The organism is Streptomyces sp. CA-179760 (assembly GCF_050937045.1).
GTDB lineage: Bacteria > Actinomycetota > Actinomycetes > Streptomycetales > Streptomycetaceae > Streptomyces.
This window is the reverse complement of record NZ_JBNJLZ010000001.1, coordinates 6,080,171-6,136,317: the sequence shown is the minus strand read 5'-3', so window position 1 is coordinate 6,136,317 and position 56,147 is coordinate 6,080,171. Positions and strand designations below refer to the sequence as shown.

General features: G+C 71.5%; 50 protein-coding genes and 3 pseudogenes (2 of these 53 running past the window's edge). 29 read left to right on the top strand and 24 right to left on the bottom strand.

The annotated features are described in order from the left end of the window. On the bottom strand, positions 1-946 hold the 5' portion of the coding sequence (locus tag ACQEV8_RS27995) for a LysR family transcriptional regulator (protein WP_432965530.1). Its footprint begins 17 nt before the window's first position; the window shows 946 of its 963 coding nt (coding positions 1-946); it begins with the start codon at positions 944-946; the stop codon falls past the left edge of the window. A 63-nt stretch (positions 947-1,009) separates the two neighbouring features. Here ACQEV8_RS27995 and ACQEV8_RS27990 point away from each other — a divergent pair, with 63 nt between their 5' ends. The 3 genes and pseudogenes from ACQEV8_RS27990 (at position 1,010) to ACQEV8_RS27980 (ending at position 4,640) form a co-directional block, all read left to right on the top strand. Beyond that, positions 1,010-2,281 (top strand): MFS transporter, encoded by a 1,272-nt coding sequence (locus ACQEV8_RS27990; RefSeq protein ID WP_432965527.1) that lies wholly within the window; start codon positions 1,010-1,012, stop codon positions 2,279-2,281. Between the two features lie 100 nt (positions 2,282-2,381). Continuing rightward, positions 2,382-3,506 carry a DNA polymerase III subunit beta gene (gene dnaN, locus ACQEV8_RS27985; RefSeq protein WP_432965524.1) on the top strand — a complete coding sequence of 375 codons (1,125 nt, stop codon included), beginning with the start codon at positions 2,382-2,384 and terminating at the stop codon, positions 3,504-3,506. A gap of 118 nt (positions 3,507-3,624) precedes the next feature. Continuing rightward, positions 3,625-4,640: pseudogene (locus ACQEV8_RS27980) on the top strand (sigma-70 family RNA polymerase sigma factor). Here ACQEV8_RS27980 and ACQEV8_RS27975 read toward each other — a convergent pair. Continuing rightward, positions 4,524-4,868: an STAS domain-containing protein gene (locus ACQEV8_RS27975; protein WP_251057772.1), complete on the bottom strand. Its 345-nt coding sequence runs from the start codon at positions 4,866-4,868 to the stop codon at positions 4,524-4,526. The pseudogene ACQEV8_RS27980 and the gene ACQEV8_RS27975 sit on opposite strands and share 117 nt — an antisense overlap. 179 nt (positions 4,869-5,047) lie before the next feature. On the opposite strand from ACQEV8_RS27975, the gene ACQEV8_RS27970 reads away from it, so the two are divergent. Next, entirely contained in the window at positions 5,048-5,974 is a 927-nt protein-coding gene (locus ACQEV8_RS27970; protein ID WP_432965521.1) for an AEC family transporter, read from the top strand. A gap of 1 nt (position 5,975) precedes the next feature. Here ACQEV8_RS27970 and ACQEV8_RS27965 read toward each other — a convergent pair whose 3' ends face one another. The 9 genes from ACQEV8_RS27965 to ACQEV8_RS27925 all read right to left on the bottom strand — a co-directional run bounded on the left by ACQEV8_RS27965 (position 5,976) and on the right by ACQEV8_RS27925 (position 16,452). Next, positions 5,976-6,569, bottom strand: a complete 594-nt coding sequence (locus ACQEV8_RS27965; protein WP_432965518.1) for a Uma2 family endonuclease — start codon at positions 6,567-6,569, stop codon at positions 5,976-5,978. Positions 6,570-6,665: 96 nt separating this feature from the next. Further along, positions 6,666-7,943 carry a thymidine phosphorylase gene (locus tag ACQEV8_RS27960; protein ID WP_432973050.1) on the bottom strand — a complete coding sequence of 426 codons (1,278 nt, stop codon included), beginning with the start codon at positions 7,941-7,943 and terminating at the stop codon, positions 6,666-6,668. Positions 7,944-8,028: 85 nt separating this feature from the next. Then, positions 8,029-8,433 (bottom strand): cytidine deaminase, encoded by a 405-nt coding sequence (locus ACQEV8_RS27955; RefSeq protein WP_432965515.1) that lies wholly within the window; start codon positions 8,431-8,433, stop codon positions 8,029-8,031. Continuing rightward, positions 8,430-9,695, bottom strand: a complete 1,266-nt coding sequence (locus ACQEV8_RS27950; protein WP_432965512.1) for an ABC transporter permease — start codon at positions 9,693-9,695, stop codon at positions 8,430-8,432. Before ACQEV8_RS27950 ends, ACQEV8_RS27955 begins: the two co-directional genes overlap by 4 nt. Further along, positions 9,692-10,819, bottom strand: a complete 1,128-nt coding sequence (locus tag ACQEV8_RS27945; RefSeq protein ID WP_432965509.1) for an ABC transporter permease — start codon at positions 10,817-10,819, stop codon at positions 9,692-9,694. Before ACQEV8_RS27945 ends, ACQEV8_RS27950 begins: the two co-directional genes overlap by 4 nt. Beyond that, complete coding sequence (locus ACQEV8_RS27940; RefSeq protein WP_432965506.1) at positions 10,819-12,384, bottom strand: ABC transporter ATP-binding protein; 1,566 nt, start codon at positions 12,382-12,384, stop codon at positions 10,819-10,821. The genes ACQEV8_RS27945 and ACQEV8_RS27940 overlap by 1 nt, the downstream gene beginning before the upstream one ends. Before the next feature lie 210 nt (positions 12,385-12,594). Next, positions 12,595-13,644, bottom strand: coding sequence for a BMP family lipoprotein (locus ACQEV8_RS27935; RefSeq protein ID WP_432965503.1), 1,050 nt, complete (start codon positions 13,642-13,644; stop codon positions 12,595-12,597). A 279-nt stretch (positions 13,645-13,923) separates the two neighbouring features. Further along, a complete protein-coding gene (locus ACQEV8_RS27930) occupies positions 13,924-14,970 on the bottom strand; it encodes a BMP family lipoprotein (RefSeq protein ID WP_432965500.1) in 1,047 nt (348 codons plus the stop codon). Positions 14,971-15,219: 249 nt separating this feature from the next. Beyond that, positions 15,220-16,452: a M20 family metallopeptidase gene (locus tag ACQEV8_RS27925; RefSeq protein WP_432973047.1), complete on the bottom strand. Its 1,233-nt coding sequence runs from the start codon at positions 16,450-16,452 to the stop codon at positions 15,220-15,222. Between the two features lie 299 nt (positions 16,453-16,751). On the opposite strand from ACQEV8_RS27925, the gene ACQEV8_RS27920 reads away from it, so the two are divergent. After that, positions 16,752-17,465, top strand: a complete 714-nt coding sequence (locus ACQEV8_RS27920) for a class I SAM-dependent DNA methyltransferase (protein ID WP_432965497.1) — start codon at positions 16,752-16,754, stop codon at positions 17,463-17,465. Positions 17,466-18,566: 1,101 nt separating this feature from the next. Here the strand turns inward: ACQEV8_RS27920 and ACQEV8_RS27915 are convergent. From ACQEV8_RS27915 to ACQEV8_RS27900, 4 genes and pseudogenes are all read right to left on the bottom strand, one after another. Then, a pseudogene (locus ACQEV8_RS27915) lies at positions 18,567-19,613 on the bottom strand (hypothetical protein); the annotation flags it as partial. 47 nt (positions 19,614-19,660) lie between these two features. Next, entirely contained in the window at positions 19,661-20,599 is a 939-nt protein-coding gene (locus tag ACQEV8_RS27910) for an N-acetylneuraminate synthase family protein (RefSeq protein ID WP_432965494.1), read from the bottom strand. A gap of 13 nt (positions 20,600-20,612) precedes the next feature. Continuing rightward, on the bottom strand, positions 20,613-21,878 hold the full coding sequence (locus ACQEV8_RS27905) for a cytidylyltransferase domain-containing protein (protein WP_432965491.1): 1,266 nt from the start codon (positions 21,876-21,878) through the stop codon (positions 20,613-20,615). A 35-nt stretch (positions 21,879-21,913) separates the two neighbouring features. Further along, the gene (locus ACQEV8_RS27900; protein ID WP_432965488.1) at positions 21,914-23,260 is read right to left on the bottom strand and encodes a DUF6716 putative glycosyltransferase; all 1,347 of its coding nucleotides are present in this window, start codon (positions 23,258-23,260) and stop codon (positions 21,914-21,916) included. Positions 23,261-23,458: 198 nt separating this feature from the next. Here ACQEV8_RS27900 and ACQEV8_RS27895 point away from each other — a divergent pair, with 198 nt between their 5' ends. From ACQEV8_RS27895 to ACQEV8_RS27880, 4 genes are all read left to right on the top strand, one after another. Further along, entirely contained in the window at positions 23,459-24,445 is a 987-nt protein-coding gene (locus ACQEV8_RS27895; protein WP_432965485.1) for a glycosyltransferase family 2 protein, read from the top strand. Beyond that, the gene (locus ACQEV8_RS27890; RefSeq protein ID WP_432965482.1) at positions 24,445-25,776 is read left to right on the top strand and encodes an alpha-2,8-polysialyltransferase family protein; all 1,332 of its coding nucleotides are present in this window, start codon (positions 24,445-24,447) and stop codon (positions 25,774-25,776) included. Before ACQEV8_RS27895 ends, ACQEV8_RS27890 begins: the two co-directional genes overlap by 1 nt. A gap of 253 nt (positions 25,777-26,029) precedes the next feature. Beyond that, a complete protein-coding gene (locus ACQEV8_RS27885) occupies positions 26,030-27,184 on the top strand; it encodes an acyltransferase family protein (RefSeq protein WP_432965479.1) in 1,155 nt (384 codons plus the stop codon). Between the two features lie 63 nt (positions 27,185-27,247). Next, positions 27,248-28,171: a class I SAM-dependent methyltransferase gene (locus tag ACQEV8_RS27880; protein WP_432965476.1), complete on the top strand. Its 924-nt coding sequence runs from the start codon at positions 27,248-27,250 to the stop codon at positions 28,169-28,171. A 9-nt stretch (positions 28,172-28,180) separates the two neighbouring features. Here ACQEV8_RS27880 and ACQEV8_RS27875 read toward each other — a convergent pair whose 3' ends face one another. Beyond that, on the bottom strand, positions 28,181-28,831 hold the full coding sequence (locus ACQEV8_RS27875; RefSeq protein ID WP_432965473.1) for a TetR/AcrR family transcriptional regulator C-terminal domain-containing protein: 651 nt from the start codon (positions 28,829-28,831) through the stop codon (positions 28,181-28,183). A gap of 76 nt (positions 28,832-28,907) precedes the next feature. On the opposite strand from ACQEV8_RS27875, the gene ACQEV8_RS27870 reads away from it, so the two are divergent. Further along, positions 28,908-30,314, top strand: coding sequence for an FAD-dependent oxidoreductase (locus ACQEV8_RS27870; protein WP_432965470.1), 1,407 nt, complete (start codon positions 28,908-28,910; stop codon positions 30,312-30,314). 4 nt (positions 30,315-30,318) lie between these two features. On the opposite strand, the gene leuE is transcribed toward ACQEV8_RS27870, so the two are convergent. Both leuE and ACQEV8_RS27860 read right to left on the bottom strand, forming a co-directional pair. After that, positions 30,319-30,972 (bottom strand): leucine efflux protein LeuE, encoded by a 654-nt coding sequence (leuE, locus tag ACQEV8_RS27865; RefSeq protein WP_432965468.1) that lies wholly within the window; start codon positions 30,970-30,972, stop codon positions 30,319-30,321. A gap of 57 nt (positions 30,973-31,029) precedes the next feature. Beyond that, positions 31,030-32,610, bottom strand: a complete 1,581-nt coding sequence (locus ACQEV8_RS27860; protein WP_432965465.1) for an acyl-CoA mutase large subunit family protein — start codon at positions 32,608-32,610, stop codon at positions 31,030-31,032. A gap of 149 nt (positions 32,611-32,759) precedes the next feature. On the opposite strand from ACQEV8_RS27860, the gene ACQEV8_RS27855 reads away from it, so the two are divergent. Continuing rightward, positions 32,760-33,620: a L,D-transpeptidase family protein gene (locus tag ACQEV8_RS27855; protein WP_432965462.1), complete on the top strand. Its 861-nt coding sequence runs from the start codon at positions 32,760-32,762 to the stop codon at positions 33,618-33,620. A gap of 180 nt (positions 33,621-33,800) precedes the next feature. Here the strand turns inward: ACQEV8_RS27855 and ACQEV8_RS27850 are convergent, their stop codons facing one another. The 5 genes from ACQEV8_RS27850 to ACQEV8_RS27830 form a co-directional block, all read right to left on the bottom strand. Then, entirely contained in the window at positions 33,801-34,841 is a 1,041-nt protein-coding gene (locus ACQEV8_RS27850) for a hypothetical protein (RefSeq protein WP_432965459.1), read from the bottom strand. Next, positions 34,841-35,515, bottom strand: a complete 675-nt coding sequence (locus ACQEV8_RS27845) for an RNA polymerase sigma factor (RefSeq protein WP_432973044.1) — start codon at positions 35,513-35,515, stop codon at positions 34,841-34,843. Before ACQEV8_RS27845 ends, ACQEV8_RS27850 begins: the two co-directional genes overlap by 1 nt. Positions 35,516-35,859: 344 nt before the next feature. Beyond that, complete coding sequence (locus ACQEV8_RS27840) at positions 35,860-36,240, bottom strand: nuclear transport factor 2 family protein (protein ID WP_432965456.1); 381 nt, start codon at positions 36,238-36,240, stop codon at positions 35,860-35,862. Between the two features lie 205 nt (positions 36,241-36,445). Beyond that, positions 36,446-37,210: a cyclase family protein gene (locus ACQEV8_RS27835; protein WP_432965453.1), complete on the bottom strand. Its 765-nt coding sequence runs from the start codon at positions 37,208-37,210 to the stop codon at positions 36,446-36,448. Next, a complete protein-coding gene (locus ACQEV8_RS27830; RefSeq protein WP_432973041.1) occupies positions 37,207-38,304 on the bottom strand; it encodes a DMT family transporter in 1,098 nt (365 codons plus the stop codon). Before ACQEV8_RS27830 ends, ACQEV8_RS27835 begins: the two co-directional genes overlap by 4 nt. A gap of 137 nt (positions 38,305-38,441) precedes the next feature. On the opposite strand from ACQEV8_RS27830, the gene ACQEV8_RS27825 reads away from it, so the two are divergent. Further along, a complete protein-coding gene (locus ACQEV8_RS27825) occupies positions 38,442-39,362 on the top strand; it encodes a LysR family transcriptional regulator (protein ID WP_432965450.1) in 921 nt (306 codons plus the stop codon). 49 nt (positions 39,363-39,411) lie between these two features. On the opposite strand, the gene ACQEV8_RS27820 is transcribed toward ACQEV8_RS27825, so the two are convergent. Next, positions 39,412-40,353: a ScbA/BarX family gamma-butyrolactone biosynthesis protein gene (locus ACQEV8_RS27820; protein ID WP_432965447.1), complete on the bottom strand. Its 942-nt coding sequence runs from the start codon at positions 40,351-40,353 to the stop codon at positions 39,412-39,414. A gap of 140 nt (positions 40,354-40,493) precedes the next feature. On the opposite strand from ACQEV8_RS27820, the gene ACQEV8_RS27815 reads away from it, so the two are divergent. From ACQEV8_RS27815 to ACQEV8_RS27735, 17 genes and pseudogenes are all read left to right on the top strand, one after another. Further along, positions 40,494-41,156 carry a ScbR family autoregulator-binding transcription factor gene (locus ACQEV8_RS27815; protein ID WP_432965444.1) on the top strand — a complete coding sequence of 221 codons (663 nt, stop codon included), beginning with the start codon at positions 40,494-40,496 and terminating at the stop codon, positions 41,154-41,156. Continuing rightward, positions 41,153-42,121 (top strand): NAD-dependent epimerase/dehydratase family protein, encoded by a 969-nt coding sequence (locus ACQEV8_RS27810; RefSeq protein WP_432965441.1) that lies wholly within the window; start codon positions 41,153-41,155, stop codon positions 42,119-42,121. Before ACQEV8_RS27815 ends, ACQEV8_RS27810 begins: the two co-directional genes overlap by 4 nt. Before the next feature lie 254 nt (positions 42,122-42,375). After that, on the top strand, positions 42,376-42,939 hold the full coding sequence (locus ACQEV8_RS27805) for a TetR family transcriptional regulator (protein ID WP_432965438.1): 564 nt from the start codon (positions 42,376-42,378) through the stop codon (positions 42,937-42,939). A 43-nt stretch (positions 42,940-42,982) separates the two neighbouring features. Further along, complete coding sequence (locus ACQEV8_RS27800) at positions 42,983-43,744, top strand: SDR family NAD(P)-dependent oxidoreductase (RefSeq protein ID WP_432965435.1); 762 nt, start codon at positions 42,983-42,985, stop codon at positions 43,742-43,744. A 46-nt stretch (positions 43,745-43,790) separates the two neighbouring features. Beyond that, entirely contained in the window at positions 43,791-44,597 is an 807-nt protein-coding gene (locus tag ACQEV8_RS27795; protein WP_432965432.1) for a carbon-nitrogen family hydrolase, read from the top strand. A 300-nt stretch (positions 44,598-44,897) separates the two neighbouring features. Further along, complete coding sequence (locus ACQEV8_RS27790) at positions 44,898-45,584, top strand: hypothetical protein (RefSeq protein ID WP_432965429.1); 687 nt, start codon at positions 44,898-44,900, stop codon at positions 45,582-45,584. Next, positions 45,581-45,775, top strand: a complete 195-nt coding sequence (locus ACQEV8_RS27785; RefSeq protein WP_391099252.1) for a hypothetical protein — start codon at positions 45,581-45,583, stop codon at positions 45,773-45,775. Before ACQEV8_RS27790 ends, ACQEV8_RS27785 begins: the two co-directional genes overlap by 4 nt. 140 nt (positions 45,776-45,915) lie before the next feature. After that, positions 45,916-47,589 (top strand): GH3 family domain-containing protein, encoded by a 1,674-nt coding sequence (locus tag ACQEV8_RS27780; protein ID WP_432965426.1) that lies wholly within the window; start codon positions 45,916-45,918, stop codon positions 47,587-47,589. A 59-nt stretch (positions 47,590-47,648) separates the two neighbouring features. Beyond that, a complete protein-coding gene (locus tag ACQEV8_RS27775) occupies positions 47,649-48,530 on the top strand; it encodes an alpha/beta hydrolase (RefSeq protein WP_432965423.1) in 882 nt (293 codons plus the stop codon). Continuing rightward, positions 48,523-49,665 (top strand): enolase C-terminal domain-like protein, encoded by a 1,143-nt coding sequence (locus tag ACQEV8_RS27770; protein ID WP_432965420.1) that lies wholly within the window; start codon positions 48,523-48,525, stop codon positions 49,663-49,665. Before ACQEV8_RS27775 ends, ACQEV8_RS27770 begins: the two co-directional genes overlap by 8 nt. A 71-nt stretch (positions 49,666-49,736) precedes the next feature. Then, entirely contained in the window at positions 49,737-50,624 is an 888-nt protein-coding gene (locus ACQEV8_RS27765; protein WP_432965417.1) for an FAH family protein, read from the top strand. 56 nt (positions 50,625-50,680) lie between these two features. Then, entirely contained in the window at positions 50,681-51,880 is a 1,200-nt protein-coding gene (locus tag ACQEV8_RS27760; protein ID WP_432965414.1) for a hypothetical protein, read from the top strand. Positions 51,881-52,027: 147 nt separating this feature from the next. Continuing rightward, positions 52,028-53,140 (top strand): annotated as a pseudogene (locus tag ACQEV8_RS27755) (IS701 family transposase); the annotation flags it as partial. Between the two features lie 398 nt (positions 53,141-53,538). Next, a complete protein-coding gene (locus ACQEV8_RS27750; protein ID WP_432965411.1) occupies positions 53,539-54,834 on the top strand; it encodes an MFS transporter in 1,296 nt (431 codons plus the stop codon). A 6-nt stretch (positions 54,835-54,840) separates the two neighbouring features. Further along, entirely contained in the window at positions 54,841-55,596 is a 756-nt protein-coding gene (locus ACQEV8_RS27745) for an SDR family NAD(P)-dependent oxidoreductase (protein WP_432965408.1), read from the top strand. A 46-nt stretch (positions 55,597-55,642) separates the two neighbouring features. Further along, a complete protein-coding gene (locus ACQEV8_RS27740) occupies positions 55,643-55,945 on the top strand; it encodes a YciI family protein (RefSeq protein ID WP_432965405.1) in 303 nt (100 codons plus the stop codon). A gap of 73 nt (positions 55,946-56,018) precedes the next feature. Then, on the top strand, positions 56,019-56,147 hold the beginning of the coding sequence (locus ACQEV8_RS27735) for a PLP-dependent aminotransferase family protein (protein WP_432965402.1). Its footprint extends 1,209 nt past the window's final position; 129 of the gene's 1,338 nt are visible here — the first part of the coding sequence; it begins with the start codon at positions 56,019-56,021; its stop codon lies off the right edge, out of view.

Genomic DNA, 56,147 nt, shown 5'->3' with positions numbered 1-56,147 from the left:
TGCCCCTTCTTGAGAGAAGGAACCTCTTGAAGGCTGCTACCGGGGGTGTGTCCGGGTGGCCTTCCAGCCAGGCCACGCCGATTTCGCGGACCGCTCGGGGGGCGGTCACCGTCAGTTCCACGACTCCGGGGCGGGGGACGGCCGGTGGAGGCAGGAGGGCTACTCCCAGGCCTGCTGCCACCAGGCCTCGGAGGGTTTCCGCTTCCTCTCCCTCGAAGGCGATGCGGGGCTTGAAGCCCGCTTCCTGGCAGAGGTCGTCGGTGATGCGGCGCAGGCCGTAGCCGGGTTCGAGGGTGACGAAGGTTTCGTCGGCCGCTTCCGCCAGGCGGATGCGGCGGCGGGTGGCGAGGGAGTGGTCGGCCGGGACGACCAGGCGCAGTTTCTGTTCGTCGAGGCGGCGGGCCACCAGGCCGGGGGCGTCGGGGACGGGTGACGTCAGGCAAAGGTCGAGTTCGCCGGCTCGGAGGCGTTCGAGCATGGCCTCGCCGTAGTTCTGGACCAGGCTGAAGCGGACGCGGGGATGGTCGGCGCGGAAGGCCTGGAGGAGGCCCGGGACGGTCTCGGCGCCCATGGTGTGCAGGAAGCCGAAGGCGACCTTGCCGGTGAAGGGGTCGGCGTCGGCCCGCACCTCCTCGGCGGCGCGCTCGACCTCGGCCAGGGCGCGTTCGACGGAGGCGAGGAAGGTGCGGCCGGCCGGGGTGAGGGAGACCGTACGGCCGTGGCGGGCGAAGAGGTCGACGCCGAGGTCCTGCTCCAGACGGGCCATGGAGCGGGAGAGGGTCGACTGCGGGACGTTCATCTCCTGGGCGGCACGGGTGACGTGCTCGGTGCGGGCGACGCCGGCGAAGTACGCGAGGCGGGGCGCCAGCACCTTCGACATCTCTGCCATGTCTTCTGTGTCACCGGATGGTGACAGGCGAGCCGTTGAACTGGGTTGATGCACCATGGGAACGATTATCACCGTTCCATGCATTGGACGGATCAGTAGGTCCGTACGTAGTTTCGAGGCATGTCTCCCGCCAGTACCGGGGCGTCCACCATCGTGGGCGCCGATGTCTCTGTCCCTGCTTCCGACTCCCGTATGTCGCCGGGCGGGCCCGGCTACCGCCGGATGAGTTTCGCCCTCTTCCTCGCGGGTGTCGCGACCTTCGCGCTGCTGTACTCCACACAGGCGCTGCTCCCGCTGATCTCCGGCGAGTTCGGGGTGGCGGCGAGCGACGCGAGCTGGACGGTGGCCGCCGCGACGGGCGGGCTGGCGCTGTTCGTGCTGCCGATGAGTGCCCTGTCCGAGCGCTTCGGACGGCGTGCGGTCATGACGGGGTCACTGGCCGTGGCCGTGACCATCGGGCTGCTGGTACCCCTCGCCCCGTCGCTGGGCGTGCTGGTCGTGCTGCGGGCGCTCCAGGGCGCGGCCCTGGCCGGGCTGCCCGCGTCCGCGACCGCGTACCTCGCCGAGGAGGTCAGCCCCAAGGCACTGGTCACCGCGATCGGCCTGTTCGTCGCCGGCAACAGCGTCGGCGGGATGAGCGGCCGGGTCATCACCGGCTGGGTCGCGCAGGAGTGGGGCTGGCGGGTCGCCGTCGGTGTCATCGGCGCGATCGCCGTGGCGTGTGCCGTGGCCTTCCGGCTGCTGCTTCCCGCCCCGAAGAACTTCAAGGCCGGCTCGCTGCGGCCGCGTGTCCTGGCCCGCACCGTCCGCGATCACCTGTCCAACCCGCTGCTGTGCCGGCTGTACGCGATCGGCGCGCTGTTCATGACGGTGTTCGGCGGCGTGTACACGGTCATCGGCTACCGGCTGACCGAGGCCCCGTTCTCGCTGCCGCAGGGCATCATCGGCTCGATCTTCCTGGTGTACCTGGTCGGTACGGTGTCGGCGTCGACGGCGGGCCGTCTGGTGGGCCGGATGGGCCGCCGGGGCGCGCTGTACGCGGCGGGCGGTACGACGGCGGCGGGCCTGCTGCTGTCCCTCGCCGGGTCCCTGCCGCTGGTCCTGCTGGGCCTGGTCCTCATCACCGGCGGCTTCTTCGCGGGCCACGCGGTGGCCTCCTCGGCGGTCAGCAAGACGGCCACGACCGGCCGCGCACAGGCCTCGGCGCTGTACCAGTCCGCGTACTACATCGGCTCCAGCGCGGGCAGCACGGTCGGCGCGATCGCCTTCCACGCGGGCGGCTGGGCCGGGACCGTCGGAGTCGGACTGCTGGCGGTGCTCGGCGTCGTGACGATCACGGTGTTCGGCACGCGCGCGGCTCGGCTGCAGCGGAGGCTGGCCACGGCCGCCTGACCGTACAGGGCGTCATTCCCCCTGGTCGGGGCCGGTTGTCAGTGGGCGCGGATAACGTCCGCGCCTGACTGACCACCGGATTCGACCAGGGGGATTTTTCATGGAGTTCCGCATCGACCGTACGGCGTTCGCCGAGGCCGTGGGCCGGGCGGGGCGGGCGTTGCCCTCGCGGACGCCGGTGCCCGTGCTGGGCGGGCTGCTGCTGGAGGCGGACGCGGGACGGCTGGCCGTGACGGGGTTCGACTTCGAGGCGGCGGTACGGGTGGAGACCGAAGTCGAGGTCGCGGTGCCCGGGCGGGTGCTCGTCCTGGGGCGACGGCTGCTGGACGTGTGCCGGGTGCTGCCGGACGGGCCGATGAGCTGTGCGCTGGAGGCGTCGCGGTTCACGGTGGAGGCGGACGGTACGCGCTTCGGGCTTTCGACGCTGCCGCTCGCCGAGTACCCGGCCCGGCCGACGGCGCCCGCATCGTACGGCACGGTGGACGCCGCCGCGTTCGCGACCGCCGTCGCGCAGGTCGCGGTCGCCGCCGGACGCGACGACACGCTACCGCTGCTGACGGGCGTCCAACTGCGCCTCGACGGCGTGGAGATGACGCTGTCGGCCTCGGATCGCTACCGGTACGCGGTGCGGCGGCTGGAGTGGAAGCCCGAGGCGGCGGCCGACGGGGTGGTGGAGGCCCTGCTGCCGTCACGGCGGCTGCTGGACGTCGCCCGGTCGCTGGGGCGCTGCGGGGACGTGGTCATCGGGTGGGATCCGGCCGGTGGCGGGCTGATGGGCTTCGAGGGCGGGCAGTCGCGGACGGCGCTGCGGCTCCTGGACGGGCGGCTGCCGGTGTACACGTCGCTGTTCGACATGGCGGGGGCGGCGGTCGCCGAGGTGGAGTGCGAGGGGCTCGCGGAGGCCGTCCGGCGGGTCGCGGTGGTGGCGGAGGCGAACAGTCCGGTGCGGCTGGACTTCTCGGCAGAGGGATCCGTCATGCTGCGCGCCGGTTTCGGGGACGACGTGGCGGCGCAGCGGCTGCCGGCCACGCTGAGCGGCGCCGACGAGGTGCCGGTGGCCTTCAACCCGGCCTATCTGCTGGACGCGCTGACGTCCTTCGAGAGCCCGCGGGTGCGGCTGGAGCTGCTGGGGGCGGGGCAGCGGGCGCTGCTGCACGCGGTGCCGGGGGGCGGGGAGGCCGTATCGCATCGGCACCTGCTGATGTCGGTGAAGCAGCTGGTGTGAACGACCCCTTCCACCTGCGCGTTTGTGCGCTCGGGGGCCGTTGTCAGTGGGCTGCGGTAGCTTCCGGAGTACTGGGCGCAAAGGCGCGCGACAGATATTCCACAGGGGTGGGTGGACGATGACGAACGGCACGGCGGCTCCGATGGACCTGGACAGCAGGCTGGAGGCACACCGCACCGAGCTGACCGGGTACTGCTACCGGATGCTCGGCTCCTCCTTCGAGGCCGAGGACGCGGTGCAGGACACGATGGTCCGCGCCTGGCGCAGCTACGACAAGTTCGAGGGCCGCTCCAGCCTCCGCTCCTGGCTCTACCGCATCGCGACGAACGTGTGCCTGGACATGCTGACCGCGGGCAACAAGCGTGCCCGGCCCATGGATCTCACCGAGTCCACGCCGCTCGCCCAGGCGGCCCTGTCCCCCGCCCGGACAACGCCTGGCTGGAGCCGATGCCGGACGCCCGCGTGCTGCCCACGACCGACGACCCGGCGGAGGCGGCGGTCGCCAAGGAGTCCGTGCGGCTCGCCTTCATGGCAGCCCTGCAGCAGCTGCCGGCCAAGCAGCGGGCGGTGCTGATCCTGCGCGAGGTCCTGGCCTGGAAGGCCAGCGAGGTCGCCGAGCTGCTGGACACCTCGGTGGCGTCGGTCAACAGCGCCCTCCAGCGGGCCCGCGCCACCCTGGCCGAGCGGCAGCAGCCGGGCGCCGACGCGGTCGTCTCGGACCCGCTGGACGAGGACCAGCAGAAGCTGCTGGACCGCTATGTGGCGGCCTTCGAGGGCTACGACATGACGGCGCTGACGGCCCTGCTGCACGAGGACGCGGTCATGACGATGCCGCCGTTCGACCTGTGGCTGACCGGCACCGAGGACATCACCGGCTTCATGACCACCCTGGGCGCGCCCTGCGCCGGTTCCCGGCTGGTGCCGGTCGAGGTCAACGGGATGCCGGGGTTCGCCCAGTACAAGCCCGACCCGGAGGGCGGCGGCTTCATGCCGTGGGCGGTCCAGGTGCTGGAGATCTCAGACGGCCGGATCACCGGGTTCCACTGCTTCCTCGACACCAAGCGCTGGTTCCCGCTCTTCGACCTGCCCCTCCGTCTCGAAGCGGAGACCGACCAGGTCGAGCAGGGCGCCTAGGGCCGGGTCGGGGTCGCGGAGCCTGATCCTGCCTCCTGCCCGGCGGGCGGCGAGCTGGAGCCGCGCCAGCAGGTCGACGGTGGCGAGGCCCGGCGGGCCCAGGCCTCCGACATCGCACACCACGACCCGGGCACCGCTGGTGTGCAGCAGTGCCCGTACGTCGTCGCTCAGCCCCCTCACCTCGTCCCGGGTGACGGGGCCGGGCAGTACGAGCACGGGCGGTGTCATGGCATCCACGATCGGTAGACCGGGCGGGGGCTGTAACTCATCGCGACCGTCCTTCCTGTCGGCGCGCCGTGCAGATCACATTGACCGGAACATGGCCTTCCCCGGAGGGTTGGCTGCATGCCCCATGCACCTGCCCCTCCCGCGCTGCCTGATGTCCTCTTCGCCGGCGAGGGGGCCTCGTGCAGGGAGTGCTGAGCGGGTTCGCCGTCATCGCCGTGGTCATCGGGGTCGGCTACCTGATCGGCCGCCGGGGCTACCTCGGGGACGGGGGCCGCGAGGTCCTGACCAAGCTGGCCTTCCATGTGGCGTCCCCGGCGCTGCTCTTCACGACGCTCGCGCAGGCCGACCTGTCGGTGATCTTCTCCGACCGGCTGCTGGTCACGGCGATGAGCACGGCGGGGGCGGCCGGGGTCTTCGTGGCGGTGGGTGCCGTGCGCCGGTGGGGGGTCGGCCGGACGACGATCGGCGCCCTGTGCTCCAGCTACGTCAACTCGGGGAACCTCGGCATCCCGATCGCCGTGTACGTCCTGGGCGACGCTTCGCTGGTCGCGCCGGTGCTGCTGTTCCAGCTGGTCGCCGTCACACCGGTGGCGCTGACGGTCCTGGACCTGGCGACCGTCTCGGACGAGGACAAGCGCCCCCTGTGGCAGAGCCTGCTGACCCCGCTCCGCAATCCGATAGCGCTGGGCTCACTGGCCGGGGTGGCGGCGTCGGCGACCGGCCTCCACGTCCCCGGTCCCCTGATGGACCCCCTCACCCTGATCGGCAACATGTCGGTCCCGGCCGTCCTGCTCGCCTTCGGCATCTCCCTGCGCGGCAGCACACTCCCCCTGCGCGGCGCGGAACGGGCCCCCGTCCTGCTGGCCGTCGCCCTCAAGGCCATCGCCCAGCCCCTGATCGCCTGGGCCCTGGCAGCGGGCGTCTTCGGCCTCCACGGAGCGTCCCTGCTCGACGTGGTGGTGACATCCGCCCTGCCGGCGGCACAGAACCTGTTCACGTACGCGAGCAGCTACCGGGTGGGTGAGGTGCTGGCGAGGGAGGCGATCCTGCTGTCGACGGTGCTGGCGGTGCCGGTGCTTGTGGTGGTGGCGGCGGTGCTGGGGTGAGTCAGTTGTCGGGGAACTCGCGGGTGTCGAGTTCGAGGCCGATGGGTTCCGGCAGGGTGACGCGTTCTCCGAACTTGCCTGCGTCCAGGACCCGGTAGACGTCCGCTTGCGGTTCGCCGTAGAGCGTGATGGTCGGACCGCCGGGGGCCCAGCCGTCGATGAGCAGGTACAGCGGAACACCGGCTTGGGCGTAGCCTGCGGCTTTCTTGATCCGGTCATGCGCCGCATTCGACTTGGACGTGATCTCGACGATGAGTTCAGCGGCAGCCGCTGGGATGAAGTTGCCGCCCTCGCCACGCAGCACCTGCCTTGGGGCGACTGCCAGATCCGGGATGTAGAGCCCGTCACGGGATGGGACCGCCGCACCCAGGGTCTGGTAGATGCCCCAGTGCCTGGGGATGACCTCGTACAAGGCTCGCTGAACCAGGTCAGCGATGTCGTTGTGGGCGTTGGACGGCGGTGGTGCCACGGTGACGATCCCCTCGATGATCTCCACCTTGCAGCCCTCGGGTGCGTCCGTCTCCTGCCAGATCCGAACGAGGTCGTCCCACTCGTGGCCGTTGGCAGCCGAGTGGTCGACGGTGAGTGCGCTCATGGCGGTTCTCCAATCAGTGCGTCACCGATCCCAGCATGCCGAACGGGACCGGCGGAGGTCCACCGATCCCGTTCACCCGTACGAGGAAACCGCAGCTCAGGCGATGCGCTCCAACACCACCGGCGACGCCGTGACGGCCGTCCCCGGTGCTGCGATGTCGTAGGAGCCCTCTACCGCCTGGAGCGCGTAGTGGAAGCGGTCGGGGGTGTCCGTGTGGAGGGTGAGGAGGGGCTGGCCTTCGGTGACCCGGTCGCCCGGCTTGGCGTGCAGTTCGACGCCCGCGCCCGCCTGGACCGGGTCCTCCTTGCGGGCACGCCCCGCACCCAGGCGCCAGGCGGCGACGCCGATGTCGTAGGCGTCGAGGCGGGTGAGGACACCGGAGCCCGGGGCCTTGATCACGTGCTGCTCGCCGGCCACCGGCAGCGCCGCGTCCGGGTCGCCGCCCTGGGCCGTGATCATGCGGCGCCAGACGTCCATCGCGGAGCCGTCGGCCAGGGCCTTCGCCGGGTCGGCGTCCTTCAGCCCGGCGGCGTCCAGCATCTCGCGGGCCAGCGCCAGCGTCAGTTCCACGACGTCCGCGGGGCCGCCGCCGGCCAGGACCTCCACCGACTCGCGGACCTCCAGGGCGTTGCCCGCGGTGAGGCCGAGGGGCGTCGACATGTCCGTCAGGAGCGCCACCGTCTTCACACCGTGGTCCGTGCCGAGGCCCACCATCGTGGAGGCCAGTTCGCGGGCGTCCTCGATGGTCTTCATGAAGGCGCCCGTGCCGACCTTGACGTCCAGGACGAGCGAGCCCGTGCCCTCGGCGATCTTCTTCGACATGATCGAGGAGGCGATCAGGGGGATGGCCTCGACCGTGCCGGTGACGTCGCGGAGTGCGTAGAGCTTCTTGTCCGCGGGGGCCAGGCCGTCGCCCGCCGCGCAGATCACCGCGCCGGTGGTGTCCAGGACGTCCAGCATCCGCTCGTTGGAGAGCAGGGCCTGCCAGCCGGGGATGGACTCCAGCTTGTCCAGCGTGCCGCCGGTGTGGCCGAGGCCGCGGCCCGAGAGCTGGGGTACGGCGGCGCCGCAGGCGGCGACCAGGGGGGCCAGCGGGAGCGTGATCTTGTCGCCGACGCCGCCCGCGGAGTGCTTGTCGGCCGTCGGGCGGGACAGCGACGAGAAGTCCATGCGCTCGCCGGAGGCGATCATCGCGGCGGTCCAGCGGGCGATCTCATGGCGGTTCATGCCGTTGAGCAGGATGGCCATCGCGAGGGCCGACATCTGCTCGTCGGCCACCTCCCCGCGGGTGTACGCGTCGATGACCCAGTCGATCTGTTCGTCGCTGAGCTCGCCGCGGTCCCGCTTGGTACGGATGACGGAGATGGCGTCCATGGCCATGGCTTGGGCTTCCTTCCGAGGATTTCCAGAAGCCGTACGGCCCCTCCTGAGCGACTCGGAGGGGCCGTACGGGAATGACTTACTTGCTGAGGTGGCCGGGGCCGAAGGCCTGGGGCAGCATCTGCGACAGCGGCAGGATGCCCGCCGGGGTCTCCAGCAGCAGGTCCGGGCCGCCGAACTCGTGCAGCAGCTGGCGGCACCGGCCGCACGGCACGAGCGGGGCGCCGTCGCGGTCGACGCAGGTGAAGTGCGTCAGGCGGCCGCCGCCGGTGTTCTGCAGCTCGGACACCAGGCCGCACTCGGCGCACAGGCCGAGGCCGTACGAGGCGTTCTCGACGTTGCAGCCGGAGATGATCCGGCCGTCGTCGACCAGGGCGGCCACGCCCACCGGGTAGCCGGAGTACGGGGCGTACGCCCGGGACATGGCGTCCCGGGCCACCGCGCGCAGCTTCTCCCAGTCGACGGCCGGGCCGGCGCCGGTCACTTGCCCTGCCCCTTCCGGTACGGCATGCCGTTCGCCTTCGGCATCCTCAGACGCTGCGCGGACAGGGCGAGCACCACCAGGGTGATGACGTACGGCGTGGCGGAGACGACCTGGTTCGGGACCTCGTCGGTGGTCGCGTACCAGGCGAAGACCAGGCCGCCGACGATCAGGGTGATCGCGGCGTGGATGTACTTCTTGCGGACCACCAGCCAGACGGCGCCGATGAGCAGCAGGAGCGCGCCGAGCAGCAGCAGGGCGTGCACGTTCGCCGAGCCGCCGCGCAGGTTGAGGCTGTCGGTGTAGCCGAACAGGCCCGCGCCGATGGCGAGGCCGCCGGGCATCCAGTTGCCGAAGATCATCGCGGCGAGGCCGATGTAGCCGCGGCCGCTGACCTGGCCCTCCAGGTAGAAGGGGTTGGCCACGATGGACAGGAAGACACCACCGAGGCCGGCCAGACCGCCGGAGATGATCACGGCGATGTACTTGTACTTGTAGACGTTCACGCCGAGGGACTCGGCGGCGACCGGGTTCTCGCCGCAGGAGCGCAGCCGCAGGCCGAACGCGGTGCGCCACAGGATCCACCAGGTGGCGGGGATCAGCGCGATGGCGATCAGGGTCAGCCAGGAGACGTTGGTGACCAGGCCGCCGAGCAGGCCGGCGATGTCCGAGATCAGGAACCAGCCGTGGGCGTTGAGGTCGCGCAGGGCGTCGGACAGTCCCGGCACGGTGAAGTTGCCGAGGGAGTCCACCGCCGGGGACTGCTTGGCGGAGCCGCCCGTGTGGCCCTCGAAGGCGAGGGGCGCGAGGTAGCGGGTGGCGCCGAGGGCGAGGATGTTGATGGCCACACCGGAGACGATGTGGTTGACGTTGAAGGTGACGGTGACGAAGGCGTGCAGCAGGCCGCCGATCGCTCCGCCCACGATGCCGACCAGGACACCGGTCCACGGGCCCCACTGGAATCCGGCCCAGGCGCCGAACCAGGTGCCGAGGATCATCATGCCCTCGAGACCGATGTTGACGACGCCCGCGCGCTCGGCCCACAGGCCGCCGAGACCGGCGAGGCCGATCGGCACGGCGAGCTGGAGCGCGGTGGACATCTGGCTGACGTTGGTGATGCCGTCGGCGCCGGTGATGATGCGCACGATCGAGGTCAGCGCCAGGGCGCCGGCGATGATCAGCAGCAGGACGGGCCATGACAGGCGGCGGCCGGTCGGCGCCGCGGGCTGCAGCGTGGGCTGGTTGAGGTCCGTCGCGGTGGTCATCGGCCAGCCACCTCCTTCGTGGTGTTGTGGCTGGTGGTGCCGAGGACGTGACCGGCGGCCAGTTCGGCGCCGACCCGCCGCTGCTGGCGGCGCAGGCCCCATTCACGGACGGCCTCGTAGGAGACGACGACCGAGAGCACGATCAGGCCCTGCATGATGACCGCGATCTCCTTGTCGTAGCCGTGGAAGTCCAGCTCGGGCGAGGCCTTGTCGAGCCAGGCCCACAGCAGGGCGGCGAAGGCGATGCCGACGGGGCTGTTGCGGCCGAGCAGGGCGATGCCGATGCCGAGGAAGCCGATGCCGGTGGGGAAGTTGAGGCTGTAGGTGTGGGTGTCGCCGAGCAGGATCGGCAGGCCGGCCAGGCCCGCGAGGCCGCCGGAGAGCAGCATGGCGGTCAGCACCATGCGCTTGGGGTCGACGCCGCTGGCCGCGGCCGCGGTCGTCGAGGCGCCGGAGGCGCGCAGGTCGAAGCCGAAGCGGGTGCGGTTGAGGACGACCCAGTAGCCGATGCCGAGCAGTACGGCGAGCAGGACCAGGCCGTAGATCTCGCCGGCCGCGCCCATGCCGATGCCGGGGATCCAGCCGGACTCGTGCATCTCGCCGGTGGTGTTGTTGTTGCCGACCTTCACGCCGAAGACGTCCGGCAGCCACAGGTAGGAGATCACCGAGGTGGCGATCGCGTTGAGCATGATCGTGGCGACGACCTCGCTGACGCCGCGGGTGACCTTGAGGACACCGGCGATGCCGGCCCAGAAGGCGCCGGTGAGGACGGCGGTCAGGAGCAGCAGCGGCACCTGGATCGCGGCCGGCATGCTCGCGTGGGCGCCGACGATGGCGGCCATCATGGCGGCGAGCTGGTACTGGCCGTCGACGCCGATGTTGAACAGGTTCATCCGGAAGCCGATGGCCACCGCGAGCGCCGCGATGTAGTACATCGACGCCTGGTTGATGATCAGCACCTGGATGTCGGAGAAGCCGAGCTGCTCAAACATCAGGGCGAACGGCTCGATCGGGTTCTTGCCCGACGCGACCAGCACGATCGCGATCAGGACGAAGGCCACGGCCAGCGCGATGACCGGCCCGGCCACCGCGAGGAGCACGCGCTCCTTGTCGAACTTCTTCATCAGCGGGCCTCGTCTTCCCCAGACTCGGGAGACTTGCGGGTCTCGGGGGTCTCTTCGTGTTCCAGGTGTCCGGTCGCGGCTCCGGTCATGGCCGAGCCGAGCTCCTCCGGCGTGATGCCGGCCGGGTCGGCGTCCGCGACCAGCCTGCCGTTGTAGATCACGCGCAGTGTGTCGGACAGGCCGATCAGCTCGTCCAGGTCGGCGGAGATCAGCAGCACGGCCAGGCCCTCGCGGCGGGCCTCGCGGATGAGGTCCCAGATGGCGGACTGGGCGCCGACGTCCACGCCCCGGGTGGGGTGGGCGGCGATCAGGAAGCGCGGCTTGTGGCTCATCTCGCGGCCGACGATCAGCTTCTGCTGGTTGCCGCCGGAGAGGGAGGCGGCGGTGACGTCGATGCCCGGGGTGCGGACGTCGTACGCCTCGACGATGCGGCGGGTGTCCTCCTGGGCCGCCTTCGGGTCCAGCCAGATGCCCTTGGCGAGGGGCTTCTCCGTGACATGGCCGAGGATGCGGTTCTCCCAGAGGGGCGCTTCCAGGAGGAGGCCGTGGCGGTGGCGGTCCTCGGGGATGTAGCCGATGCCCTGCTCGCGGCGCCTGCGGGTGGGCCAGGCGGTGATCTCCTCGTCGGCGAGGGTGATCGTGCCGGAGTCGGCGTGCTTGAGGCCGATGAGCGCGTCGACCAGCTCGGTCTGGCCGTTGCCCTCGACACCGGCGATGCCGAGGACCTCGCCCGCGTGGATGGTGAACGTGATGTCGTCGAGGAGAGCCTTGCCGCCGGGGGCCTCGAGGCGGAGCTTGTCGACGGTGATGACCGGGCGGTCGGTGACCGTGGACTCGGCTGTCTCGGGCGTGGGCAGTTCGCTGCCCACCATCATCTCGGCGAGCTGACGCGGCGTCGTCTCGGCGGGGACGGCCGTACCGACGGTGGTGCCGCGGCGGATGACGGTGATCTCGTCGGCGACGGAGAGCACCTCGCCGAGCTTGTGCGAGATGAAGATGACCGACAGGCCCTCGGACTTCAGTTCGCGCAGGTTGGCGAAGAGGGCGTCGACCTCCTGCGGCACCAGGACGGCCGTGGGCTCGTCGAGGATCAGCGTGGTGGCGCCGCGGTAGAGGACCTTGAGGATCTCCACGCGCTGGCGGGCGGCGACGCCGAGCTCCTCGACCAGGAGGTCGGGCTTGACGTCGAGGCCGTAGCGCTCGGAGAGTTCCTTGATCTTGCGGCGGGCCTTGGCGCCGATGCCGTGGAGCTTCTCGCTGCCGAGCACCACGTTCTCGAGGACCGTGAGGTTGTCGGCGAGCATGAAGTGCTGGTGGACCATGCCGATGCCGCGGACGATGGCGTCGGCCGGCGACGAGAAGGCGACCTGCTCGCCGCCCACGGCGATGGTGCCCTCGTCCGGCTTCTGCATGCCGTAGAGGATCTTCATCAGCGTCGACTTGCCCGCGCCGTTCTCGCCGACGAGGGCGTGGACGGTGCCCTTGCGGACGCTGAGGTGGATGTCGTGGTTGGCCACGACGCCGGGGAAACGCTTGGTGATCCCGGCGAGTTCGACGGCGGTCACCGAATCGTTGACCGCCGCTCCGGCCGGAGGGCTGCTGGACGCGTTGATAACGCACTCTCCTGGGGACGGGGGTCATCTACGCGCGTAGCGCCCCTACGGCATACAAAGGAGCCGGCACCCCGCGGCAACGGGGCACGGGGAGCAGCCTCCCCGCGCCCCGTTGAGCGGACGCGACCCCGGGGGTCACTGCCTGCTCGAGGCAGTAAGTCGTCAGCTGCTCTTGACCTTGATCTCGCCGCTGATGATCTTCTCCTTGGCCGTCTTGATGGCTTCCTGAAGCTCGGCGTCGTCCGCGAACTTCGGGTTGGAGTCCGAGAGGCTCACCTCGCCGGTCTTCAGATCGCCACGAACGATACCGGTCTCCGGCTTGCCGTCCTCGACCGACTTCGCAAGGTTGTACACGGCCTTGGCGACGTCCTTCATCGCCGAGGTCAGGATGAAGCCCTTGTACTTGGCGAGGGCGGCCTGCTCGTACTGGTCGGAGTCGACACCGATCGCCCACACCTTCTTGGCGGCGGCGGCCTCGATCACGCCCTGGCCGGACAGCCCGGCGGCCGCGTAGACCACGTCGGCCTTCTTCTCGATCTGGCCCTCGGCGGCCGTCTTGCCCTTGTCGGGGCTGGCGAAGCCGCCCTCCTCGGCCGTCTGGGTCAGGTACTGGGAGAGCACCTTGACCTTCGGGTCGGTGTCCTTGACGCCCTGTGCGAAGCCGGCCTGGAACTTGTGGATCAGCGGGATGTCCACACCGCCGACGAAGCCGACGACCTTCGACTTGGTGCTCCTGGCGGCGGCGACACCGGCCAGGTAGGAGGCCTGCTCCTCGTTGAAGACCAGGTCGGCGACGTTCTTGGTGTTGATCGTGGCGTCGTCGACGATGCCGAAGGTGGTGTCGGGGAACTTCTCCGCGGCACCCTTCACGGCGGCGGCGTACGCGTAGCCCACGCCGATGACCGGGTTGTGGCCCTGCTTCGCCAGCGAGACCAGACGCTGCTCCTTGTCGGCGTCGGTCTCACCCTCGGTGGGCTCCACGTCGGCCGTCTTGTAGCCGAACTCCTTCTGCGCCTTCTCCAGACCCGCGTAGGCGGCGTCGTTGAAGGACTGGTCGCCCTTGCCGCCGACGTCGTACGCGATGGCGAGGCCCTTGTTCCCCTTCGAGTCCGACGACCCGGCAGAGGTCGAGGTGCTGCCACAGGCGGAGAGGGCGAGGGCCAGGGAGGCGGTCGCTGCGCCTGCGACCGTGATCCGGGAAATCCGGCGCATGTGTGGTGACTCCTGTCGTACGAGCGCCGGACGGTACAGCTCGGTACAGCTTCACAGCTACGGCGCTGGCTTTCGCCGCAGATTAACGCGCGTAGACCTGCCTGAAAACCCCTTCTGTCCACCTTGTTATCCGCCCGTGGCCAAGCCCTCATCGCGCCTTGGCCTGGGCGTTGCCGACCGCGAACGAGAGGTGGCGCTGGGTGATCCGCCCCCTGGACACGCCGCTGAGGGCGGGCACCCGGGGTGCCCGCCCTCAGCGGCTGTCGCAGACCGGTACCGCTACTCGGTCTTGACCTTGATGGAGCCGTCGATGATGCCCTTCTTGGCCTTGTCCACGGCGTCCTTGAGCCCCGCGATCTGCGCGAACTCCGGGTTCGCCTCGGAGACTCCGACGCCGTTGACCTTCAGGTCGAAGGTCTGGGTGCCGGACAGCGGCTTGTCGTCGTGGACCGACTTGGACAGCGCGTAGACCGCGCCGCCGACGTCCTTGAGGGCGGAGGTGAGGATGTACTGCTTGTACGCGGCGAGGGGGGCCTGCTTGTACTGGTCGGAGTCGACACCGATCGCCCAGACCTTCGCCTTGGCGGCGGCCTCTATGACGCCCTGGCCCGAGAGGCCGGCCGCCTGGTAGACGACGTCGGCCTTCTTCTCGATCTGGCCCTCGGCGGCGGCCTTGCCCTTGTCGGGGCTGGCGAAACCGCCCTCCTCGGCCGTCTGCGTCAGGTACTGCGAGACGACCTTCACCTTGGGGTTGGTGTCCTGCACGCCCTGCTTGTAGCCGGCCTCGAACTTGTGGATCAGCGGGATGTCCACACCGCCGACGAAGCCGACGGTGTTCGACTTGGTGACCTTGGCGGCGGCGACACCGGCCAGGTACGAGGCCTGCTCCTCGGCGAAGACGAGGGAGGCGACGTTCTTGCCCTCGACCACGGAGTCGACGATGCCGAAGGTGGTCTTCGGGTACTTGGCGGCCACGGTCTTCATCGCCGGGCCGTAGGCGTACCCGACGCCGATGACCGGGTTGTAGCCCTGCTTCGCCAGCGAGATCAGACGCTGTTCCTTGTCGGCGTCGGTCTCGCCCTCGGTGGGCTCGATGTCGGCCGTCTTGTAGCCGTACTCGTCCTTGGCCTTCGTCAGGCCGGCGTAGGCGGCGTCGTTGAAGGACTGGTCGCCCTTGCCGCCGACGTCGTACGCGATGGCGAGACCCTTGTCGCCCTTCGTGTCGCTGCCGCCGCTCTCACTGCTGGTGCCGCCACAGGCCGTGGCGGCGAGACCGAGCGACGCGACCCCCACCGCGACACGGGTCAGTTTGGAAATCCGACGCATCTGAAGTTCCCCATTCTCCAAAGCCCCGCAGTGGGTGCTCAGTGCGGCGCACATTAACGCGCGTAGACACCCTTGGGAACGGTTCACCGTGGGGCCGTTATCCATTCGTGCCGATGGCCGGTTACGCCCTTGTGAACCACGGGAGCGAACGGGGTCGACAAAGCGCGGTCGGGGACACGGCGCGATCCTGTTCGTCACGCGCCGTCGCTCATCCCCGGCCGGAGTCCTTTCCGGAGGTCAGGGGCCGCCCTAGCGGAGGCCGTTGACCAGGGCCGCGGCCGTGAAGAGTTCCACGCCGACCGTGATCGCGGACTCGTCCACGTCGAAGTCGCCCTGGTGGAGGTCGCGGACGTGGCGCTCGCCGGGGACGCGTACGCCAAGTCGGGCCATGGCGCCGGGGACGTGCTCCAGGTACCAGGAGAAGTCCTCGCCGCCGAGGCTCTGCTCGGTGCCCAGGACGGACTCGACACCGCGGCGGGCGACCATGGCGTCGCGCAGCAGTTCGGTCACGCCGGGTTCGTTGACGACGGGCGGCACTCCGCGTACGTAGTTGATCTCCGACTTGGCGCGGTGCAGATTCGCGATCTCGTCGATCGCCGCGACGACGACGTCGGGGGCCTGGCGCCATGCCTCGATGTCGAGGCAGCGCACCGTGCCGGAGAGCTCGGCGTGCTGCGGGATCACGTTCGGGGCGTGCCCCGACTCGACGCGGCCCCAGGTGATGGCGAGCCCGCTGCGGCTGTCGAAGCGGCGGCCGACCAGGGCGGGTACGTCGGTGACGACGCGAGCGGCCGCGGTGACCAGGTCGGTGGTGAGGTGAGGGCGCGCGGTGTGGCCGCCCGGGCCGTCGAGGGAGATCTCCAGCCGGTCGCAGGCGGAGGTGATGGGACCCTCGCGGAGCCCGACGTACCCCGCGTCCACCCGGGGGTCGCAGTGCACGGCGATGATCGCGCCGACACCCTCCAGCGCCCCGCACTTGATGACGTCTGCGGCTCCCCCGGGCAGCACCTCCTCGGCGGGCTGGAAGATCAGCCGGACGGGGCGGGGCAGCAGGCCCTGCTTGTGCAGTTCGGCGAGGACCAGGCCGGCGCCGAGGACGACGGTGGTGTGCACGTCGTGGCCGCAGGCGTGGGCGCGGTCGGGCACGGTGGAGCGGTACGGGCACTCGGCCTTGGTGTCCGGGATGGGCAGGCCGTCGATGTCGGCCCGCAGGGCGAGCATGCTGGGCCCGCCGTCCCACTGCTCGCCCTCTACGCCGATGTCACAGACGAGTCCGGTTCCGACGGTGAGGACGCGCGGTTTGAGGCCGGCCCGCTCGAGCCGCTCCTTGATCGCGGCGGTCGTGCGGAACTCCTGGTTGCCCAGCTCCGGGTGCATGTGCATGTCGCGCCGGAACGCGATGAGCTCTGCGCGCAGGGCGTCGGGCAGTGCGCCGGGAAGTACGGCTTCGCCGGGAAGATCGACCTCGGACTCCAGTGACATCAATTGCTTCACCCTCTGAAGGGTAGGGCGCCAAGGCGGTCGGCTGACCCTCGATCAACAAAATTTCAACCCGTTGGGGGAAGAAAATATGACCGCCGAACGTATAGCTACCAAGTGAGATGGGTAAACTCACCCGCCTTTTGGGTCGAGCTGGTCACCACACCCAGCGGAGTGTGATATCGGCCACACCTCAGTCACGACTCCGATACCCATCCATCCTCTCCACGGATACCACGCCCCGCGCGGGGAACGCTGTCTTGTTCATCTCACTGACGCACGGCCCCGATAGTGTGCGGCCCGTGCGCGCCGACAGCCCCGAGTTCCTCACAGCCACCCAGGCCTCGTACGACGCCATCGCGGAGGCCTATGCCGCCGGGTTCCCCGACAGCCTGGCCGGCAGACCGCTGGAGCGGGCGCTGCTCACGGCCTTCGTGGATCTGGTCCGCGCGCCCGGGACGGCCGTACGGCCCCCGGTCGCGGACATCGGCAGCGGCCCCGGGTACGTCGCGGCGCGGCTGCACGGGCTCGGGCTGCCGGTGTTCGGCATCGACGTCTCGCCCCGCATGGTGGCCCTGGCCCGCCGGGCGCACCCGGGGCTGCGGTTCCACGTCGGTTCGATGACGGCCCTGGACCTGCCGGACGAGACGCTCGGCGGCATCGTCGCGCTCTACTCGATCATCCATGTGCCGGACGATCATCTGCCCTCGGTCTTCGCCGGGTTCCACCGCGTGCTGCTGCCGGGCGCGCCGCTCCTGCTCGGCTTCCAGTCCGGCGACGAGGACGGGCATCTGCGTCTCACCGAGCGCTTCGGCAGCCCGATCTCACTCGACTACTACTGGCGCACCCCGGAGTCGGTCGCGACCACCCTCACCGAGGCCGGCCTGCACGTCCATGCCCGCGTGTTCCGGGAGCCGGAGGGCGAGGAGAAACACCCCCGGGCGTTCCTGCTGGCTCACAAGCCGGGCACTGCCGGGGGGGTGAGCGCGTCGGGGGCCGGGCCTGAGGGCAGGTGACCGCGCCTCGGCGGGCGCGTGGGGCTGTCTCGGTCAGGGCGTGGATCCGCCACCGGTCGGGCACACGGGTCCACAGGTCGGACCGTCGCTGCGCTCCGGTCGGGGCCTGATCCGCTACCGGTCAGGGGTGGGACGGGTCCCGGGTGGCGTGGCTGCGCCTCGGCGGGCACGTCGTTCGTCTCGGTCGGGCACGTGATCAGTCGCCGTCGGCGTGTGAGTGCGCCCCGCCCGAGCGCATGGGGCGGCCTCGGTGGGCGCATTGGTCCGCCCTCGAGTCGACGCGCGGCTCCGTCCCGGTCGGGGCACGGGCGCGGGTGCCCCCGCCGGTCGGCAAGTGGGATTCCCAGTGGGCGGGCTGCACCCCGGTCGGAGCGTGGATCCGCCCCGGTCGGGCGTGTGAAGCGGCTTCGTGAGAGCGCCGGTCAGCGGCTTCGCGAGAGCGCCGGTCAGCGGCTTCGCGAGAGCGCCGGTCAGCGTATCGGTCCGCCCCGGTTGGACCGGGATGACGCCCCGGTCGACGTGCAGGCCCCGGCCGTGGGCCTGAGGCCCTCGGCGCCCGGCCAGCCTGATCCGGACAGGTCCGGCCGACCAACTGGGGCCGCGCGGGCCGTCTGAGCCACCGGGGCCGTGTCTCGGGCCCCCGAAAGACCCTGCCTCGCCTCAGCCGGCCGCCACCGCACCTGCCGCGTCCGCCGGACCCGCCCTCCGTGCCGAGCCCACCGTCCCCGCCGGGCCGGACACACTCGGCCACCGGGGCCGTATCCCAGGCGCCCCCAAAGACCCTGCCGCGCCTCAGCCGGCCGCCACCGCACCTGCCGCGTCCGCCGGACCCGCCCTCCGTGCCGAGCCCACCGTCCCCGCCGGGCCGGACACACTCGGCCTGCCCGCCGGGCCTGCGATGCCGGCCGGGTCGGCCGGACCCGGGATGTTCCCTGGACCAGTCGAACCCGTCGGATCCGGGACACTCCCCGGCCCAGCCGAAGCCGTCGGATCCGGGACACTCCCCGGCCCAGCCGAGCCGGTCATGGTCGCCGGACCCGTCGGACCCGGCATGCCGCCCGGGGCTGGAGGCCCCGCGATGCCCCCAGCCGAAGCCCCCGGAGACAGCCGTTGCACGTCCCGGGCCGCGCCCGTCACCCCCGACAGGAAGCCCTGGGCCCGTGGGGAGGCGTTCTCGGTCAGCCAGGTGGGGTCGATGTCGCAGACCGCTACGCGGACCTCGGTGCCGGAGAGGGCCAGGGGGAGGGTGTGGACGACCGTGGAGGGGAAGCTGAGGATCGTGCGGCCGATGGGGCCGCGGCGGGCGATCAGTTCGAGGGGGAGTTCGGGGCGGACGATCTCCAGGCCCGTCTCGACCGCGAGGCGGCGGAGCTTCGCGGGGCTCTCGCGACGGTGGGCGAAGTAGCGGGTGGCGCCGTGGGCGGCGGCCAGGGCGCGGACGGCCTCCAGGTAGTGGTCGTCGTCGACGACCCCCGTCTCCACCAGGGACGTGCCCACCATGTCGGCGCCCTTGGTGATGCGGGGCGGGCCGAAGCGGGCCCGGGTCCAGGCGAAGTCGTTGGCGCTGATCGTGACGCCCTCGGGCGTCTCCTCCATCGGCATGGAGGAGAAGATCTCCACCCGGCGCCTGCCCCCGGGGGTGAGGCGGCGGCGGGCCGAGGAGGACACCGGCGCGAAGATCAGGTCGCGGGGGCCGGGGCGGCCGCCCTTGCGGTGCCAGCGCACCAGCCGCTCGCCCCGGGCCAGCTGCCCCACGAACTCCATCGTGGCCGTGCCGTCGTCGACGACGACCAGGTCACGGGCGCGGGTGATGGTCAGCAGCAGTTGGACGTAGCGGGAGAAGGGGTCCCCCAGGACGATCCGGCGGGCCTTGCGGAGTACGCCCGTCAGGCCGCCGATCGTCTGGAAGGGCGCCAGCGGGCCGCCGCGCGCCTCCTCCCAGCGGACCTCGTGCCCCTCGTCACGGGCCAGGTCGGACATCCGCCGCAGCTGGCCGCGTGTCATCGGGTCGACGGGCGACAGCACCACGAGGGTGAGCCCCACGCCGGGCGCATGCGCGTGCGCCCACTCCAGCACGTTCAGCAGCTGTACCGGACTCTCGACGAAGGCGAGAGTGTGGGGGCCGGCGTTCCCGGCGCGGGGGCTCATCGACGTACGACCGTCCCGTCGTAAGGGGGGTTGTGGAGGGTGTGGGATCAGACGCCTACCGGCTCGCCCGCCGCGTCGGCGATCTCCGCCTCGGCGACCACACCGCTGACGCGGCGCAGCTTCTTCATCGGGCCGAGCTCGGACTCGTAGACCTTCTTCACGCCGTCACCGAGGGAGGCCTCGATGGTGCGGATGTCGCGGACGAGGCGGGAGAGGCCCTGCGGCTCCACGGAGGCGGCCTGGTCCGAGCCCCACATGGCGCGGTCGAGGGTGATGTGACGCTCGACGAAGGTGGCGCCCAGGGCGACCGCGGCGAGGGTGGTCTGCAGACCGGTCTCGTGGCCGGAGTAGCCGATCGGGACGTTCGGGAACTCGCCCTGCAGGGTGTTGATGACGCGGAGGTTGAGCTCCTCGGCCTTCGCCGGGTAGGTCGAGGTGGCGTGGCACAGCAGGATGTTCTCGCTGCCCAGGACCTCGACCGCGTGGCGGATCTGCTTCGGGGTGGACATGCCCGTGGAGAGGATGACCGTGCGGCCGGTGGCGCGCAGGGCGCGCAGCAGCTCGTCGTCCGTGAGGGAGGCCGAGGCGACCTTGTGCGCCGGTACGTCGAACTTCTCCAGGAAGGCGACGGCCTCGGTGTCCCACGGGGAGGCGAACCAGTCGATGCCGCGCTTCTTGCAGTAGGCGTCGATCTGGCCGTACTCGTCCTCGCCGAACTCGACGCGGTGGCGGTAGTCGATGTAGGTCATCCGGCCCCAGGGGGTGTCGCGCTCGATGTCCCACTGGTCGCGCGGGGTGCAGATCTCCGGCGTGCGCTTCTGGAACTTGACCGCGTCGCAGCCGGCCTCGGCGGCGGCGTCGATCAGCTTGAACGCGTTCTCGATGTCGCCGTTGTGGTTGATGCCGATCTCGCCGGTGACGTAGACGGGGCGGCCGGGGCCGGCCTCGCGGGTACCGAACTTGCGGATGCGGGAGTTGTTGCTCATGGCGCAGATGTCCTTACTTGGTGAGGGAATCGAGAGAGGGGCCGAGGATCCAGCTGGCGATCTCTCGGATCGCGCCGTCGCCACCGGGGACGGTGGTGACCGCGCGTGCGGCGCCGCGCACGACGTCGTGGGCGCTCGCGACCGCCACGGGCCAGCCCGCGAGGGCGAAGCACGGGAGGTCATTGACGTCGTTGCCGACGTAGAGCACGCGCTCCGGCGCGATGCCCTGCTCCTCGCACCACTGCTTCAGCGCGAGGTCCTTGCGGTCGATGCCGTGCAGCACCGGGAGCTTGAGCTTCCGGGCCCGGGCGGCGACCACAGGGTTCTGTTCCGTGGACAGGATCAGCATCTTCAGGCCGCTCCTGCGGAGGGCCGCGATGCCGAGTCCGTCCCCGCGGTGCACGGAGACGAACTCCCGTCCGTCGGAGTCGACGAGCACCCGGTCGTCGGTCTGGGTGCCGTCGAAGTCGAGGACGACCGCGTCGATGTCGTCGGCGGTCGGGAGCGCGCCGGGCCGGTCCGCGTCGAAGAGCGGGGCCAGGGCCCGGGCGCGGGCCAGGTCGTGTGGATCGTCGATCTCCAGGACCCGGGCGGGGTCGGTGCGCACGAGTTCCGTGCGGCCGAAGAAGCGGTGCTGGTGCTTGCGGAAGCCGGTCGCCTCCATGCCGTAGGCGGCGCCGGTCTCCAGCAGGTCCTGGGGACGGTCCTGGCGGCGGGGGCGGAAGGACTTGTCGTGGTTGACGCCGTAGCCGCCGCCGACGGCCGCGTCGGCCTCCGCGACGGTGCCGGCCGCGACCTCGTCATCAGCGTCGCGCCAGACGAACCCGTGGAAGGGCGCCACGGTCACCGCGGTGTCGGCGCCGTTCTCGACGATCGCGCCCGCGACCCCGTCGATGTCCTCGCGGACGATGAACGGGCTGGTGCACTGCACCAGCAGCACCACGTCCACGACCGCGCCGTGCAGGGCCTCGTGCGCGTCCACGGCGTGCAGGACGGCGGCCTCGGAGGTGGCTGTGTCGCCGGCGATGGCGGCGGGCCGCAGCACGACCTCGGCGCCGGCCTCGCGGGCGGCGGCCGCGATGGCCTGGTCGTCGGTGGAGACCACGACGTCCGTCACGAGCCGGGCGGCGCGGCACTCGCGCACCGCACGCGCCACCAGCGGGACGCCGCCGACGGGGAGGAGGTTCTTCGCGGGCACGCCCTTGGAGCCGCCGCGCGCGGGGATCACCGCGAGCACACGGCGCACCGAGGCGCCTTTGCCCGCTTCCGGTTGTGACATGGGGACTACTCCTTGGGCAGGGGATTCGGGGCGGCTCACAGCTCGCCCATCCGCCGGATGACGGGCGCCACGCGCTGCACGCCGTGCCGGTAGGCGCCGCGCGCCGCCCGGCGCACGACCTGCCGGACCGGTCCGGGCTCCTTGTCGGCGGCGGGCGCGCCGGGCAGCGGGGTGCCGTCCGGGCCGAGGTGGTGGCGGGCGAGGATCCCGGGCAGATAGCCGGGCGCGGTGACGGGTGTGTAGTACGGGGCCAGCGGGGGCAGGCCGCCGGGCCGGCCGAGCAGCTCGGTGATGCGTTCGCGGGCCGCGTCGAAGGCGGAGTCGTAGGAGCCGTCCGCGGCGACACCTTGCCGGGCGACCCACTCCTCGTCGGGCGTGGGCCGGTGTCCGGCGTCGAGCTGGTCCCAGGAGGCGAGGCAGCCGGAGCCCGCGAAGTGGTGGTTGCCGAGCGACTCCCGGACGCCGAGGTCGGTCAGGACAACGGTCGGGACCCGGCGGTGCAGCGACTCGAGGGCGGCCGTGGAGCTGACCGTCACCAGCAGGTCGGTGCGGTCGAGGACCTCGCCCATGTTCCCGTAGACCAGGCGGAAGTTGTCCGGCGGATCGAGTCGCTGCACCAGCCTCTGGTACGGCAGCTCCTCGATGTGGGTGGTGTGTTCGCCCGGCTTGGAGCGCAGCTTCAGCAGCACCTCGCGCTCGGGGTGCCTGCGGGCGTGCTGGACCAGCCGGTTCAGCAGGTACGTACGGTCCTTGCGGCTGTCCGGGACAGAGGGCTGGGCGGCGAAGACGACCGTGTAGGGGTCGTGCTCGCCTTCGTGGACCGCACCGCCGAGGAACGGCAGGGCCACCTCGGTCACCGAGGAGGCGTCGGCGCCCACTCCTTCGTAGACGGTGCGGAAGCGGTCCGCGTCCTGACGGGAGTTGGCGAGGACGAGGTCCGCGCCGTGCCGCAGCAGCAGGCCGTCGGCGAGCTTCTCGTAGACGACACCGACGTAGCCGGTGACGACGACGGGCCGCGCGGCGCGGTTCTGCCAGACGCGCGCCAGACCGTGCAGCATCGCCTGCACACCGCCGCCCACGAGGGCGAGGACGAGAAGGTCGTACGACTCCTCCTCCATGGCGCGCAGGAACTCGACGGCGGTGACCTCCCGCAGCGAGTCGGCGCTGACGCCCACTTCCTGAAGCTGGCGCGGTGTGGGCGTGGCCCGGCCGCGCAGCAGGTAGCCGTCGAGGGCGGGGCGGACTTGCGCGCCCTCGCGCGGTCCGGCTTCCATGGACGGGCCCGGGGCGATGCGGTCCGCGGTCAGCGCACCCCATTTCCATCGGGTGTCTGAGTCCGCGAGGACGGCGATTCGCGGGCGCTTCGGTGTACTTGCTGGCACGTCGATGACGCTAGGAAGCGAATCCGAGGTACGGCGGAACCGCGACTCAACGAAAAGTTAACAACACCCCACCGAGAGCCGAACTGGCCCGCCGGAAGGCCGGAAGTACACGGGGTGCACCGTTCTGACACATTGAGTTCACCCGGTGTACGTTCATCGGAAAGTTGCGCTGCCGGGCGGGCTCCTAACGTTTTGCAGGTGCCTAAGCTTTCCGTGATCGTGCCGTTCTACAACGTGCAGCAATATGCCCCGGACACCCTCAGAAGCCTTCGGCTGAACGCCGACCCCGATTTCGAGTTCATCCTGGTCGACGACCATTCGAAGGATGAAACCCCGGCCATTCTCGAACGAGCGGCCGAGGAACTCTCGGACGTCGCCCAGGTGCGCTACATCCGCCATGAGGAGAACGGCGGTCTCGCCACCGCCCGGAACACCGGCCTGGACGCGGCCCAGGGCGAGTACCTGACGTTCCTGGACGGCGACGACTGGCTGGCCCCCGGCTACTTCACCGAACTGGTTTCCGCCATGGACGAGTTGGGATGCGACTTCGTGCGCACCGACCATGTGCAGGCCACCGCGCGCGCCCGTTCCGTGAGCCGGGTGCCGGTCGGCCGCCGCTGGGAGGTGTTCAGCCCGCGGGACGCCATCCTCCCCGCCCACCGCTCGACGTCGGTGGACTACGCCTACGCCTGGGCCGGCGCCTACCACCGCCGCCTCCTCGACAAGGGGGTGCTCCACTTCACCCACGGGCTGCGCACGGCCGAGGACCGGCCGTGGATCTGGAAGCTGCACCGGGAGGCGGAGTCGTTCGCGGTGGTGAGCCTGCTGGGCGTGTTCTACCGGCGCGGGGTGGCCTCGTCGCTGACCCAGATCGGCGATGTCCGCCAGCTCGACTTCATCCGGGCCTTCGACCAGGTGATCGAGGAGACCGCGGCGGACCGGGAGGCCGGCCGGCTGTTGCCCAAGGCGGTGCGGACCTACTGCGCGATCATCGCCCACCACCTCTCCAACGAAGACAGGTTCGAACCGGCCGTGGCGAGGCAGCTGCGGGCGATGAGCGCGGCGGCCATCAAGCGCATGCCGCAGGACGCGCTCGGTGACGCACTGGAGGCGATGGACATGGACCGCTCGTCCAGGCTGCGGCGGCTGCGCCGCAGGGTCACCACCACGGAGGCGGCCGCCTGATGCCCGGGACCACTCAGATCTTCTGCGCCTCGACGCTGTACGGCGTCGCCACCCTGGCCGCCGCGATCGACTCCGACCTGTTCGACGAGCCGGACCGTCGTGTGCTGCTGGTGTTCAACAACTCCGCGACCCCGGAGACCACCCCGGCCCTCGACGAGATGCCGGGCTTCGCGCCGCTGCGCGAGCACTTCGACGAGGTGCTCTCCTGGAACGAGGCGATCCGCCCCTTCCACCCCGGGGCCTGGACGCCGCGCTCCGACGACATCCCCTTGTTCGAGCGCTATCTGCGGATGCTGTGGGGCCTCGGCGACGACCGCGTGAGCCTGGTCCTGGAGTCCATCCAGGTGGCGCCCGCCCTCACGGTGGCCCAGCTGTTCACCGACGCCCCCATCGACGTCTACGCCGACGGGCTGATGAGCTACGGCCCCACGCGCAACAAGCTCGACCCGCTGGTCGGCACCCGCGTGCGGCGGCTGCTGCACCTCGATCTGGTGCCGGGGCTCACGCCGATGCTGCTGACCGAGTTCGAGGTGCCGGCGCATCTGGTGCCGTCGCCCGCGTTCCTGAAGGTGCTGGGCGAGGTCACCGAGACCGTCCCCGAGCTGCCCGATGTGCCCGGCGACGCGGCACTGCTGCTCGGCCAGTACCTGTCGGCGCTGAACATCCTCTCCCCGGAGGAAGAGGAAGACCTGCACGTGCGGATGATGCGGGGCGCGGTCGCCCAGGGGCACCGCACGGTCGTCTTCAAGCCGCACCCGACCGCGCCGGCCCGTTACAACCGCGCCCTGGAGACCGAGGCCGAGAAGCTCGGCGTGGACCTCACCGTGCTGGACACGCCCGTCCTCGCCGAAGTGCTGTTCGACCGGGCCCGGCCCGCACTGGTCGTCGGCTGCTTCTCGACCGCGCTGTTCACGGCCTCGGCACTCTACGACCTGCCGGTCGCGCGCATCGGCACCGAGCTGCTGCTGGAGCGGCTGACGCCGTACCAGAACAGCAACCGCGTCCCCACCACCCTCGCGGACGCGCTGCTGCCCGACCTGGACGGCGGGCAGGACGGCGACGTCCTGTCGGCCGAGCGGCTGTCCGGTCTGGTCACCGCCGTCGGGTTCACCATGCAGCCGCAGATCTACCCGGAGCTGCGCCCGCAGGCGGAGCGGTTCCTCTCCCGGTATCTCGGTCCGCGCACCCGGCGCTACTTCAAGAAGCGCCGTCTCACCTCGCTCGGCCTGCCCGGCGGCATTCCGCAGCGGCTGGCATTCCTGCCGCGCAATTCCACGGCACGCCGGGTGGTCCGGCGGGCCAGGGCGCTGCGCAAGGCGGTGCGCCGCTGAAAACGTATGCCGAGCACCGCAAAGGCGTCGGTCCCCCGCAGGGGTGGACCGGCGCCTCCGCGTTTTCGGCCGCCCGCGACCGAGGCTTCGGCCACCCGTGACCGACATCCAGATGAATCCATGGAAACAGGAAGGCGAAGCCTGTTTCCGTCGAACGTTTAAGCGTCAATTCCCGTCCTAGGGTGACAGGCGGCGCCCTGCCCGCCTACAGGCGGCTCAGGTGAAGGACATACGAGCTACAGAGGTTTCCAGCGTGACCGAGACGGTCGTCAGCACCCGCAAGCCCCGGCCCGAAGTCAGTGTGCTGGTCGAACCACCGGGAGCCACGACCGCCCCGCGGCGCAAGAAGGGCTCCGGCGGCCGGCTGCGTGCCCTGGACGGCCTGCGTCTGGTGGCCGCGCTGATGGTGGCGGCGTACCACTACGGCGGTCGCGACGGTGAGGTCTCCGAGGCCTGGGGCAGTTCGCCCAAGGTCCAGTTCCCCACCCTGCACGAGTTCTTCGCCTACGGCTGCCTCGGCGTCCAGGTGTTCTTCGTGATCAGCGGGTTCGTGATCTGCATGAGCGGCTGGGGCCGTCCCCTGAAGTCGTTCTTCGCCTCCCGCGCCTCCCGGTTGCTGCCCGCATACTGGGTGGCGGTCGCGATCGTGACGGTGGTGTTCGCCCTGCCGGTGGTGGCCTACAAGGCGGTGTCACCGAGCGACGCGCTGGTCAATCTGACCATGCTGCAGATGCCGCTGGGCGTGGACCGGGTGCTCGGGGTGTGCTGGACGCTGTGGGCGGAGGTCCGCTTCTACGCCCTGTTCGCGCTGTGCGTGGTGCTCCCCGGGGCGAGCCGCCGCCGGGTGATCATGTTCTGCGCGGGCTGGATGCTGGCGGCGGTGATAGCGGACAACGCGAACATGCCGCTGCTCGACATCGTCCTGATGCCCGAATACGCCCCGTACTTCATCGGCGGTGTCGGCCTCTACCTCGTCCACCTCGACCGGCGGGACGCCTACGCGTGGGGCATCGTCGCCGTCAGCTGGCTGATCGGGCAGCACTACGCGGTGCGGAGCCTGTGGCACGCGGCCGGCGCGGACGGCTTCTCCTACCGCTCCTCGACCGGCATCGTCCTCGTCGTGACCTTCGGCTTCCTGGCGGTCGCGGCGATCGCGCTGGGCTGGCTGCGGTGGGCCAACTGGGGCTGGCTGACCGTGGCGGGGGCGCTGACGTATCCGTTCTATCTCGTCCACGAACACCTCGGCTGGGTGGTGATCCACGCCCTGCACCGCGGCCTGGGCTTGCCGTCCGGGGCGACATTCGCCCTGACCGCGGCCTCAATGCTGCTGCTGGCGTGGTTGCTGAACCAGTATGTGGAGAAGCCCCTGACGCCACGGTTGCGGGCAGTGCTGGCGAAGGATCGCTGAGCTGTTCACGGGACGTTCAACCGGCCGTCGGTTCGGGCAACGCTCAGAGAGAAGGCTCGTCTCATGACCAACGCACAAGCGACCGACAAGCACCCCGGCGAACTCACGGATGTTCCGGGCTGGTTCCCCCCGCTGGACCAGATGCTGTTCACCTGGCTCCTGGAGCGGCAACAGAAGCAGGGGATGAAGGGCGACCTGCTGGAACTCGGCGTCTACATGGGCAAGAGCGCGATCCTGCTCGGCCAACACCTCCAGGACGGCGAGAAGTTCACGGTCTGCGACCTCTTCGAGGGCGACGCCCCCGACGGGGCCAACCAGGCGGAGTCGGCGAAGTCGTACGCCTCGCTGACCCAGCAGATCTTCGAGCGGAACTACCTCTCCTTCCACGACGATCTGCCCACGGTGCTCGCCGCCCCCAGCTCCGTGGTACCCGAGAAGGTGGCCCCGGCCAGCTGCCGCTTCGTCCACGTCGACGCCTCGCACCTCTACGAGCACGTGCACGGCGACATCGGCGCGGCCCACGACATCCTGGTGCCCGAGGGCATCGTCGTCCTGGACGACTTCCGCTCCGAGCACACCCCGGGTGTCTCGGTCGCCGCCTGGGAGGCCGTCCTCAACCGCGGCCTGCGCCCGATCTGCCTCAGCACGCAGAAGCTGTACGGCACCTGGGGCGATCCCGAGCCGCTCCAGGAGGAGCTGCTCGAGATGCTGCGGCTGCGCTCGGACGTCGGGCTGAGCGTGCAGTCGGCGGCCGGGCACCGGCTGGTCCGCGCCCGGTCCCGGGGCATGAAGCCGCCGCCGTTCCCGGCCTCCCGGCACTACGTGGCACCGCCGGCGGCACCGAAGGCCCCCGCCGCCGAGGTGACCGAGTCCCGTGCGGGGCGCCCGGCCCGGCCCGCCCCGTCCCGGGCCCGCCGGCTCGCCAAGGACCTGCTGCCGCCCCTGGTCACCCGGGCCGTACGGCGGGCGCGCGCCAAGCGTTCCTGACACGGGGTGTCATGAGACCCCGAAGCGCGCCCCGATCCCGTCGATCACGAGGGCGAGTCCCTCCTCGAAGTGCTGTTCGTAGTCCTCGAAGATCTCCGCGCCCGCCTGGGCCGACAAGGGAAAGTCGGCCATCAGGCGGGCGCGTTCGTGCACGTCGTAGCCCTCGCGGCGCTCGTCCGGCAGGGGCTTCACGCCCTGCTCCTCGATGATGAAGCCGAGCGTGTACATGTACGTGGTGGTGAGCGCGCGGACCGCCTGGGCGAGGGTGAAGCCGGCGGCCGTGAACAGGCGCAGGTTCTCCTCCATCTGCCCGGCGTGCTCGATGCCGGTGAAGCGTGAGCCGCTGAACACCTTCGCGCCGTCCCGGTAGCCGAGCAGGGCCGTACGCAGCCCCCGGTTGGCCTTCAGCAGCCGTTCCCGCCAGGTGTCGGCGGGGTCGAGCGAGGCCCCGGCGACCATCCGGCGGTACATCTCCGTCGCCATCTCGTCGAGCAGCGCCTGCTTGTCCTTGAAGTGCCAGTAGAGGGCGGGCGCCTTCACGTCCAGCTCCCGGGCGATGGCCCGCAGGGTCAGGCCGTCCAGGCCCACCTCGTTCAGCAGCCGCAGGGCGGTGTCCGCGACCCGCCGCCGGTCCAGGGGCTCACGTCGTTCCGTACTCACGCTTGACAACTTAACACCGTTAAGGCCACTCTCGGGAACGAGAGGGCACTTAACAGCGTTAAGGAAAGGGTGGATCATGGACACGGACGTGCTGGTGGTGGGCGCGGGCCCGACGGGCCTGGCACTCGGTATCGACCTCGCCCGGCGGGGCGTGGCCGCGCTGGTCGTCGAGCGGGCGGAGGCGCTGTTCCCCGGCTCGCGCGGCAAGGGCATCCAGCCGCGCACGATGGAGGTCTTCGACGATCTGGGCGTGCTGGACGCGATCCGCGCGGCGGGCGGCACCTACCCGGTGGGGATGATCTGGCAGGACGGCAGGCGGGCGGGCGAGCACCGGATGTTCGACGCGGCCGGGGCGAGCGAGGACGCGCCGTACACGGAGCCGTGGATGGTGCCGCAGTGGCGCACGCAGGAGATCCTGCACGCGCGGCTGACCGGGCTGAGAGGAGAGGTGGCCTTCGGACGGGAGCTCGTCGGTCTGACGCAGGACGCGGACGGGGTGCGCGCGGAATTCGCCTCGGGCGAGCCCGTCACCGCCCGGTACGCGGTCGCGGCGGACGGCGGCCGCTCGACGGTGCGCAGACTGCTCGGCATCGGCATGGCGGGCGAGACCCTCGACCCGAACCCGACGCTGGTGGCCGACGTCCGGATCAGCGGCCTGGACCGGGACAACTGGCACATCTTCCCGCCGGGCGGGGACGGCGACGGCTTCCTCGCGCTCTGCCCGCTGGCCGGCACGGAGGACTTCCAGCTGATGGCCCAGTTCCCGGACGGGACGGCACCGGACCTCTCACTGGAGGGCATCCGGAAGGTCGTCGCCGCCCGCTCGCACCTCGCCCCCGAGTCTGTGACCGAGCTGCGCTGGGCCTCGGACTTCCGCCCCCGGGCGGCCCTGGCGGACCGCTTCCGCTCCGGGCGGGTCTTCCTCGCCGGTGACGCGGCCCATGTGCACTCCCCCGCCGGCGGCCAGGGCCTCAACACCAGCGTCCAGGACGCCTACAACCTCGGCTGGAAGCTCGGCGCGGTGCTGCGCGACGGCACGGAGGCGACCCTGCTCGACTCCTACGAGGAGGAGCGTCGGCCCATCGCCGCCGACATGCTCGGACTGTCCACCAGCGTGCACCGCGGCGAGACCCGGCGCGGCGAGGCGACACGTCAGCTGGGCCTCGGCTACCGCGCGTCCTCACTCACACGGGAGACCCGCACCGACCCCGGACCGGTACGGGCAGGCGACCGCGCACCCGACGGGACGGTGGACGGGACCCGCCTCTTCGACGCGTTCCGCGGACCGCACTGGACGCTGCTGGCCCTGGGCGGGGCATGGCCTCCCGCCCTCGGCGAGCGGGTGCGGACCGTCCAGGGCCCGGCGCAGGGGGCCTACGGGGCCGGGCTGTTCCTCGTACGGCCCGACGGATACGTCGGCTGGGCCGGGGACTCGGCGGCCGGGCTGACGGAGTACTTCGCCCGGTTCGGCCGGAGCCGGTGAGGCGCTACGCGCCGCTCGCCAGTGACAGCTTCACCGCGAAGCCCAGGAACAGGGCTCCCGCCGCCGACGTGGCGCCCGCGGCGAGCCGCTTGCGGCTGCGGAAGGCGGCGGCCAGCCGGGTGCCACCGAATATCAGCGCGCTGAGGTAGAGGACGCTGGCCAGCGTGGCGAAAGCGCCGAGGACGACGAAGGAGACGGCCGGGTAGGCATAGCCCGGGTCGACGAACTGCACGAAGAAGGCGACGAAGAACAGGATCGCCTTGGGGTTGAGGAGGCTGATGACCAGCGCCCTGCGGAAGGGCCGCTCATCGGCGGCGGCCCCGGCCGCGCCCGCGTCCACGGCCCGCTCACGACGGGTCCGCCACAGCCCCCAGGCGGCGCGCAGCATCCCGACCGCCAGCCAGGCCAGATACCCGGCGCCGGCGTACTTCACGATCCCGAACAGCACGGCGTTCGCCTGGAGCAGAGAGGCGACCCCGGCCGCCGACAGCGTCATCAGCACCGAGTCCCCGCACCACACCCCGGCCGCGGCCCGATACGCGGTGCGCGTACCGCGTCGCGCGGCGACGGAGATCACGTACAGCGAGTTGGGACCGGGCAGCAGGACGATCAGGACGAGGCCCACAAGGTAGGTGGGCAGATCGATGACACCGAGCATACGAAGGAGTGTCGCACGGGAGTCTGACACTCCCCTCCCCCGGTCACCGGCCCCGGTTCAGAAGACGTCCGAGGGGACATACGCCCCCCACACCTCCCGCAGCGCGTCGCACACCTCACCCACGGTCGTCCGTGCCCGCAGGGCCTCCCGCATCGGGTACAGGACGTTGTCCGTACCCCGTGCGGCCTTCTTCAGGGCCGCGAGCGCGGTGTCCACAGCCTGCTGGTCGCGCTCAGCGCGGAGCTTGGCCAGGCGCTCGGTCTGCCGGGTCTCGATGGCGGGGTCTACGCGCAGCGGCTCGTAGGGCTCCTCCTCGTCGAGCCGGAAGCGGTTGACGCCGACCACGATCCGCTCGCCGGAGTCGGTCTCCCTGGCGATCCGGTAGGCGCTGCGCTCGATCTCGTTCTTCTGGAAGCCGCGTTCGATGGCGCCGACCGCGCCGCCGAGTTCCTCGACCCCGGCCATCAGCGCGACGGCCGCGGCCTCGACGTCGTCCGTCATCCTCTCGACGACGTAGGAGCCCGCGAAGGGGTCGACGGTCGCCGTCACGTCTGTCTCGTAGGCGAGAACCTGCTGGGTGCGCAGCGCCAGCCGCGCGCTCCTGTCGGTCGGGAGGGCGATCGCCTCGTCGAAGGAGTTGGTGTGGAGGGACTGGGTGCCGCCGAGGACCGCGCCCAGGCCCTGCACGGCGACCCGGACCAGGTTCACCTCGGGCTGCTGGGCCGTCAGCTGCACCCCGGCCGTCTGTGTGTGGAAGCGCAGCATCAGCGACTTGGGGTTCCTCGCGCCGAACTCCTCCTTCATCACCCGCGCCCAGATCCGGCGCGCGGCGCGGAACTTGGCGACCTCCTCCAGGAACGTCGTACGGGCGACGAAGAAGAACGACAGGCGGGGTGCGAAGTCGTCGACGTCCATGCCGGCCGCGACCGCCGTACGGACGTACTCCATGCCGTCCGCGAGGGTGAACGCGATCTCCTGCGCGGGCGAGGCACCCGCCTCGGCCATGTGATAGCCGGAGATGGAGATCGTGTTCCACCTCGGGATCTCGGCCTTGCAGTACTTGAAGATGTCGGCGGTCAGGCGCAGCGAGGGCTTCGGCGGGAAGATGTACGTGCCCCGGGCGATGTACTCCTTCAGCACGTCGTTCTGGATCGTGCCGGTCAGCTGGTCCGCGCTGACGCCCTGCTCCTCCGCGACCAGTTGGTAGAGCAGGAGCAGCAGGGCCGCGGGGGCGTTGATCGTCATCGACGTCGAGACCTGGTCCAGCGGGATGCCGCCGAACAGCACCCGCATGTCGTCGAGGGAGTCGATGGCGACGCCGACCTTGCCGACCTCGCCGTGCGCGATCGGGGCGTCGGAGTCGTGGCCCATCTGGGTGGGCAGGTCGAAGGCGACCGACAGCCCCGTCGTGCCGTGGGCGATGAGCTGCCGGTAGCGGGCGTTGGACTCCGTCGCCGTACCGAAGCCGGCGTACTGGCGCATCGTCCAGGGACGGCCGGTGTACATCGACGGGTACACGCCCCGCGTGAAGGGATACGCCCCCGGCTCCCCCAGCTTCTCCGCGGGATCCCAGCCCTGGAGAGCCTCCGGTCCGTAGACCGGCTCGATGGGCAGCCCGGACTCCGACTCACGCGCCATGGTGTGATGCCTCCCGCCGAACAGTGGGTGGTCGGGACCTCGCTCACCACCATGCCCCCTGGTTCGCGACGGGTCACGCCGGGGGAACATCCCAGGTGACATCCGGGCACACCGGTGAGACGACAGGGGGCCGCGTGCGTACTACGGGCATGGGGAGAGCGATCGCAGCGGCACTCGCCGCGCTGGCCGCACTGGCCGCGCTGCCCGGCTGCACGGTGCAGCCGCCCGAGGGTGAAGGAAAGCGCCGCTCGCCGGTGCACATCGAGTTACCCGACGGCACCCCGTCCCCGGCGCGCACCCCTACCGGCGACGGCAGCCCGAGCACGGCCGACGACCCGCCCGACGACGACAAGCCCAGGGCGGCACCACCTGCCCCGGCCCGGGTGCTGTGGTCCCGTGGCTCCACCGGGCGGGACGTCCGGGAGCTCCAGGCCCGGCTGCGGCAGGTCGCCTGGCTCTTCGAGGGGCCGACCGGGACGTACGGCGAGCAGACGGAGCGGGCGGTCAGCGGCTTCCAGGGCAAGCGCGGGCTGCCGCGCACCGGGCGGATGGACACCGTCACCTGGCAGCGGCTGCTGCGGATGACCCGCGAGCCGGGCCGGTGGGACCTGTACCTGATGGGCGGCCAGCCGGCCGACCCGCCGGACCCGCGCTGCACCAGGGGCCGGGTGCTGTGCATCGACAAGACCAGCAGGACACTGCGCTGGATGATCGACGGGCGGACCGTGTCGACGGTGGCGGTCCGCTTCGGCTCGAGCGGCACACCGACCCGGGAGGGTGTGTTCTCCGTCTACTGGAAGTCCCGCGACCACGTGTCGACGCTCTACGACTCCCCCATGCCCTACGCGATGTTCTTCAGCGGCGGCCAGGCCGTGCACTACTCGGCGGACTTCGCCGCCCGGGGCTACGCGGGGGCCTCGCACGGCTGCGTCAACGTACGGGACGAGGCGGCGATCGCGGAGCTGTACGCGCAGGTCCGCGACGGCGACAAGGTCGTCGTGTCCTGGTGAGACCGCGGGAGAGAAGATGGGGCGCGGGCGGGACCGGGGGAACGTGTCCCGCCCGCGCTCAGGTGCACGAGCCGTAGGTACGGGGGGAACCCCGGCTCTGTGCGACGGCCGATGACCAGTCGGCTCACTCATTACTGCGCCGGGGCGGCCGAAAACGTCACACCCTCGGCCAGGAGATTTTCACCGAGTACGAAAGCGCAGGTCGGAGGGGGTGAGGGACTGCCGGGAGTGACTGCGGTCGGCGTGGTCATCGTCGTCGTTCCGGTTGTGCCGGTTGCGGTCCTGCTTGCGGTCCCCGTTTCGGTCCCGGTCCTTGCTCTGGTTCTTGCTCTGGTTCTTGTTCTGGTGCCTGCCCTTGTCGCCGTCCTCGTCGTCGCCGTCCGTGGAGCGGGTACCGGTCGTGGACAGGACGCCCTTGCAGTACTTCCACACCCGGGTGCCGCCCGCCGCCTCCCGCAGGGCGCGCCTGCGGTCGGCGTTCAGCCGCTTGCCGTCGCGGAGGTCGCGGCAGGCGGAGGTGATCTTCCTGCGGCTGTCGCCGGGGCGGTCTTCCCGCTCGCCGGGGCCGGGCTTCGGGGCGGCGTCGTCGCGTGCCTCGTCCCTTCCCGAGGCACCGGAGCCGCCCGTCGCGGGGCCGCTCGGGGCGTCGTTCAGGCCGTTGTCCGGGGTGGATCCGCCCTGCACGGCGTCGCTCGGCGAGGGCGACTTCAGCGGGCTCTCGGGAGGAGAGACGGCGGCGGACACCGAGGCACCGGGGCCGGGCTCGTCGCCGCCGAACGGTGTGAAGACTCCGGTTCCGGCCGCGACCGCGATCCCGCCGGCCATTCCGACGGCCAGCACGGCGGCCAGGGCGAGGCGTGCGGGACGCGCCCAGCGGGGCCGCCGGGCGGCGCCGGATCCGCCGCCGCGCGAGTTTCCGATCCGGACCAGTCCGGCGTCCACGACCTCGTCAGCGGGCTGTCCGCCCGTGGCCCCTGTGGCCGCGAGGGCCGTGGCGGCGTCGGCCCGTTCCGCGCGCACCTTGCGGAAAGCGGCCATCGCCGCGGCCTCACCGGGGAGTTCCTCGCTGGTCAACGGGGGTGACGCGGACAGCGCACCGAGGGTTTCGGCAAGTCGTTCGGCCTGGGCCCGGTCGGCGCCGTCGACAGCTTCGAGTGGCTCTCCGCTCAGCAAACGCTCCGCCGTTTCGCGGTCCAGCCACCTGTACTGCTCGTCGGCCATCACACATCCTTCTGCGTCCGCGGGACGCTTTGCGTCACACCTGCGGACGTCACCGCACCGCCGCGCGGTTCTCTCTGGGGCGGCAGGGCGTCGAGCACCCCGGCCGATTCCGGATCGGCCTCCGGGTCGTCGCCGAGCAGTTCGGCGAGCCGCCGCAGACCCCGGTGCGCCGCCGTGCGGACAGCGCCCGGGCGCTTGCCGAGCGTCTCCGCGGCGGACTTCGCGTCGAGCCCCACGACCACCCGCAGTACGACCGCTTCGGCCTGGTCCTGCGGCAGCCGGGCGATCAGGGAGAACGTGCCGTCCGTGGCGAGCGCCTCCATGGCCTCGCCCGCGGTGTCGGACTCCGCGGCCCGGCCGGTCAGTTCGGTCTCGTCACCGCCGATCGCGGGCCGGCGCCCGCGCATGCGTATGTGGTCCAGCGCGCGATTTCGGGCGATACGGGCGGCCCAGCCGCGGAAACGGTCCGCGTCGCCGGTGAAACGCTCCAGGTCACGAGCTATCTGCAGCCAGGCCTCGGACGTCACGTCCTCGGCGTCGGGGTCACCGACCAGCGTCCTTACATACCCGAGCAGCCGCGGGTGCACGGCTCGGTACACAGTCCGGAACGCGGTTTCATCTCCGTCCTGTGCCGCACGCACCGCGGCGGTCAGCTCCGCGTCGTCCCCCAGCACCGCGCGCCCTTCTGCGCCTGAGCCGGCGCCGCTCTCGCGGACCGGGTTCTCGCCGTCGTGGTTCCTCAAGTGATGGTTGCGGTGTCAACTCCGCAGGTGGTTGCGGTGGTCCTGCCGCCTTCGCGTTGGCGCGAAAGGCACGTTACGTCCTGAAACCATGCCCCGTCCATGTCCGTCCAGGATGCAACTAAGCCGTGACCCGCCGGGGTGTGACAGAAAACGCAGACATGGCGCTGTAGGGAGTACGGGCCGCCGCGCGGCCCGTGCCGCGCGACGGCCGGGGCCTCTCCTGTGGGGGGTGGCGGCCTCGGCCGTTGCCATGGCACCGCCGGCTCCCACCCCGCCTAGAACATGGTGTTGTCGTTCTTGGAGGTGGGCGGGATGACCTGGAGGACGTCCCAGTGTTCGACGATCTTGCCGTCGGCGTCGAAACGGAAGATGTCGATGCCCGCGTACTCCTCGTCGGGCCAGATCTGGTGGCAGTGCAGGATGACGTGGTCGCCGTCGGCGAAGGCGCGCTTGCACTCGACGCTCTTGCCCGGGTACTCGGCGGCCATACGCTCGAAGTAGTCGATGAACGCCTGCTTGCCGTCGCCGACGTGCGGGTTGTGCTGGATGTAGGTGTCGCCGGCGTACTGGTCGATGGCTTCGGCGGGGCGGCACTCGTTGAACATCAGGTGGTAGAAGGCCTTGGCCGCGGCCTTGTTCTGCTCCGGGTCGCTCATGAGGCCACCCTAGGTCCGGCAGCCGGGTGCGGGACGGTGAGCGCGTCGAGCAGGTGGTCGGCCCCGGCGGGGCCCCGCCCAGCCACTTCTGGAGCCGGTGGCCCGCGGGGAGACAGGGAGTGTCGACGAACTGGGGGCCGACGCGGACGTTGCCCTCGAGCGGCACCCGGTCGACCAGGCGTGACTCACAGAGGCAGCGGCGGGCTCACTCCGCCGGACGCACGGCGAACACCCGTGCCGGGAAACCCGAACCGCCCTGGGGCTTGGGCCAGGTGGCGATGATCAGGGCGCCCGCTTCGGGGAGCTGGTCGAGGTTGGCCAGGAGTTCGATCTGCCAGCGGTCGCGTCGCAGGACGTATGCCTCCAGGCCGTAGTCGCCCGAGGAGGCGGCGAGGCCCGGGTCGGTGTCGGACTGCTCGTGACCGATGGCGGTGACCCCCGCGTCCTCGAACAGATACCGCAGCACCTCGGCCGACCAGCCCGGCGTATGGCTGACGCCCTCCTCGTCCCGGTTGGCCAGCGCCACCGGGTCCGGCCAGCGCCGGCTCCACCCGGTGCGCAGGGCGACGAACGAGCCGGACGGGACACGGCCGTTGCGCTCCTCCCATGACCGCACGTCATCCAGGGTGGGCGTGGCATCGGGGTCGGTCTCCACCCGGGCGGTGATGTCGAGCACCACCAGCGGCAGGATCATCTCCTCGACCGGGATGCGGTCCAGCGCGCGGGCCCCGGCCACGAAGTGGGAGGGCGGGTCGACGTGCGTGCCCCACTGGCCGGCCAGTGTGTAGCGGTGGACGGTGAAACCGTCGCCGCGCTCCAGGTCGAAGAGCGTCTCGCGCCGTTCGTCCCCGAAGCCCGGGAAATGCGGCTGCCCCGGCCGGAAGGCGTGGGTGAGGTCCGTGAAGAGCGCCTTCTCGGTCAGCGCGCGATACGCCGACCAGAGCAGGGGCTCGGATACGCCGAAGGTCATCGTGCGTTCTCCAGGAGGGTGGGCCGGGCACCGTCTGTCGTGGTGCCACCGCGGGTCGGCTCCGGAGCAGCCGGCTCCTCGGCGGCGGGCGGCGCGGACGCTTCGGAAACCGAGCGTGCGAGGCCGTGCTCCCCCGCGTGCTCGGACGACGCCGACTCCCCGGAAGCCCTCCCCTCGTCACCCGGCCCCTCAAAGCCCCGTCCCTCATCCCCCGAATCCGACGCCACCGCCACCGCCGTCTTGCGCCGAGTCAGCCCGACCCCGACCAGCACCACGACCATGCCCAGTACCACCCGGACACTGAGGCTCTCGCCCAGGACCACCGCGCCGAGCAGGACGGAGACGACCGGCAGCAGGTAGCCCACCACGGCCGCGTTGGTGGCGCCCTCGTCGTTGATGATGCGGTAGGTGAGGTGGAAGGTGATCGCCGTGCAGAAGACGCTCAGGACGACGGCCGCGGTCACGACGGCCGGGCCGACGTCGACCGACTCCAGGCCGCCCACCGGCATCGCGAGCGCGGTCAGCCCGCTCGCCGCCACCAGCTGGGCGGCGGAGAGCGAGATGGTGGGTGTGCCCTTGCGTACCAGCGTGCGGCCCATGTAGGTGAACGCGACGGCGTAACTGGCGGCCGCGCCGAGGATCGCGAGGGCGCCCCAGCCGGTCGCGCCGGTCGTCTGCCAGGGGGCGAAGATCACGATCGTCCCGGTGAAGCCCAGCAGCAGGCCCGCCAGCCGTACGGGACGGAGTCCGCGTTCCGAGCCGAGGGCCAGGCCGAGGGCGATCGACCAGAGCGGGGTCGTGGCGTTCAGGGCACCGGCGAGACCCGAGTCGACCGTCTGCTGGCCGAGGCTGAACAGCGCGAACGGCAGCGCGTTGCAGAAGAAGGCCGCGACGGCGATGTGCCGCCAGACGGCCACGCCCCGGGGCATCCGATGCCCCGTCGCGTAACAGGCGACGACGAGGACCAGCGCACCGAGGGCACAGCGGACGAACGTGACCTGGAGCGGGGAGAGCCCGCGCAGCGCCAGCTCGATCCAGAGGAAGGTCGATCCCCACAGCAGGGCGAGCACGGCCACCCTCGCCCCGCCCCACAGACTCCGCGTACCGCTGTTCACGATGTTCCCTCCGTCCCATGACACCCGGTGCGTCCTCGTCCCGGTCCTATGAAGGTGCCTCAGTCAAGCTTTGAGGACAAGCAAATGGTTCTACCTATTCTGTTAAGCTCAGCTACATGCTTGATGTGAGACGGCTCCAGGTCCTGCGCGCGGTGGTCACCAGCGGCACGGTCACCGCCGCCGCGGCCCACCTCGGCTACACACCGTCCGCCGTGAGCCAGCAGGTGGCGGCACTGGAGAAGCAGGCCGGCACGGCACTGCTGGAGCGGATCGGCCGAGGGGTGCGCCCCACGGCCGCGGGTCTGCTGCTCACCGAGCACGCGGCGCTGATCAGCTCGGCGGTCGCGCAGGCGGAGTCCGCCCTCGCGGACCTGCGCGCCGGGCGCACCGGTCTGCTGTCGGTCCGCTACTTCGCCACGGCCGGCTCCACCCTGGTGGCGCCCGCCCTGGCCCGGCTGCGCACCGAGCACCCCGGCGTACGCGTCGACCTCGAACTCACCGACCCGGAGGACCCGCTCCAGGAGGTGGTGCGGGGCCGGGCCGACCTGGCCGTGGTCGTCCAGGCCGGTGACCGCGCGGGCGACGGCTTCCGGCTCGTCCACCTCCTCGACGACCCGTACGCCGCCGTACTGCCCCTCGGACATCCGCTCGCCGGCAAGGAAGCCGTCGACCTCCATGAGCTGTCCGGTGAGCAGTGGGTGGGCAGCGAGCCCCCCGGCCCCTGCCTCGAACCCGTCATCGACTCCTGCGCGGCGGCCGGCTTCAGCCCCGACTTCGTCATCCAGAGCGAGGACTACGCCACCGCGCAGGGCTTCGTCGCGGCGGGTCTCGGCGTCGGCCTGATGCCGGGGCTGGGGCTGCGCAACCAGCACCCCGGCGTCGCCGTACTCCCGGTCCGCAACCCCGAGCCGGTCCGGGTGATCTCGGCGGCCGTACGGGAGACCGCCCTCGAACAGCCCGCCCTGCGCGGCCTGCTGGACGCACTGCGGGACGCGGCCGCCACCGCCGACCCGCCCGGCGGACCCGGGGCGGACTGACCGCCGCCCATGGGGCGCGGGTCGGCACAGCGAGCGGAAGAGGCACATGTCAGACGCGATGGGCGGTGGAACCGGCGGGCGCGGCAGCCAGGGTCACCACGCTGGCGAAGATCTCCTTGCCGTGCTGCCGGGCGCTGATCCTGACCTGGTCCGGGTCCGCCAGCTGCTCCGCCTCCAGCCAGCAGGGGACGTCCATCTCGGCGTACCGGACGAAGTCGGTGTCCATGCCGGTGACCGTCACCGTGTCGGGGTGGGCCGTGGCCAGCGCCGCCTGGCGGGCGGCCTCCAGCAGCAGCATGCCCGGGGCGTGGTCCACGAGGTGGTCGAAGAGGATGGGGTGCGTCGTGTCCACCCGCAGCTGCCAGCGGTCGGGCCGGTCGGTCGCGGCGAGCACCACGTCCTCGAAGCGGTCGCGGCCGAACGGGGTGAGGCCGGCGGGAGGCGGCAGCGGCACGGCGCGCGCGGTGGCCGCGGCCGCGTCGGCGTACGGGCCGCGCAGCCGGTTGTAGACGGTGCGGTCCTGGACGGTGAAGCGCGAGCGCACCGAGGCCAGCGGGCGGCCGGCGCGCTCGACGTCGACCCTCAGGGATATCGCGGACGCCCGCTCGCGACGGTAGGTCACCTCGTCGCAGGTGATGTGCAGTTCCAGCTCGGCCGGGCCCCCGTCGGCGTGGGCGGCCGCCGGGTCGAGCGTCCAGCTGAAGTCCTTCCACAGCAGCTGGTGGCCGAACGGCACGCCGTAGGCGCCGTGGGACAGCAGCGGCAGCGTCTGGCGTACGGTCTCGCTGAGCATCAGCGGGTCGTGCAGACCCAGCCGGTTGACGTAGAACGGGTGGGTGGCGGGCCAGGCGGCCGTGACCGTGAAGGCGTCGGGCGCGGTCCGCCGCCAGCTGCGCAGCAGTACTTCGTCCTGGTTCGTCTTGTGCGTGAGGACGGGCGAAACCGTCTCATAACGGTCTTCGACACTGTGCTGAGCAAGGCTGATGGACATGGTGTTCCCCCCTGATGCGGTGACTCTCTTCTGGGCACGCGCAGGTGAAGCGAAGGCGTTCCCGGTGACAGGACGGCGCCGACGTGAATAAAATAGAGGTCGTTCTTTTTGTTTGTCTACGGGTGTGAGGGAGTCTGCCGATGGCACGACAACGGCAGGAACGCGCGGAACGGACTCGGGCCGCGCTCATCCACGCTGCTGCGGAGGTGTTCGACCAGGCCGGGTACCACGGCGCGGGTCTGAACGCGATCCTGCAGAGAGCCGGCATCACGACCGGAGCCATGTACTTCCACTTCAAGTCGAAGGAGGAACTGGCCCGCGCGGTCATCGTCGACCAGGCCGCCGAGCTGCAATGGCCCCAGGGCAAGAAGGGGTTGCAGCAGCTGATCGACGTGTGCCAGTACCTGGCCGTGGAGATGCGCTCCAACGTGCTGTTCCGGGCGGGCGTCCGGCTCGCCGTCGAGCAGAGCGAGGTGAACCTGCTCGACTACTCGATCTACGACTGGTGGTCCGAGCAGTTCCGCACCCATCTGACCGAGGCGCGTGAACTCGGCCAGCTCAACCCGGAGGTGGACGAGACCGCGTTCGCCCAGGTGATCGTCGCCTCGTACACCGGTACGCAGATCATGTCCCGGCTCTCCACCAACCGGTCCGACCTGCCCACACGCATAGAGAACATGCTGCGATGTCTGCTGCCGGCCATCGCGCCGGCGGAGACCGTCGCCTCGCTGGAGTTCCCGGGGAACGGGGAGACCGCGGGGGAACCGGTGGCGGCCGAGCCTGAGGAGGGTGCGGCTTCATGACACCTGTCCGGGTGTTGCTTACCGGCTCGACCGGGTTCGTCGGGCAGGCGGTCCTGCGCCGGCTGCTGCGGGCACACGGGGCGGACGGGCGGGGGGTCGAGGTGCGAGCCGTCGCCCGCGCGGTTCCCGCCGGCACGGGTGAGCGGGCGGGCGTGGAGTGGGTGCGCGCGGACCTGTCGGACCCCGCGTCGCTCCACGGGGCCGCGAGCGGTACGGACGTCCTCGTCCACCTCGCCTGCCGGGTCTCCGGCGGGACGGAGGAGTGCGAGCGGACGAACGTCGGCGGCACCCGGGCGATCGTCGACGAGGCGCGGCGTGCGGGGGTGGGGCGCATCGTCCAGCTGTCCACGGCGGCGGTGTACGGGCCCGGTCCGCACCGGGGCATCCCCGTCGACGGGGTCGTGCCCGCGCCCGTGTCGGCGGCCAGCCGTACCCGGTTGGCCGCCGAGCGGATCGCGCTCGACGCGGGGGCCGTCGTCCTGCGCCCCGGGCTGGTCCTCGGTCCCGGGGACCGCTGGGTGGTGCCCGCGCTCGGCGAACTGCTCCAGCGGGTGCCGGCCCGCTGGGACGGCGGGCGCGGACTGGTCTCCGCCGTGGACGTCGACGACCTGGCCCGCCTCGTCACCGCCCTGGTCACGGCACCGGACAGCGGCGCCGTGGCCCCCGGTGTCCACCACGCCAGCCATCCGGTGCCGGTGCGGGGCGGCGACCTCATGGCGGTCCTCGCCGAGCTGGACGTACTGCCGTCGGCCGGCGCCGACGACTGGGCCTGGGAGAAGTGCCTCGCGCGGCTGCGGGAGACGCCGGGGCGTATCAGCGAGCGGCAGTTCGAGCTGCTGGCGCGGGACCACTGGTACGAGAGCGAGCGGATCTGGCGGCTCTCGGGCTGCGCCCCCGGACCCGGACCGCTGGAGCGGCTGGCCGGGGCGGCGGCCTGGTACCGGGAGCATCTGGGCGTCGGGTGACGCCCCCCGCGCGCTGAGCCGGGCCGGCGGGAGCAGTGGTCCTCGGCTGAAGTCGAGGCGGCCGCACCCGACTTGGCCAAGTGGTTGCGGGATTGGACACGGGAGGCGTCCGCGGGGGAAAGCGGCGGTACGTTCACAGGACTGGAGGCGTGGCCCTCCGTCCTCCCCCGTGCCCCCGCCCGTCCCCGTCCGCGGCGGGCCCGTGGGAGTCATTTCCCGTGATGGATGCAGAGGTCGAGCCCATGGTGAAGCAGGTGAGAGCGGAACGTACCCGGCAGGCGCTGATCGCGGCGGCGGCCGTCGAGTTCGACCGGCAGGGGTACGCCGGGACCTCGCTGTCCGCCGTGCACCGGGCCTGCGGGGCGACGATGGGAGCACTCACCTTCCACTTCCCCGCCAAGGCGGACCTGGCCACCGCCGTCTGCTGTGAGGCCGAGGCCCTCACCGGCGAGGCACTGGCCCGGCTCGTACCGGCCGGACCGCTCCCGCCGGTCGCCGAGTTCACCCTCGAGGTGGCCCGGCTGCTGGAGCAGGAGGTCACCGTCCGCGCGGCGGCCCGGCTCACCCGGGAACGGGCCGTCCCGTCCCGCTGGTACACCCTCTGGCGGACGGCCCTGCGGGACCTGGTGGCTGCGGCCCGGGAACCGGCCGGTGACCGTCCCGCGCCCGACGAACTGGAACTGCTGGCGGTCTATCTGACGGCGGGCGCCGAGGCGGCCCTGCGGGCGGGGAGCACCGGGACGGAGGTGCAGGCCCAACTGAAGTGTCTGTGGGCCTTGGTGCACGTATCGAATGAGTGTCCGGTCGGGCCTCGCTGATTGCCTTGTTCCTTCTGACCGCTCCAACGAAAAGGCTCATCCCATGACTCGACGCTGCGCGCTCGTCACCGGTGGTTCCCGGGGCATCGGGGCCGCCATCGCGACCGAACTCGCCGCCGACGGACACCGCGTGGCCGTGCACTGCCGCGCAGACTCCGCCGCCGCGAAGGCCGTCCTGGACGCCCTGCCCGGCACCGGCCACGCCCTGGTCACCGGTGACATCGGCACACCGGGTGCGGCCCGGGAGGTCATAGAGTCCGCCGTCGCGCAACTGGGCACCGTGGACGTCCTCGTCAACAACGCCGGCGTCTACGCCGAGCAGCCCGTCGCCACCACCTCGTACGAGGACTGGCAGGCCGACTGGCGGCGCCTCGTCGACGTCAACCTGCTCGGGCCCGCCGACCTGATCTGGCACTTCGTCGACCACCTCCGGCAGCGGTCGCAGGGCCCGCGGGGCGCCCGGATCGTCAACGTCGGCTCGCGCGGCGCCTACCGGGGCGAACCCGACGCCCCCGCCTACGGTGCGACCAAGGCCGCCCTGCACGCGCTGACCCAGTCGCTCGCCCAGTCCCTGGGCCCGCTCGGCATCGCGGTGACCGCCGTGGCCCCGGGATTCGTCCGTACGGACCTGGCGGAAAGCATGCTCGTCGGGGATGCCGAGGAGCAGGTACGCCGCCAGAGCCCGCTCGGCAGGATCGCCGCGCCCTCGGACGTCGCCGCCGCCGTGGCCTGGCTCAGCGGTGAGCGGGCCGAGTGGTGCAGCGGTGCCGTGATCGACGTCAACGGCGCCTCGCACCTGCGCTGACCCACCTCCGGCCCTCCCGGGCCGCACAACACCTCAGGGAGATCCCGTGCGCGCCGCGCTGTCGCAGATCGCCGTACGACCGGACGAAACCGTCGCCGAGCGGCGTGCCCGCGTGGCCGGTCTCGTCCGTGAACAGCACACCGCCGACCTGGTGGTCCTGCCGGAGCTCTGGACGGTCGGCGCGTTCGCCTTCGACGAGTTCCGCGCCCACGCCGAACCACTGGACGGGCCCACGGCCCGGGCGATGGGCGCGGCCGCGGCCGCGGCCCGGGTCTGGCTGCACGCGGGCTCGGTCATCGAACAGGGCCCGGGCGACACGCTGTTCAACACCTCCCTCGTCTTCGCGCCCGACGGCCGGCTGCGCCGGACGTACCGGAAGATCCACCGCTTCGGCTTCGACCGGGGCGAGGCCACCCTGCTGGGCCGGGGCGAGGAGACCGTCACCGTCACGCTGGACGAGGGCGGCCCGGCGGAGCTGACGGCAGGGCTCGCCACCTGCTACGACCTGCGCTTCCCCGAGCAGTTCCGGCTCCTGGTGGACGCCGGCGCGGGGATGTTCGTCGTCCCGGCCGGCTGGCCCGCCGCCCGCCGCGCCCACTGGTCGCTGCTGGCCCGCGCGCGGGCCGTCGAGTCCCAGGCGTACGTCCTCGCCTGCGGTACGGCCGGTGCGCACGCCGGGGTGGAACAGGCCGGCCACAGCGTGGTGGTCGATCCCTGGGGCGAGGTCGTCGCCGAGGCCGGGGCGGGCGAGGAGACCCTCGTCGTCGACCTCGACCCGGCGCTCGTCGCCAAGACCCGTGCCGAGTTCCCCGCCCTTCGCGACCGTGTTCTCGGTGTGCCGACGCCCCGCTGACCGTCCGTCGGCGACAGGTGCCGTCCGCCCCGCGCGTGCCGGGGCGGACGGCACCTGTCGTCTGTGGGCGGCCAACTACCCGGCGGCACAGACTGGTTGGAAAATTTCCGATGGGCTCTTGCGGCCCACAAGGCAGACGTGTAACACTCTTTCGCGAGGCAGTCTGCCCACTTCCAGGAGCCTTCGCACTGCCATCGCGTCGCCGTCGAGCGGCGCTTTTTTGTTTTCCGGGGTTCCACTTCGACACCGCCCCGTTTCCCCGCATCTCCTTGTCTCCCGAAGGTGAGGCGACCAGTGACCATGGCCGACCCGACCCCCTCGCGCCCCCTCCCGGAGCGGTGCGCGTCGAACCGCTGCCGCCGCGCGCCCCGCTCCGACGGACTGCGACGCAGGACCGCCGCGCCCGGTGCCCGGCTCTGCGGTCCCTGCAAACGCGCCCTCGCTGCCGATCTGACCGCCCTGCCATCGCTCCACCACGAGAGCGAGCAGCGGCTCGTGCTCCCCGCCCGGCAGGGAGGCCTCGCCCGGGTCACGGGCCACCGCCCGGACACGCCGCCCGTGAGCGACGCGGCGCTGGACGCCCGGCACGACGCCGTCGTACGACTGGCGTCCTGGGCCCGGCTCGTCCTGGACGAGGACCCGGCCGCCGGAGCCCCGCCGGAGCGGTCCGTTCCCGAGCTGGCCGTCTTCCTCGGCCGGCACCTCGACTTCCTGGCCGCCCACCCCGCCGCGGGCCCGGCGGCCGACGAGATCGCCCGCACCGCCACCGCCCTGCGGCTCGTGGTCGCGCCGCCCAAGCCCGGCCTCGTACCGCTCGGCCGGTGTGTGGAGCCGGACTGCGACGCCGAGGTGTCGCTCCCCGGGCGCGGCGGCGACGAGCTGGTGCTGCGCGGACCGATGTGCGGCGCGGGGCATGTGCTCACGCCGCGCCAGTGGCTGCTGATGAACCATCGTCAATCGACGCTCGAGACCAAGGAGTCGGCATGAACGACGACCTGCGTGCCCCACGCGGCAAACGCGTCCCCACCTCGCTCGCCGCCCTCGCCCTCGGCGTCCGCGAGGGCACGATCCGCCAGTGGGCCAACCGCGGCAAGATCACCCGGTACGGGACCAAACGCCAGGCCCTGTACGACCTGAACGAGCTGGCCGCCCTCGCGGCCGGGGAGAACGGCGCGTAGCGCTCTACCCAGTAGAGACCCTCCCCGCACCGAAGACCTCCCCCACCCCATAGCACCCACCCCACCGTTCGGCCACCGCCGCGCGGCCCTTCGGCATGCCCGAAAACGGGTCGCCGCACAGCTCTTGAGGAGAGACAGCCATGGAGACGCACGGCACATCGCAGTGGCAGCAGCACTGGCAGGACCGGCGCGACCCCTTCGTCGAGGAGTGCTTCCGGGCCCGCGAGAACCTGCTCGCCGATCTGAAGGACCCCGGCACCGCTCAGGCCCGTGTCCTCGACGACCTCATCGACATCGGCGCCGCCTCGCTGCACTGGAAGGAGCAGGGGTACGACGCCGTCGCCGCCGACCCGGGAAGCTTCCGGGCGGTGCTGCCGATCATGCGCTACAACGACTTCGTCGAGCAGATCGACCGGGAGACCCGCACCAAGGGCGGCATCCTGTCGTGCAGCCCGGTACTGCGCTGGCTCAAGACCAGCGGGACGACGGGCACCCCCAAGCGCGTCCCGTACACACTGCACTGGCTGCTCAAGTACCGCATCCCCGCGATGAAGGCGATGTGGGGCACCTACCTGGAGCACCACCCCGAGATCCTCGCCCACCCCTGGGCCACCCTCGACACCCAGACCGTCCGCGAGGACGTGTACGACTTCGTGCACGGCGTCGAGCACCAGGCGATCAGCAACCGGCATCCGCAGATCAACAGCCGGGACTGGAACCCGCCGTGGTACGAGTCGCCGTGGTTCGGCCCCGACACGCCCACCAGCCACGCCGGGCGGATGTACCACCGCGTACGGCACCTCGTCGGCAAGGACCTGCACTACATCTCGGCGATCAACCCCAGCACCCTCGTCTCGCTGCGTGACCTGATCGCCGAGCACGGCGCCCAGCTGGTGCGCGACCTGAGAGAGGGCACCCTCCAGGGCAAGCCGTGGACCGAGCCCGACGAGAAGGCCGCGCAGCACCTCGAACAGGTTCTGGGCAAGGGCGAGTTCAGTCTGGTGGACCTCTGGCCGTCGCTGACGCTGTACAGCTGCTGGCTGTCGGCCTCCGCCGAGCTGTACCGGCCGCGCCTGGACGCCGTGCTGCCCGGTGTCGCCAAGCTGCCGTTCATGAGCTGCGGGACCGAGGGCGTCACCACCATCCCCGTGGACGACACGCTGGAGAGCCAGCCGCTCGCCGTCAGCCAGGCGTACTTCGAGTTCGTCCCCGCCGACGTACCGCTCGGCGCGCTCCTCGACGCCGGCGAGAAGGTCGAGACGCTGCTGTACGACGAGGTCGAGGCGGGCCGCGACTACCACCTGATCATGTCCCAGGGGAACGGCCTCTACCGGCTGTGGACCGGTGACATCTACCGCGTGGACCGGATCGCGGACGGCACGCCCTGGGTCCACTTCACCCACCGCGACGGCGTCTTCCACTCCTTCACCGGCGAGAAGATCACCGAGGGCCAGGTCACCCAGGCCATCCGGCAGGGCCTCGAAGGCAGCGGGCTCGACACCGGGCTGTACATGTGCGGGCCGCGCTGGGACGAGCCGCCGTCCTACACCGTCGTCGTCGAGGTACCGGAACCCGGAGCGGACCTCGACGAGGTGCTGTCCGCCGCGATCGACCGCGAACTGTCCGTCATCAACATCGAGTACGCCTCGAAGCGGGACAGCGGACGGCTCTCCGCGCTCCGGGTGCGGACCGTGGCGCAGGGCGCCATCGCCGCGTACGTCGAGTCACGGCGGCAGCGGGGCAACGCCACTCAGTACAAGTACAAGCCGTTCCAGAAGGACATCGACTTCGTCGACGCGATCCTCGCCGGCTGAAAGCCGACTGGAACACGTCCGCCCCTCACCCACTCAGTACCGATCAAGGAGAGTTGACCATGCTGGAGACCCTCAGGCCCCCGCAGAACACCCGCCGCGAGATCATCGACCTGCCCTGCGGCGACACCCGGCTCGCCCTGCACCTGTGGCGGCCGGAGCAGATCAAGGGAGCCGTCTTCTACTTCCACGGACTGCAGAGCCACGCCGGATGGCTGTGGGAAGTGGGCCCGCAGTTCGCCGACAACGACATCGCGTTCTTCGTCCTCGACCGGCGCGGCAGCGGCATCAGCCCCGGGGCGCGTCACGAGATACCGGACGCCGAGACCGTACTCGGCGACTACGCGAAGGCCGTCGCGTTCGTCCGGGACATGATCGGCGACGCCGTACCGCTGTCCCTGTTCGGGCACTGCCTCGGCGGCTCCTTCCTGGCGGCCCTGATGGCGTACGAGGGGTTCACCACCTCGTACGACGCGGCGGTGTTCTGCTCGTCCTGGCTCGGCCGGATGCACGCGACCCTCGACCCGGACGCACGCGAGGCGGTCGCGGGGAGCCGGAGCGAGGAGTTGTGGGACGCGGGGCTGCAGGCCGGCGACTTCACCGACGAGGTCAAGTACCAGCACTTCATCGACCACGACGACCTGGCGGTGCGGCAGTTGACGCGGCGGTCGCGGGCGGTGCTGCTGGAACTGGAGCAGCGGTATCTGACGCGCGGACGCCTGAGTCCGACGGTCCCCGCCGCGACCTTCGTCTCCGGGATGACCGACCCGATCGTGGACCTGGACGCCGCTCACTCCGTGTTCCAGGACCTGGTCTCCGGGCGCGGCTCGATCATGAAGTTCCCCACCGACAAGCACTACCTCTTCTACACCGACGTCAGCGGCGACCTGGTCGACTGGACGTCGACGTACACCCTGCTCCAGGGGGTGAACCGTGGTGCCTGACGCCGGGGGGTCCGGACGGGCCCGGCTGTACCACGTCGAGCTGCCCATGCGGACCCCGTTCGACCATCCGGCCGCCCGGCGGCGTACGTCCGACAGTCTGGTCCTGAGGCTCTCGGCCGACGGGGTGGACGGCATCGGCGAGTGCGCGCCCCGGTCGTACGTCACCGGGGAGACCACCGCGAGTGTGCGCACGGCGCTCGAACAGATCGACTTCGACGCCCTGTTCGCGCTGCTGACCGGGCCGGATCCGCAAGAGCTGCTGGAGCTGCTCCACCGGGACGGCTTCGCGCGGACCTTCGGGATCGACGGCGGCAACAACCTGCTCTGCCTGCTGGAGACGGCGGTCCTCGACTGGCTGGGACGCCGGTCGGGACTGGGCGCGCGGGAGCTGTTGCCGGGCGGGACCGAGGAGGAGCGCGGGTCACTGCCCGTCTCTCAGGTGCTCGACCTCAGCCTGGACGCCGAGGAGTTCCTCTCCACCCGGGGGCCCTTCCACTTCGTGAAGATCAAGGCGTCGGACGACATCGAGCACGACGCCCGGACCGTCCGGACGATCCGCGACAAGCTCGGCGACGACGTACCGGTCATGGTCGACGCCAACATGTGCTGGACGCCCGAGAACTCGGTCGGCCACGCCCACCGGCTGCGCGAGGCCGGCGTCGACTATGTGGAGGAACCGCTGCCCAAGGGCTCGTGGGAGGCGCTGCGCGCGCTGCGCCGCGACGGCGGGCTGCGGATCATGCTGGACGAGTCGGTGTGCACGGCCCGGGACGCCCGTACGGCGGTCGAGTCCGGGGCCTGCGACGCGTTCAACATCCGGGTGTCGAAGAACGGGGGGCCGCTGCCGGCCGCCGGGCTCGTCGCCTACGCCCGGGAGAACGGCGTCCGCTTCCAGTTCGGGGTCCAGGTCGCCGAGGTTGGCCCGCTCATCAACTCCGGCCGGGCGCTGGCCTTCGGCCACCCGGACGCGCTCACCGTCGAGGCCGGGCAGTCCGACCGCTTCTTCCCGGAGATGATCGTCGCCCCGCCCCCGGCCGTCGACCGCCACACGAACACGCTGGCTCCGGCCGACGGCACCGGCTGGGGCATGGACCTCGCCGCGAGCGCGGAGCGCTGGGCCGTACGGGATTACTGACCCCCCCTTCCCACTCTCGCGTCACCGACGCACATCACCCACCACACCCATGCCTGAAAGGCGGGAACGTCATGACCGTACTGTTCGAATGCACCTACCGGGGTGGCCGCTACTTCGGCCTCGGACTGCCCGAGGACGGCCGGCCGTTGAGCCTCACACCGCTCGGGAGCCGGGACCTGGGGAAGCTGCTCACCGAGGGCGGTGACGTCGCCGTGCTCCTCGCCGCCTCCGAGACGGTGACCGTTCCCGTGAGCGAACTCGACACCGTTTCCTTCCGCCCGCCGCTGCTGCCCGACCACCTCGGTGACGCGGTCGTCGGCGGCTTCATGCAGACCCACAACGTCAAGGTGGACGCGGACACCCCGTCCCAGCCGAACTGGTTCCTCAAGGGCCTCGGCGATGTGCTGAGGACCTCCGGGGAGGACCTGCGCTCGCCGGCCGGGTCCGTCGCGCTGACCGAGGAGGCGGAGGTCGTGCTCGTCTACGTCACCGACGCGGACGGCATGCCCCGGTACGTCGGCTACACCTTCGGCAACGACCTCACCGACATCGGCCGCTTCCGCCGCCACCGCGGGCACCTCTCGTACGCCAAGCTGTGCGACGCGGGCGTGGCGCCCTGGCTCTTCCTCGACGAACCGCCGCGCCACGTCACCGGGCACGTCACGATCGAGCGGGACGGCGAGCCGTGCTGGCGGGGCGAGTTCACCACCGGCACCAAGGCCCTGCACTACGGGCTCGACGACATCATGTCCGAACTGTTCTCCCACGACGCCCTGCTCGCCCCCGGCCGTGTCCACTACGTCTACATCGGCGCCGACCGCAGCAGCTTCCACGACGGCTTCCGGATGGCCGACCGCGACCGCGTCACCCTGGACTTCACCAGCCACGGGGTCACCCTGTCGAACACCGTGCGATGTGCGTCGCCGATGCTCGCGGCCGCCGCGCGCGAGGGATCGTGAGCGGCGGTGAGCGGGGGCGCGCGCGGGCTGACGGGCCGCGTCCGCCGGCCGGCGGGGTGCGCAGGCTCAGTGACACGGAGGCGACGTTCGCGTACACCCATGCGCTGATGCGCGGCAGGGGCGGGCTCACCACCTCCTTCACGATGGACGGCGTGTTCTCGCCGGAGCGGGTGGAGGCGGCCGTGGAGCTGTGGCTGCGGCGGCTGCCGCTGCTGTCACTGCGGATCGAGGACACCGGGGGCGACGGACTGTGGTTCCGGCGGGGAGAGCCCGGGCCGCCGACGGGTGAGCGGCTGTGGGGGCTGCGGGTCGGGCGGACCGCGCAGGGGGCGACGCGTTTCTCCCTCGGACTGCACCCCGCGATCTGCGACGGCCACTCGGTCGGGCGTCTCGTACGGCCGCTGCTGGACGCCCTGTTCGGCGTTCCGGGTGCCTGTACCGGGGAGGAGGAGCTGCCGCCGGACACCGACGAGCTGACGTACGAGAGCGGCGGGGTGTGCGGGGTGTGCGTGCCGGGGCCGGCGCGGCGGGCCGTGACGTCGTACGGAGGAGGAGCGGGCGCAGGGCCGGGACCGGGGCGTGGGCGGTGGACCGGGGTGGTGCGTGAGGGTGGTGAGGGTGTGACCCTCGCCCTCGGTCCGTACGAGACCCGGCGGCTGCGTGACTGGTGCGGGGCGCGGCGGCTGACGGTCAGCGGGTTCCTCGCGACCGTGCTGGCCGACGCGTTCGCCCGGGAGAGCGGCCGCCGGGAGGTGACGGTCGCCAGGTCGGTGTCCCTGCGCCGGCGTTACGCCGAGCGGGCGCTGATCAGCGAGCCCGGGTGTGTGCTGGGCGTGGTGCGGGCGCGGCTGCGGGCGGGCGGCTCCGGTCGCGACGCCGTGGGCGCGGGGGGTGACCTCGTGGGCCGGGCCCGGGGCCATGCGGAGGTGCTGTGCTCGGCCGGGCGGGAGTGGCGTCCGGAGCGGCGGGCGCACACCGCGATCCGCCGGGCGGTGGAACGGGACGCGGCGGGGGGCGGGGGGCCGGAGCTGCGGGTGACCGACGCCGGTTCGGTGGACACCGCGCTCGGACCGCACGCGGGGCGGGTCACGGGGTTCCGGACCGTGGTGGCCCGGGGTGACGGAACGCTCGACGGCGCGCTGCATCTGTCGTCCTTCAAGGGGGCGTTGACGGTGGCGCTGGCCGTCGGAGGGCCTTGGGCGGCGGTGGCCGAGCGGGAGTTGAGTGACGCCATGATGTCGCCCGACCGCAGGTGAGAGCCCTGCGGGAGGGCGGACTCCTCAAAGTCGTAGCTGGAGGTGGTCCCCTCGATTGAAAACAAAGAGTTCGTTCTCTATTTTTTAAGGGCAGGCTTCGAACCGACGGGGCCCCAGTGCGACCAGTCCAGAGGAAGGGAACGCGTCATGGTGAGGGCGTCTTCCAGGGTGGCTCCCGGGCGGAGCGGATCCTCCGCACGCCGTTCCTCCTCCGGCGCCTTCGACGCCTTCATCGCGGAGATCTTCGAACGGCTGCCCCGTGCCGACCAGCGCAGATGGGCCCATGTCTACACACGTGGCCTGCTGGTGACGCCGGGTCGCAAGACGGTCCGCAGGCTCGCGGCGTCCGTCTCGGACTCCGCCACGGCGGCCCAGGCCCTGCACCAGTTCGTCAACGCCAGCCCCTGGGACTGGGAGCCGGTCCGCGCCCGTCTGGCCGACTGGGTCGTACGGCGGTCCCGGCCGGGTGCCCTGGTCATCGGTACGGCGGTGCTGCCCAAGCGGGGGGACCGCTCCTGCGGAGTGCACCGCCGCTTCGTCCCCCGGGACGGCCGTACGGTCAACTGCCAGGTCGGCGTCGGGGCGTTCCTCGCGCTGGAGCAGGGGACGGTGCCGGTCGACTGGCGGTTGCTGCTGCCCGGGCGGTGGGCCGAGGACGCGGAGGCGCGTGGGCGGGCCGGTTCGGTTCCGGCCTCGGGGTCGGCTGAGGCCCTGGCGTTGGACCTGGTGGACGGGGCCGGCCCGGGCGGGGTACCGGTCGTCGCCGACCTGCTCGGGTTCGCGGACACCACCGCGCTGGCGGGCGGGCTCGCCGGCCGGGGGCGGCGGTTCGTCGTCGCCGTACCCGATGACTTTGTGGTGCACCCGGACCGCGCCGCTCTCGCTGGGGCCGGCTCTCGTGCCGGGGCCGGTGCGGACGCCGCAGGTGTGACCGCGCGGAGCCTCCTCACAGACCACCCGGCGCGAGTGGCGACGGGGGTGGTCCGCCTCCCCGGCACCCCCGTCGCCCTCCGGTTGATCGGCGAGCCGGGAGGCGGACGGATCTGGCTCACGGACCTCGTCGACAGGTCGCCGCGCGAGGTGCTGGCGCTGGCCCGGCTGCACGCGGGTGCCGTCGACACGGTGGAGCGGCTGGCCGACGACTTCGGCCTGCGCGCCTTCGAGGGGCGCTCGTACGCCGGCTGGCACCACCACAAGACCCTGGTCTCCGCCGCCTTCGCCTACAGCACGCTCGGCTCCACCGCCCCGGCCCGCACACCACACCGCCCACGCACCACCCGCCCACCGCACCGGACCCGGACCTCGACGACCGGCGGACGCGCCGGCACGGCACCGGGGCGCGCCCCCGGGGTTCCGGGCCGGCCGCTCACGGCACCCGGGCGAGCCCTGGCGGCTCCGGCACGGACGGCTGAGCCGTCGACGCGGGCTGCCGGGGCCCGGCGGCGAACCGACGGGGCTACGCCATGGGCTACGGCGGCTTCGGCACAGGCCTCTCCGGGGCCTCCCGCGCGAGCTGATGCGGCGTCGTCGGCGCAGCCGCCCTCAGCCCCGGCCCGGCCCTCCGAGCCCCCGGGACCGAAACCGGCCTCCGCGAGACCCACACGGCCCCCCGCACCCGCCTCGCACCCCCTCCCCACCCCGATACGAACGGAATCCTGATGGCCCTTCCCAAAGCGTTCTGGTTGTTGTGGTTCGGGCAGACCGTCAGTCGGCTCGGGACGCTCGCCCCTGCTTTTCTCGTGCTCTACATGGAGCAGGACGGGCTCGTCGCCCCGGGCACGACCCCGCTCGTCGTCGGGCTCTTCGGTGCCGGTGTGGTGTTGTCCGGGCTGGTGGGAGGGGCGGTCGCCGATCTGATCGGGCCGCGTCGCACCATCGTCGCCGCCCAGCCGGTCTCCGCCGCGATGGCTCTGCTCTTCGCCGTCGCCGAGAACGTCGTCGCCCTGTGCGCGCTGTCGCTGATCACCGGGTTCCTGTCGGCCGTCGACCGGCCGGCCGGGGCCGGGCTGATCTCCGCGATCGTGCCGCAGGAGCAGTTCGCGAAGGCGTACAGCCTCTTCCTCGTCGGCTTCAACATCGGCATGTCGCTGAGCCCGGTCCTCTCCGGTTTCCTGCTCGAAGTCAGCCCCGGTGCCCTCTTCGTGGTCTGGGCGGCCTCCAGCCTCGTCTACGCGGCCCTCGTCTTCGCGGTGCCCGCCGATCCGGCACCCGTGCAGGACACCGACCGGCCCGCCGGGGCCGCGGCGGCCCTCAAGTCGGCCGCACGCGGGATCGCCGAACCCTTCCGGACTCCCGTCCTGGTCGCCTTCCTCCTCCTGACCTTCCTGCTGGCCTGCATCTACCTCCAGGTCAACTCCGCATTGCCGCTCGACATGCGGGCCAGCGGGCTGACCACCGGGGACATCGGCTTCGTCCTCGCCGCCAACGCCGTGCTGTCCGTGCTGCTGCTCCCGCTCGTGCCCCGCCTGGTCGGCGGCCTGCGCGCCCACGTCCCGCTGATCCTGGCTGCCTCGTTCATGGCGCTCGGCTTCGGCGGCAACGCCCTCGCCGGCGGCATGGTCTCCTTCACGATCGCCACCGTCGTATGGACGCTCGGCGAGGTGCTGTGGGCCCCGATGTCGGCCACCTTCATCGCCGACCGGGCCCCGGCCGGACGCAGCGGCACCTACCAGGGCTCGTACTTCTTCGCCTGGAACGCGGCGTTCATGGTCGGCAGTCCCGCCGGGCTCGCCCTCGCCCACGCCCACGGCTACGAGTCGCTGTGGATGTCCGTCCTCGGCCTGGGGATCGCGGCGGCGGCCGGCTTCGCCCTGCTGCCCCGACTGGCCGGGTTCGTGACCAAGCCCGACCCCGGCCCCGACTCCGACTCCGGCCTCGGCACGGACCTCGACACCGAGTCCGTGGCCACCGCCCGGGCGACCACCCCGGAAAACCTGACCCGAGAGACAAGGTGACCCACCATGCCCGCACCCACCCCCCGCACCGCACTCCTCGTCGGCGCCGCCGGCGGCATCCTCAAGGAGGTCTCCCGCGAGCTCGCCGAGGAGGGCCACACGCTGGTCCTGTTCGACCGGGACGCCGAGGCCCTCGGCCGGCTCGCCGAGGAGCTGGGACGGATCACCAAGGTCGAGACGGTCGTCGGTGACATCACCGACATCCCGGCGGCGGAACGCCAGTTGACCGACATCGTCGAGAGGTTCGCCCCGTCCATCCTCGTCAACGGCGTCGGCGGTGACACCCGCGTGATCGGCTACGCCGACCTCACCACCGACCACTTCGACGAGTCCTTCCTGGAGAACGTGGTCAGCAGCTGGATCGCGGTCAAGGTGTGCGCCCCGCGCATGGCCGCCGACGGCTACGGCCGCATCGTCAACTTCGCCTCGGCGGGCGGCCGTACGTACAGCCGCTTCAACAACGCCGCGTACGTCGCCGCCAAGGCCGCCGTCATCGGCATGACCAAGCAGCTGGCGTTCGAGCTGGCCCCGACCGGGGTCGTCGTCAACGTCGTCGCCCACGGGCCCATCGCCACCGAGCGGGTCGCCGGGGCGTTCGAGCGGCGTGACCCGGCGCAGCAGCAGGCCGTCCTGGCCAAGCTGCCGATGGGCCGCTACGGCACCGTCGCCGAGGCCGTCGGCAGTGTGCTGCACCTCTGCTCCGAGAGCGCCGGCTACTCGACCGGGTCCGTCATCGACATCAACGGCGGCATCTACATGTGAGTCCCGCCCGCACACCGTCCCACGCCCAGTGACACCGGAGGCATCCATGGCGAAGTTCGTCGTCGAGTTCGAGTACAACGTCGACCGTGCGGGCCGGGAGCATCTGCACCCCGCCCACACCGAGTATCTGCGGTCCCTCACCGACAGCGGCGTCCTGCTGCTCGCCGGCCCGCTCAAGGACGCCAACGGCGGCCTGCTGGTCTACGAGGCCGAGGACCGCGACCGCCTCCAGGAGGTCCTGGACGCCGAGCCCTACGTCAAGGGCGGCATCGTCTGCCGGGTCCGTATCCGGCAGTGGGCGCCGGGCAAGGGCACGTGGGCCGCGGCGGCGGAGAAGGCCGCGGCCTGAGCCCGGGGCTTCGCCCCCGCCGCCCCTCCCCGTAATGAAGCAAGCCTCCCCGAAAGGACCGACTGACGTGCTCGTGACGCCAGTTCAGCAAACCCCCACCCCGCTGCGCCGGGAAGCCCTGCACGCCGGGATCGTCGATCCGGGCATGGACTCGATGCGGCTGCTCAGTGAGACGGCGATGAGGTTCCCCGAGGCGCTGTCG

What these genes read in the sequence shown, in the direction of transcription:
- ACQEV8_RS27990 (WP_432965527.1), top strand. Translation starts at nt 1,010, where the DNA reads ATGTCTCCCGCCAGTACCGGGGCGTCCACCATCGTGGGCGCCGATGTC.
- dnaN (WP_432965524.1), top strand. Translation starts at nt 2,382, where the DNA reads ATGGAGTTCCGCATCGACCGTACGGCGTTCGCCGAGGCCGTGGGCCGG.
- ACQEV8_RS27975 (WP_251057772.1), bottom strand. Translation starts at nt 4,868, where the DNA reads ATGACACCGCCCGTGCTCGTACTGCCCGGCCCCGTCACCCGGGACGAG.
- ACQEV8_RS27965 (WP_432965518.1), bottom strand. Translation starts at nt 6,569, where the DNA reads ATGAGCGCACTCACCGTCGACCACTCGGCTGCCAACGGCCACGAGTGG.
- ACQEV8_RS27960 (WP_432973050.1), bottom strand. Translation starts at nt 7,943, where the DNA reads ATGGACGCCATCTCCGTCATCCGTACCAAGCGGGACCGCGGCGAGCTC.
- ACQEV8_RS27950 (WP_432965512.1), bottom strand. Translation starts at nt 9,695, where the DNA reads ATGACCACCGCGACGGACCTCAACCAGCCCACGCTGCAGCCCGCGGCG.
- ACQEV8_RS27945 (WP_432965509.1), bottom strand. Translation starts at nt 10,819, where the DNA reads ATGAAGAAGTTCGACAAGGAGCGCGTGCTCCTCGCGGTGGCCGGGCCG.
- ACQEV8_RS27935 (WP_432965503.1), bottom strand. Translation starts at nt 13,644, where the DNA reads ATGCGCCGGATTTCCCGGATCACGGTCGCAGGCGCAGCGACCGCCTCC.
- ACQEV8_RS27930 (WP_432965500.1), bottom strand. Translation starts at nt 14,970, where the DNA reads ATGCGTCGGATTTCCAAACTGACCCGTGTCGCGGTGGGGGTCGCGTCG.
- ACQEV8_RS27925 (WP_432973047.1), bottom strand. Translation starts at nt 16,452, where the DNA reads ATGTCACTGGAGTCCGAGGTCGATCTTCCCGGCGAAGCCGTACTTCCC.
- ACQEV8_RS27910 (WP_432965494.1), bottom strand. Translation starts at nt 20,599, where the DNA reads ATGAGCAACAACTCCCGCATCCGCAAGTTCGGTACCCGCGAGGCCGGC.
- ACQEV8_RS27905 (WP_432965491.1), bottom strand. Translation starts at nt 21,878, where the DNA reads ATGTCACAACCGGAAGCGGGCAAAGGCGCCTCGGTGCGCCGTGTGCTC.
- ACQEV8_RS27890 (WP_432965482.1), top strand. Translation starts at nt 24,445, where the DNA reads ATGCCCGGGACCACTCAGATCTTCTGCGCCTCGACGCTGTACGGCGTC.
- ACQEV8_RS27880 (WP_432965476.1), top strand. Translation starts at nt 27,248, where the DNA reads ATGACCAACGCACAAGCGACCGACAAGCACCCCGGCGAACTCACGGAT.
- ACQEV8_RS27870 (WP_432965470.1), top strand. Translation starts at nt 28,908, where the DNA reads ATGGACACGGACGTGCTGGTGGTGGGCGCGGGCCCGACGGGCCTGGCA.
- leuE (WP_432965468.1), bottom strand. Translation starts at nt 30,972, where the DNA reads ATGCTCGGTGTCATCGATCTGCCCACCTACCTTGTGGGCCTCGTCCTG.
- ACQEV8_RS27860 (WP_432965465.1), bottom strand. Translation starts at nt 32,610, where the DNA reads ATGGCGCGTGAGTCGGAGTCCGGGCTGCCCATCGAGCCGGTCTACGGA.
- ACQEV8_RS27855 (WP_432965462.1), top strand. Translation starts at nt 32,760, where the DNA reads ATGGGGAGAGCGATCGCAGCGGCACTCGCCGCGCTGGCCGCACTGGCC.
- ACQEV8_RS27850 (WP_432965459.1), bottom strand. Translation starts at nt 34,841, where the DNA reads ATGGCCGACGAGCAGTACAGGTGGCTGGACCGCGAAACGGCGGAGCGT.
- ACQEV8_RS27840 (WP_432965456.1), bottom strand. Translation starts at nt 36,240, where the DNA reads ATGAGCGACCCGGAGCAGAACAAGGCCGCGGCCAAGGCCTTCTACCAC.
- ACQEV8_RS27835 (WP_432965453.1), bottom strand. Translation starts at nt 37,210, where the DNA reads ATGACCTTCGGCGTATCCGAGCCCCTGCTCTGGTCGGCGTATCGCGCG.
- ACQEV8_RS27825 (WP_432965450.1), top strand. Translation starts at nt 38,442, where the DNA reads ATGCTTGATGTGAGACGGCTCCAGGTCCTGCGCGCGGTGGTCACCAGC.
- ACQEV8_RS27820 (WP_432965447.1), bottom strand. Translation starts at nt 40,353, where the DNA reads ATGTCCATCAGCCTTGCTCAGCACAGTGTCGAAGACCGTTATGAGACG.
- ACQEV8_RS27815 (WP_432965444.1), top strand. Translation starts at nt 40,494, where the DNA reads ATGGCACGACAACGGCAGGAACGCGCGGAACGGACTCGGGCCGCGCTC.
- ACQEV8_RS27810 (WP_432965441.1), top strand. Translation starts at nt 41,153, where the DNA reads ATGACACCTGTCCGGGTGTTGCTTACCGGCTCGACCGGGTTCGTCGGG.
- ACQEV8_RS27800 (WP_432965435.1), top strand. Translation starts at nt 42,983, where the DNA reads ATGACTCGACGCTGCGCGCTCGTCACCGGTGGTTCCCGGGGCATCGGG.
- ACQEV8_RS27790 (WP_432965429.1), top strand. Translation starts at nt 44,898, where the DNA reads ATGGCCGACCCGACCCCCTCGCGCCCCCTCCCGGAGCGGTGCGCGTCG.
- ACQEV8_RS27785 (WP_391099252.1), top strand. Translation starts at nt 45,581, where the DNA reads ATGAACGACGACCTGCGTGCCCCACGCGGCAAACGCGTCCCCACCTCG.
- ACQEV8_RS27780 (WP_432965426.1), top strand. Translation starts at nt 45,916, where the DNA reads ATGGAGACGCACGGCACATCGCAGTGGCAGCAGCACTGGCAGGACCGG.
- ACQEV8_RS27775 (WP_432965423.1), top strand. Translation starts at nt 47,649, where the DNA reads ATGCTGGAGACCCTCAGGCCCCCGCAGAACACCCGCCGCGAGATCATC.
- ACQEV8_RS27765 (WP_432965417.1), top strand. Translation starts at nt 49,737, where the DNA reads ATGACCGTACTGTTCGAATGCACCTACCGGGGTGGCCGCTACTTCGGC.
- ACQEV8_RS27750 (WP_432965411.1), top strand. Translation starts at nt 53,539, where the DNA reads ATGGCCCTTCCCAAAGCGTTCTGGTTGTTGTGGTTCGGGCAGACCGTC.
- ACQEV8_RS27745 (WP_432965408.1), top strand. Translation starts at nt 54,841, where the DNA reads ATGCCCGCACCCACCCCCCGCACCGCACTCCTCGTCGGCGCCGCCGGC.
- ACQEV8_RS27740 (WP_432965405.1), top strand. Translation starts at nt 55,643, where the DNA reads ATGGCGAAGTTCGTCGTCGAGTTCGAGTACAACGTCGACCGTGCGGGC.